At 44.3% G+C, this 51401-nt stretch carries 53 protein-coding genes; 20 read left to right on the top strand and 33 right to left on the bottom strand.

Annotation, left to right across the window (positions count from 1 at the left end; genetic code table 11):
• Nucleotides 1–66: 66 nt before the first annotated feature.
• The gene (locus DSM107010_RS22535; protein ID WP_241994308.1) at nucleotides 67–1020 is read right to left on the bottom strand and encodes a sulfate ABC transporter substrate-binding protein; all 954 of its coding nucleotides are present in this window, start codon (nucleotides 1018–1020) and stop codon (nucleotides 67–69) included.
• A gap of 303 nt (nucleotides 1021–1323) precedes the next feature.
• On the opposite strand from DSM107010_RS22535, the gene DSM107010_RS22530 reads away from it, so the two are divergent.
• Nucleotides 1324–2130 carry a prohibitin family protein gene (locus tag DSM107010_RS22530; RefSeq protein WP_106169266.1) on the top strand — a complete coding sequence of 269 codons (807 nt, stop codon included), beginning with the start codon at nucleotides 1324–1326 and terminating at the stop codon, nucleotides 2128–2130.
• A gap of 64 nt (nucleotides 2131–2194) precedes the next feature.
• Here the strand turns inward: DSM107010_RS22530 and DSM107010_RS22525 are convergent, their stop codons facing one another.
• The 3 genes from DSM107010_RS22525 to DSM107010_RS22515 form a co-directional block, all read right to left on the bottom strand.
• The gene (locus tag DSM107010_RS22525; protein WP_127024017.1) at nucleotides 2195–2650 is read right to left on the bottom strand and encodes a DUF7980 family protein; all 456 of its coding nucleotides are present in this window, start codon (nucleotides 2648–2650) and stop codon (nucleotides 2195–2197) included.
• Between the two features lie 65 nt (nucleotides 2651–2715).
• Complete coding sequence (locus DSM107010_RS22520) at nucleotides 2716–3219, bottom strand: DUF1634 domain-containing protein (protein ID WP_106170221.1); 504 nt, start codon at nucleotides 3217–3219, stop codon at nucleotides 2716–2718.
• Between the two features lies 1 nt (nucleotide 3220).
• Complete coding sequence (locus tag DSM107010_RS22515; protein ID WP_106170219.1) at nucleotides 3221–4057, bottom strand: sulfite exporter TauE/SafE family protein; 837 nt, start codon at nucleotides 4055–4057, stop codon at nucleotides 3221–3223.
• Between the two features lie 586 nt (nucleotides 4058–4643).
• On the opposite strand from DSM107010_RS22515, the gene DSM107010_RS22510 reads away from it, so the two are divergent.
• Entirely contained in the window at nucleotides 4644–5432 is a 789-nt protein-coding gene (locus tag DSM107010_RS22510) for a hypothetical protein (RefSeq protein WP_199755695.1), read from the top strand.
• 82 nt (nucleotides 5433–5514) lie between these two features.
• Here the strand turns inward: DSM107010_RS22510 and DSM107010_RS22505 are convergent, their stop codons facing one another.
• The 6 genes from DSM107010_RS22505 to DSM107010_RS22480 all read right to left on the bottom strand — a co-directional run bounded on the left by DSM107010_RS22505 (nucleotide 5515) and on the right by DSM107010_RS22480 (nucleotide 9852).
• Nucleotides 5515–6264 carry a phosphatase PAP2 family protein gene (locus DSM107010_RS22505; RefSeq protein WP_106170216.1) on the bottom strand — a complete coding sequence of 250 codons (750 nt, stop codon included), beginning with the start codon at nucleotides 6262–6264 and terminating at the stop codon, nucleotides 5515–5517.
• 38 nt (nucleotides 6265–6302) lie between these two features.
• Complete coding sequence (locus DSM107010_RS22500; RefSeq protein ID WP_106170214.1) at nucleotides 6303–6734, bottom strand: YidH family protein; 432 nt, start codon at nucleotides 6732–6734, stop codon at nucleotides 6303–6305.
• Nucleotides 6735–6828: 94 nt separating this feature from the next.
• Nucleotides 6829–7446, bottom strand: coding sequence for a hypothetical protein (locus DSM107010_RS22495; RefSeq protein WP_127024015.1), 618 nt, complete (start codon nucleotides 7444–7446; stop codon nucleotides 6829–6831).
• A gap of 105 nt (nucleotides 7447–7551) precedes the next feature.
• The gene (locus DSM107010_RS22490; protein WP_106171689.1) at nucleotides 7552–8268 is read right to left on the bottom strand and encodes a cadmium resistance transporter; all 717 of its coding nucleotides are present in this window, start codon (nucleotides 8266–8268) and stop codon (nucleotides 7552–7554) included.
• Between the two features lie 160 nt (nucleotides 8269–8428).
• Nucleotides 8429–9061, bottom strand: a complete 633-nt coding sequence (locus DSM107010_RS22485) for a pentapeptide repeat-containing protein (protein ID WP_127024012.1) — start codon at nucleotides 9059–9061, stop codon at nucleotides 8429–8431.
• 116 nt (nucleotides 9062–9177) lie between these two features.
• Nucleotides 9178–9852: a cadmium resistance transporter gene (locus tag DSM107010_RS22480; RefSeq protein ID WP_106168469.1), complete on the bottom strand. Its 675-nt coding sequence runs from the start codon at nucleotides 9850–9852 to the stop codon at nucleotides 9178–9180.
• A 514-nt stretch (nucleotides 9853–10366) separates the two neighbouring features.
• Here DSM107010_RS22480 and DSM107010_RS22475 point away from each other — a divergent pair.
• The 6 genes from DSM107010_RS22475 (at nucleotide 10367) to DSM107010_RS22450 (ending at nucleotide 16839) form a co-directional block, all read left to right on the top strand.
• Nucleotides 10367–11284: a LysR substrate-binding domain-containing protein gene (locus tag DSM107010_RS22475; RefSeq protein WP_106168468.1), complete on the top strand. Its 918-nt coding sequence runs from the start codon at nucleotides 10367–10369 to the stop codon at nucleotides 11282–11284.
• A gap of 359 nt (nucleotides 11285–11643) precedes the next feature.
• Nucleotides 11644–12630, top strand: coding sequence for a PstS family phosphate ABC transporter substrate-binding protein (locus DSM107010_RS22470; protein ID WP_106168467.1), 987 nt, complete (start codon nucleotides 11644–11646; stop codon nucleotides 12628–12630).
• 26 nt (nucleotides 12631–12656) lie between these two features.
• Nucleotides 12657–13595: a phosphate ABC transporter permease subunit PstC gene (pstC, locus tag DSM107010_RS22465; RefSeq protein WP_106168466.1), complete on the top strand. Its 939-nt coding sequence runs from the start codon at nucleotides 12657–12659 to the stop codon at nucleotides 13593–13595.
• A 117-nt stretch (nucleotides 13596–13712) separates the two neighbouring features.
• Nucleotides 13713–14615, top strand: a complete 903-nt coding sequence (gene pstA, locus DSM107010_RS22460; RefSeq protein WP_106168465.1) for a phosphate ABC transporter permease PstA — start codon at nucleotides 13713–13715, stop codon at nucleotides 14613–14615.
• 83 nt (nucleotides 14616–14698) lie between these two features.
• Nucleotides 14699–15508, top strand: coding sequence for a phosphate ABC transporter ATP-binding protein PstB (gene pstB, locus DSM107010_RS22455; RefSeq protein ID WP_106168464.1), 810 nt, complete (start codon nucleotides 14699–14701; stop codon nucleotides 15506–15508).
• 230 nt (nucleotides 15509–15738) lie between these two features.
• Nucleotides 15739–16839, top strand: a complete 1101-nt coding sequence (locus DSM107010_RS22450; RefSeq protein ID WP_241994307.1) for a sulfate ABC transporter substrate-binding protein — start codon at nucleotides 15739–15741, stop codon at nucleotides 16837–16839.
• Nucleotides 16840–16941: 102 nt separating this feature from the next.
• Here DSM107010_RS22450 and DSM107010_RS22445 read toward each other — a convergent pair whose 3' ends face one another.
• The gene (locus tag DSM107010_RS22445; protein WP_106168462.1) at nucleotides 16942–17187 is read right to left on the bottom strand and encodes a DUF7219 family protein; all 246 of its coding nucleotides are present in this window, start codon (nucleotides 17185–17187) and stop codon (nucleotides 16942–16944) included.
• Nucleotides 17188–17517: 330 nt separating this feature from the next.
• On the opposite strand from DSM107010_RS22445, the gene DSM107010_RS22440 reads away from it, so the two are divergent.
• On the top strand, nucleotides 17518–18315 hold the full coding sequence (locus tag DSM107010_RS22440) for a sulfite exporter TauE/SafE family protein (protein ID WP_106168461.1): 798 nt from the start codon (nucleotides 17518–17520) through the stop codon (nucleotides 18313–18315).
• Here the strand turns inward: DSM107010_RS22440 and DSM107010_RS22435 are convergent.
• The 4 genes from DSM107010_RS22435 to DSM107010_RS22420 all read right to left on the bottom strand — a co-directional run bounded on the left by DSM107010_RS22435 (nucleotide 18306) and on the right by DSM107010_RS22420 (nucleotide 21186).
• Complete coding sequence (locus tag DSM107010_RS22435) at nucleotides 18306–18968, bottom strand: cadmium resistance transporter (RefSeq protein WP_127024009.1); 663 nt, start codon at nucleotides 18966–18968, stop codon at nucleotides 18306–18308. The two genes, DSM107010_RS22440 and DSM107010_RS22435, sit on opposite strands and share 10 nt — an antisense overlap.
• Nucleotides 18969–18979: 11 nt before the next feature.
• Entirely contained in the window at nucleotides 18980–19243 is a 264-nt protein-coding gene (locus tag DSM107010_RS22430) for a hypothetical protein (protein ID WP_106170464.1), read from the bottom strand.
• Nucleotides 19244–19354: 111 nt separating this feature from the next.
• The gene (locus DSM107010_RS22425) at nucleotides 19355–20062 is read right to left on the bottom strand and encodes a cadmium resistance transporter (RefSeq protein WP_106170466.1); all 708 of its coding nucleotides are present in this window, start codon (nucleotides 20060–20062) and stop codon (nucleotides 19355–19357) included.
• Between the two features lie 35 nt (nucleotides 20063–20097).
• The gene (locus DSM107010_RS22420) at nucleotides 20098–21186 is read right to left on the bottom strand and encodes a sulfite exporter TauE/SafE family protein (protein WP_106170468.1); all 1089 of its coding nucleotides are present in this window, start codon (nucleotides 21184–21186) and stop codon (nucleotides 20098–20100) included.
• 611 nt (nucleotides 21187–21797) lie between these two features.
• On the opposite strand from DSM107010_RS22420, the gene DSM107010_RS22415 reads away from it, so the two are divergent.
• Nucleotides 21798–22814 carry a sulfate/molybdate ABC transporter ATP-binding protein gene (locus DSM107010_RS22415; protein ID WP_127024006.1) on the top strand — a complete coding sequence of 339 codons (1017 nt, stop codon included), beginning with the start codon at nucleotides 21798–21800 and terminating at the stop codon, nucleotides 22812–22814.
• Nucleotides 22815–22909: 95 nt separating this feature from the next.
• On the opposite strand, the gene DSM107010_RS22410 is transcribed toward DSM107010_RS22415, so the two are convergent.
• From DSM107010_RS22410 to DSM107010_RS22340, 15 genes are all read right to left on the bottom strand, one after another.
• Nucleotides 22910–23341, bottom strand: coding sequence for an RrF2 family transcriptional regulator (locus DSM107010_RS22410; RefSeq protein ID WP_106169388.1), 432 nt, complete (start codon nucleotides 23339–23341; stop codon nucleotides 22910–22912).
• Between the two features lie 135 nt (nucleotides 23342–23476).
• Nucleotides 23477–24250 carry a class II glutamine amidotransferase gene (locus DSM107010_RS22405; RefSeq protein ID WP_106169387.1) on the bottom strand — a complete coding sequence of 258 codons (774 nt, stop codon included), beginning with the start codon at nucleotides 24248–24250 and terminating at the stop codon, nucleotides 23477–23479.
• A 70-nt stretch (nucleotides 24251–24320) separates the two neighbouring features.
• The gene (locus tag DSM107010_RS22400; protein WP_106169386.1) at nucleotides 24321–25502 is read right to left on the bottom strand and encodes an acyl-CoA dehydrogenase family protein; all 1182 of its coding nucleotides are present in this window, start codon (nucleotides 25500–25502) and stop codon (nucleotides 24321–24323) included.
• Between the two features lie 52 nt (nucleotides 25503–25554).
• Nucleotides 25555–25872, bottom strand: a complete 318-nt coding sequence (gene cutA / locus DSM107010_RS22395) for a divalent-cation tolerance protein CutA (protein WP_106169385.1) — start codon at nucleotides 25870–25872, stop codon at nucleotides 25555–25557.
• Nucleotides 25873–25882: 10 nt separating this feature from the next.
• A complete protein-coding gene (locus tag DSM107010_RS22390; RefSeq protein ID WP_127024003.1) occupies nucleotides 25883–26623 on the bottom strand; it encodes a peroxidase-related enzyme in 741 nt (246 codons plus the stop codon).
• Nucleotides 26624–26765: 142 nt separating this feature from the next.
• Nucleotides 26766–27980, bottom strand: a complete 1215-nt coding sequence (locus DSM107010_RS22385) for an SfnB family sulfur acquisition oxidoreductase (protein ID WP_106169383.1) — start codon at nucleotides 27978–27980, stop codon at nucleotides 26766–26768.
• 20 nt (nucleotides 27981–28000) lie between these two features.
• Nucleotides 28001–29095, bottom strand: a complete 1095-nt coding sequence (gene sfnG / locus DSM107010_RS22380) for a dimethylsulfone monooxygenase SfnG (protein WP_127023999.1) — start codon at nucleotides 29093–29095, stop codon at nucleotides 28001–28003.
• A gap of 261 nt (nucleotides 29096–29356) precedes the next feature.
• Nucleotides 29357–29923, bottom strand: coding sequence for an NADPH-dependent FMN reductase (gene ssuE, locus DSM107010_RS22375; RefSeq protein ID WP_127023996.1), 567 nt, complete (start codon nucleotides 29921–29923; stop codon nucleotides 29357–29359).
• 46 nt (nucleotides 29924–29969) lie between these two features.
• Complete coding sequence (ssuD, locus tag DSM107010_RS22370) at nucleotides 29970–31130, bottom strand: FMNH2-dependent alkanesulfonate monooxygenase (RefSeq protein ID WP_127023993.1); 1161 nt, start codon at nucleotides 31128–31130, stop codon at nucleotides 29970–29972.
• 101 nt (nucleotides 31131–31231) lie between these two features.
• On the bottom strand, nucleotides 31232–32041 hold the full coding sequence (ssuC, locus tag DSM107010_RS22365; RefSeq protein WP_127023990.1) for an aliphatic sulfonate ABC transporter permease SsuC: 810 nt from the start codon (nucleotides 32039–32041) through the stop codon (nucleotides 31232–31234).
• Between the two features lie 65 nt (nucleotides 32042–32106).
• Entirely contained in the window at nucleotides 32107–33213 is a 1107-nt protein-coding gene (locus DSM107010_RS22360) for an aliphatic sulfonate ABC transporter substrate-binding protein (protein ID WP_127023987.1), read from the bottom strand.
• 219 nt (nucleotides 33214–33432) lie between these two features.
• Nucleotides 33433–34620 carry an acyl-CoA dehydrogenase family protein gene (locus DSM107010_RS22355; protein ID WP_127023984.1) on the bottom strand — a complete coding sequence of 396 codons (1188 nt, stop codon included), beginning with the start codon at nucleotides 34618–34620 and terminating at the stop codon, nucleotides 33433–33435.
• Between the two features lie 137 nt (nucleotides 34621–34757).
• Nucleotides 34758–35528 (bottom strand): ATP-binding cassette domain-containing protein, encoded by a 771-nt coding sequence (locus DSM107010_RS22350; RefSeq protein ID WP_127023981.1) that lies wholly within the window; start codon nucleotides 35526–35528, stop codon nucleotides 34758–34760.
• A 409-nt stretch (nucleotides 35529–35937) separates the two neighbouring features.
• Nucleotides 35938–37017 carry a sulfonate ABC transporter substrate-binding protein gene (locus tag DSM107010_RS22345; protein WP_106171484.1) on the bottom strand — a complete coding sequence of 360 codons (1080 nt, stop codon included), beginning with the start codon at nucleotides 37015–37017 and terminating at the stop codon, nucleotides 35938–35940.
• A 94-nt stretch (nucleotides 37018–37111) separates the two neighbouring features.
• Nucleotides 37112–38740 carry an iron uptake porin gene (locus DSM107010_RS22340; RefSeq protein ID WP_127023978.1) on the bottom strand — a complete coding sequence of 543 codons (1629 nt, stop codon included), beginning with the start codon at nucleotides 38738–38740 and terminating at the stop codon, nucleotides 37112–37114.
• A 674-nt stretch (nucleotides 38741–39414) separates the two neighbouring features.
• Here DSM107010_RS22340 and DSM107010_RS22335 point away from each other — a divergent pair.
• The 9 genes from DSM107010_RS22335 (at nucleotide 39415) to DSM107010_RS22295 (ending at nucleotide 47238) form a co-directional block, all read left to right on the top strand.
• A complete protein-coding gene (locus DSM107010_RS22335; protein WP_127023975.1) occupies nucleotides 39415–41091 on the top strand; it encodes an FAD-dependent oxidoreductase in 1677 nt (558 codons plus the stop codon).
• Nucleotides 41088–41417 (top strand): 4Fe-4S binding protein, encoded by a 330-nt coding sequence (locus DSM107010_RS22330; RefSeq protein ID WP_106169499.1) that lies wholly within the window; start codon nucleotides 41088–41090, stop codon nucleotides 41415–41417. The genes DSM107010_RS22335 and DSM107010_RS22330 overlap by 4 nt, the downstream gene beginning before the upstream one ends.
• A 23-nt stretch (nucleotides 41418–41440) precedes the next feature.
• The gene (locus tag DSM107010_RS22325; protein WP_106169494.1) at nucleotides 41441–42388 is read left to right on the top strand and encodes a D-2-hydroxyacid dehydrogenase; all 948 of its coding nucleotides are present in this window, start codon (nucleotides 41441–41443) and stop codon (nucleotides 42386–42388) included.
• Nucleotides 42389–42629: 241 nt separating this feature from the next.
• Nucleotides 42630–43688: an LLM class flavin-dependent oxidoreductase gene (locus DSM107010_RS22320; RefSeq protein ID WP_106169495.1), complete on the top strand. Its 1059-nt coding sequence runs from the start codon at nucleotides 42630–42632 to the stop codon at nucleotides 43686–43688.
• A gap of 35 nt (nucleotides 43689–43723) precedes the next feature.
• A complete protein-coding gene (locus tag DSM107010_RS22315; protein ID WP_106169496.1) occupies nucleotides 43724–44539 on the top strand; it encodes a hypothetical protein in 816 nt (271 codons plus the stop codon).
• Between the two features lie 16 nt (nucleotides 44540–44555).
• Nucleotides 44556–45371 (top strand): hypothetical protein, encoded by an 816-nt coding sequence (locus DSM107010_RS22310; protein ID WP_106169497.1) that lies wholly within the window; start codon nucleotides 44556–44558, stop codon nucleotides 45369–45371.
• Nucleotides 45372–45963: 592 nt separating this feature from the next.
• Entirely contained in the window at nucleotides 45964–46242 is a 279-nt protein-coding gene (locus tag DSM107010_RS22305; protein WP_106169498.1) for a hypothetical protein, read from the top strand.
• Nucleotides 46235–47002 carry a class II aldolase/adducin family protein gene (locus DSM107010_RS22300; protein ID WP_127023972.1) on the top strand — a complete coding sequence of 256 codons (768 nt, stop codon included), beginning with the start codon at nucleotides 46235–46237 and terminating at the stop codon, nucleotides 47000–47002. Before DSM107010_RS22305 ends, DSM107010_RS22300 begins: the two co-directional genes overlap by 8 nt.
• Before the next feature lie 14 nt (nucleotides 47003–47016).
• Nucleotides 47017–47238, top strand: a complete 222-nt coding sequence (locus tag DSM107010_RS22295; protein WP_127023969.1) for a hypothetical protein — start codon at nucleotides 47017–47019, stop codon at nucleotides 47236–47238.
• A gap of 242 nt (nucleotides 47239–47480) precedes the next feature.
• On the opposite strand, the gene DSM107010_RS22290 is transcribed toward DSM107010_RS22295, so the two are convergent.
• Both DSM107010_RS22290 and DSM107010_RS22285 read right to left on the bottom strand, forming a co-directional pair.
• A complete protein-coding gene (locus DSM107010_RS22290; RefSeq protein ID WP_106168118.1) occupies nucleotides 47481–48596 on the bottom strand; it encodes a transposase in 1116 nt (371 codons plus the stop codon).
• Between the two features lie 67 nt (nucleotides 48597–48663).
• Entirely contained in the window at nucleotides 48664–49803 is a 1140-nt protein-coding gene (locus tag DSM107010_RS22285; protein ID WP_106168117.1) for an FAD-dependent monooxygenase, read from the bottom strand.
• A 326-nt stretch (nucleotides 49804–50129) separates the two neighbouring features.
• Between DSM107010_RS22285 and DSM107010_RS22280 the strand changes: the two genes are divergently transcribed.
• The gene (locus DSM107010_RS22280) at nucleotides 50130–50777 is read left to right on the top strand and encodes a TetR/AcrR family transcriptional regulator (RefSeq protein ID WP_106168116.1); all 648 of its coding nucleotides are present in this window, start codon (nucleotides 50130–50132) and stop codon (nucleotides 50775–50777) included.
• Between the two features lie 256 nt (nucleotides 50778–51033).
• Here the strand turns inward: DSM107010_RS22280 and DSM107010_RS22275 are convergent, their stop codons facing one another.
• On the bottom strand, nucleotides 51034–51255 hold the full coding sequence (locus tag DSM107010_RS22275; RefSeq protein ID WP_106168115.1) for a type II toxin-antitoxin system VapC family toxin: 222 nt from the start codon (nucleotides 51253–51255) through the stop codon (nucleotides 51034–51036).
• Nucleotides 51256–51401: the final 146 nt, after the last annotated feature.

The following is a 51401-nucleotide window of genomic DNA, read 5'->3' as shown; positions in this document are numbered from 1 at the left end:
CGATTTCATGGCGATTGGAACTATCAAATCAATCCAAGAGTAATAACTTAGTTGCTCAAGTTATTTTTACAAGCTGCCTTCGGGGGTAAATAAGTATTTCACAAAAGCTTCGGCAACCTCGCGAGTGCCGTGTTTATCTACGTTGCGATCCACTACAGCGATTGGATTGTCGATGGAGATATTGACATCGGGAATTATGTAAGACACCTTCTCGCCTTTTTGTTGCGCTAGGAGAATTTCGTTTTCGTAGTTAATCAGAGCATCTCCCTGCCCTTGCTTAAAAAATACATCTGTGGCTTCTCGCGCATCCTTGGTGAGAATTGGTACGTTTCCATAAACTCTCGTCACGAAGTCGAGCGCTTGTTCTTCGCTAGCACCAGTTTTGATGGCAGAATTCCACAGTGTGAGGAAATTCCAACGAGCAATGCCGGAAGTCTTCGGATCGGCTGTAATCAGACTGACTCCATCTTTGGCTAAATCTTCCCAAGTTTTAATCCCTTTGGGGTTATCTGGACGAGTCACTAATGCCGCAACAGATTTAGAGACAATGCCATTGTCGGGAACTTCCTTCTCCCATCCTGGTTCAATTAATCCTGCTTTCTCAATTCTGCTGGTGTCTAAGGCAAGAGCTAAATGAACGACATCTGCTTCCAAACCATCAATCACGGCGCGAGTTTGGGAACCAGAACCACCATAGCTTGTCTTGAAGGTGACGTTTTGATTATGCTCTTGCTTCCACTGCTCGACAAATTTAGGAACGATCGCATCGTGAGCGGCTTTGGTGACAGCAAAAGAAACGAGAGTCAGTTCCACATCCTGCTTATTTGCCGCTACAGGACTAGCAGCAGGATTTTGAGTCGCAGAATTACTACCGTTACCACCGGAGCAAGCTGAGATCGCCACGCTTAAGCTCACCCCAACTAAAAACAACGCTCCAAAACCCTTCAATGAACTCACCCTTGCTCTAGCGAGCTGTTGAATCGCTTGTCCCCATTGCCTCAAGTGCTGCCACCACCTCATGTCATTGTCTCCTAATAATCTACGAATCTTTGGTAGAACTACCGTATTTAATGTGTCTGGTCATAGATATTACAGAGTCAAGGCGAAAAAGGCAAGAAAAAAATTCCTATTTTCCGAGCGAGAATGTGTAGTTTATGGAAAATCGATGGATAATAGTCATGCTGTCTTGATGTTGCACCTAAGCGAACATAGCTGCTGCGGCAAGTGCAACTCCTCCAGCCACATCTAACAAACAGTATGAAGATGAGCGAACAACTTTTGCCACAAGATGCGATCGCGAAGTCAGAAGCCAGAAGTTACCCTATGACAAAAAACAAGACTCTTAATAAATTTACTAAGTTTATAGTTTTTTTATTACTAATAGTTATCATCTTCACGCCGTTTACAGTTGTAAATGCTGGCGAACGGGGCGTATTAATGAAGTTTGGTCAAGTGCAAGAGCGGATCTTAGGAGAGGGGATTCACCCGATTATTCCTGTAGTTCACCGAGTTAAAAAGTTGAGCGTTCGGGTGCAAAAACAGGAAATTGCTGCTGAAGCATCCTCAAAAGACCTTCAAGACGTTTTTACCGATGTGGCGCTTAATTGGCATATTATTCCATCAGAAGCAAATATCATTTTTCAACAGATTGGTAACGAACAACAGGTAGTAGAGCGAATAATTGACCCAGCTATTGAAGAAGTATTAAAAGCAGTTATGGCAAAATACACGGCTGAAGAACTGATTACTAAGCGAGGAGAAGTCAAAGCTGGAGTAGACGATTTACTCACTACTAGATTGATTAATTATCATGTTGCCGTTGACGATATTTCTCTGGTTCACGTCCATTTTTCCGAGGATTTTGACGAGGCAGTAGAAGCAAAACAAATTGCCGAGCAGGAAGCAAAACAGGCAGAATTTATCTCTTTAAAAGCGATTCGAGAGGCTGAAACGAAAGTAAATTTAGCGAAAGGAGAAGCTGAGGCACATCGGTTACTGAAAGAAACATTGACCCCAGAAATTCTGCAAAAACACGCTATAGATAAGTGGAACGGCAAGCTACCATTGTTTGTTGGTAAAGGCGAACCAAAATTATTGGATTTGAGTCAGTTTATTTCTAATGATGAATAGCCACGCAAAGACGCATACGCGCAGCGTTCTCGTAGAGTAGACGCAAAAGATATGCAGAGTTTAGTTATTGCCTACTGGAAAAGAGGACGGAAAAGACAGGTGCATCGAGAATTTTTAATTGAATTAGAGCAAGAATCACAAGAGTGTAAGCGGTTGAGGAAGCAATACCCATCGATAGTTCTTTTTTCAGATTGCGTTCTTTGGGTTGTCCTTGCAGAACATCCATAGCACCTGCTTGCATCATTAAAATACCAATAATGTTGGACAGCCAGTATCCGACAATCGAGCTAGGTAGGAGTAAATCGCGGTTAAATAAACTACAGATATACCCAAAGAAGTAGGCAATTGGTAAGTTGAATACTATGTCGTTCCACCAACATAATGGTGAGAGCAAATATCCGATCGCAAAAAACACCGCACCTCTGAGTTTTTTCCAAATATTTCCCTCTTGGGTGAACTGCTGTAGCCGCGCTTGGATCTTTTGACTCAACTTTTGGCTAGCTTGTTTGACTGATTGCATACAAAGATAATATTTCCGATTGACTTACCGTATTTTACCTTGTTCTGGGATATGATCGCCGTCTTCTAGAAATACGCTCCGAGTAAGCTGTATAGTAGTCCTAGCAAGACAAAAGTGGCGATCGCCACATAAGTAAAATCTCGTCGCCATAGGAAAGCCAATAGGGAAATCGCGACGCGGACGATGGGAGTCGCAATTAGAAACAGCAATCCTAACTGGATAATTCCTCGACTGCTTCCCGCACTCACAGCTTCGATTACACCTATAGGAGAGCGGAATCGATCTGGTTCTCCAAGAAAATACTTATAATCAACAGGCTCAGTGCCGTGGCGGATTAGATATAAACTTCCACCAACTAAAACTACACCACTAGCCAGAAACACGCCATATCTTAACAAGTTGCTCAACAACAACTCGATTTGCAACTGATGCGTCGCGACTTCTTTACCGCCATAAGTAGCTTGTGTTAATTCTTCATCGCACTCTGGGATTTGATGCTGCATCGGGATGACAGATACCTGAGCATTGGGTGATTCTGTCGATTCCCAATGGCGATCGGATTGGTTCATCTTAACTCCCTCCAAGCAGACTGTTGTAGACCATTTTAAAAGCCATTGCCACCAGCACGAGACTGAAGATAATTCTCAAACTCTGGGTTTTGGTTCCAACTAGAACTCTCGCGCCCAACAAAGCGCCAGGGAATACACCTAACATCACGGGCATCGACAACCCAGGATCGATATAACCCTGCACCAGATAAACCCCTGCCGATGCTGCTGCTGTTACGCCAATCATAAAATTGCTGGTAGTGGTGGAAACCTTGAAGGGAATTCGCATGACTCGATCCATCGCTACTACCTTCAGCGAACCGCAACCGATCCCCAGCATTCCAGAAAACAATCCGGCGATCGCCATCATGCCAAATCCAGCAGGGACAGAATGAACTTGGTAAGACATCGTACCTGTGGCAGTTGGGCAAGTGCTGTTAAGTCGCAGTTGGGTGGCTATAGCATCGGCTGATTCGTTGTCGTTATATTCCGATTGCGGTTGTTGTGACAGATAAGCAGAATAGAGAAGGACAATCGCAAGTACGATTGTTAGCACTTTCACTGAAACTTGAGTTGCTAGCATTGCCCCCACCATTGCACCGACAATTGTGGCAACTTCTAAAAACATTCCCAGGCGCAGATTTGTAAATCCTTCTTTAATATATGCGGATGCCGCACCAGAGGAAGTGGCAATTACAGATACTAGTGAAGCACCAGCAGCATAACGAATGTCAACTTCAAATACGGAAGTTAATAGGGGAACAATTACCACTCCACCACCCAAACCCGTTAACGCCCCCAGTAAGCCTGCGGTAAATGAGCCAATCCAAACGAGTAAGGAAAATTCTAGGATGTTCATAACCTGGCGATTGGTAATTGGTGAGAGAGTGGTGCGTGGTTTAACTTTTAACTTTTGACTTTTGACTTCCCATTACCCATTACCAAAATTTAGTCGCAATATCGCTTTCTACTAAGGTAAAGGTAAAAGTACCATTACCAACTAGGGCAGAAGGCACGAGCTAATTACCGTAGCGAGTTAGGGATGTGGCGATCGCTTGTTAATGAGTTAATTAATGTGTCTTTGTCACTGAAATATATACAAATATAGTAAGTAAATGCAAGTGTAATTTGTTACTGTTCTCTGGCTAAGAAATCTACAGTAAATTCATCGGAATACTTACATAAACTGAATCTATCAAAATAAAAATATATTTTTATCAGAGAATACACTATTGTCATCGGAAAACTTTAATTAGAAAAATTAATTTTTTCACAGCACTAGATTTGCTAAAGTACAAATCTAAGTTGTCGAGTCGAAATCAAATAGAAATATAGCAATTCTGTTTGAGTCATAAAATATTCGTGCGTTCTATCAAATTACAAATGACAGCCACAATGCCAGAATCTTATAAATAGCTTAGAGCTGTCCAAACAGGAGAAAAAACATGAAACTTTTCAAATCTTTGTTGATCGTTTTACTCATTCTGGTCAATTTCATCTTGGCTCCACCTGCATTAGCAGATAAACCTAAATACCTCAAAAATCCTGACTACATCGAGGTAAGCAAAGCTCTTGACGAACTGGTGGCTGCAAAAGATGCACGAGTCAAAACAGGAGGTTCTGTACCAGCAGAAATTCAAAGGAAAATTGATGAATTAGAATTTCAAAAATATGCTTTGGAGACGGGAGTGAACTGGGGGCAGTGCCGCAATCAGACAGGAAAAACATTAGCAGTTTACGGTCCTATTCCAAATTTTGACGATGACGAAGAAGATTATGCCTACGATACTGGGCTTTACTTTTTAGCACCTGGTCAGGCTACGAAAAACAAATGGGATTGTGAGGGAGTTTATTTATCAAGTGATGCCACCACAGCCGTTACTAGCCCTGATGGCAAAACTCAAGACTTAACCGGACCTGCGGTAATTAAGATTGCTGATGGCACGCAACTCACAATTTCTACCAATCCCAATACTGGTGCTGTAGAATTTAATCTGCCACCAACTAAAGTTTTCCAAGCTGATGAAATTAACTGGTTTATTCCTAATGTGGCACAGGCATTCATAGATGCAAGAGTACCTAATGCACCTGCTTATCAAATTGCTGATTCTCCGAATTTAATTGCGAAAAAGACTGCCGCACCTGCTGCTCAAGCAAAAGCTAAACCGGAATCAGAGCCAGAACCCGAAATTAAGTTGCAGACATTACCGAGAAAAGGTTACTACAGTAAGTGACCTAATTGCCTGCGATCGCAATCAAATCTAAGCTCCTAGATTGAGTCTGGGAGCAAGCAGAACTTCAGGGCGATCGCATATTTTAATTGCTTGTACTTTCTTCAGGTAGTAACGAAGTCTCTTCTACTGATGGCTCCTCCACTCCGATCGCGCTGGTTATGTAAGGTTTAATAAATACACTAACTCCAATTACCCAACCTAGCGAAACCATCCAACCTGCGAGAATATCGCTGGGGAAGTGAACCCCTAAATACAATCGCGTCCAAGCGATCGCCACTACGAAGACAATACCAAAAATTAACGACAACCAGCACCAAATACTGCCCCAAGTCAAAATGACCAACGTTGCAATCAGAGTCATACTCGTCATCGCATGACCGCTAGGAAAGGCATAATCAAATTCTGGCGTAAGTGATGTCCACAAATCGGGACGCACCCGATGCATAAATTCTTTGGCGGTGCGGTTGATAACGGCACTTCCTAATGTAGCAGTTAGTAGAAAAGCAAGCGAGCGCCACCTTTTACGAAAAAACAGCAGCAGCGCGATCGCGGCAATAATAAAAGATACGATTCTAAACGAGCCGAACTTAGTGAGAGTTACTGCAAAAATATCTAGTTGCGTCCGTGAATAAGCGTGAATTGCGACTAAAATCGGTGCATCCCATCCAAACCCGCCTTCTTCCCATACCTCCACAGCCAGTATTCCAAACACCTGCAAAGGTAAGTAAACTCCAATTAGTAATAGTAGTAGCGATCGCCAACGGGCAATCAGTAGCTGTTTGAGAAAGTTGAGGAAGGACAAAGGTAACTTCCACACTTGGGATTTCGACATTTTAGAAACTTTGCTCTAAAAATTTTACTCTAAAAACTTTACTCGACAATGACGCTATTCAAAGATTCTAGAGGAATGGTGAAGACGTAGTAGAGAACTCCTAGACCCAGTAATAACACAGCAAGACTAGAGAGGATAACCCAACGGTCTGCTGGTTCGTAGGTATCCTCGTCAATATCGCGCTTGACGGCAAAATAATGCTGTGTTGAAAGCAACACCGTTAACAAACCGACAACTCCGAAACCTAACCCCAACTTCCAACCATTACCAGGCGGTTGAGGTGCTAAAGGAGGACGAAGAATTCGCAGACGTACAATTAGAACGCCAAACCCCATCAAGGCGATCGCACTCCGCATCCATGCGAGATAGGTGCGCTCGTTTGCCAAATGATCCCTCACCCGACTCGGGTTTTTTAGCTTCGCCTTTTCTGCTGTCTCTGCATTTGGTTTTACAGTCTTAAACAACTCCATTAATCTTTAAATTGGTAATTGGTAATTGGTAGTTGGTAGTTGCTTCCCCTTGTCTTCCTTCCCTGCTCCCTGCTCCCTGCTCCCTGCTCCCTATTCAGTCAATCGGAGCATTAGGAGTTTTCGCGTCAATATCTGCTTGAGTCAACGTGGGAATTGACCAGTCAGTTTCACCTACTTTAAAAACCTTGGCAGGTCTGACGTTAAATTCAATTGCGCCTGTTTGGGGATTCGTTTTAGCAACTAACCGAGTCCCATCCACGATTTTAAAGGCGATTCCTTCTGTTAATTCTTGGACTGGAGCAAGAGGAGTGACGGCGACTTTAGTACCGCTAGGCAAGTAAACGCCTTTGCAGCTCCAATCGTCATCCGTCACCTTACCATCTCCCAAGAAGTATAAGCTAGCAGCACCAGATTTTTTATTAGCGTAAATAGCTAGAGTTTTTCCTGTTTCGTTACGGCATTGTGCCGGATCTTCAGCAGTTTCTAAAACATACTTTTGAAACAGCAAGTCATCCAGTCTTTGCTGATATTGTTCTGATGTGTAGCCGCCGCGATCGGGTGTATCCTTTGCCTTAATAAGTTCATCCAAGGCTTGAGTTACTTCGGTGTAGTCAGACCCCTTGGTAAGATCGCTTTCAGCCCACGAAGGCGGGGCGATCGCTAAGTTAACTAGAAGCACCAAAGCGACTAAAGCGAATTTGAGAAATTTCATTGTTTTCTCCATATCGTAAAAACTACAGAGTTTCGTTGTGCAAAACCTCTGACTTAAGTTGGAAAATTTAAACTGAGAATAGATCGAACAGCTATTAAGCCTTTTCTATTTCTCGACTTCGGGTATTGCAGATGCGCGACTGATGTTTCTCACCAAAATCAGCAGCCATAAGCCACTAATTATCAGCGTGAGTACAGCTAAACCGCGATTTTCTAGCGTATGACTATCAATTAAAATTAGCACTCCTAGCCCAATCAACACAAAGGGAACGAGGTATTTGCCGTAGCGTTCGAGAGTGTCAGCGATCGCGCTTAGATGAGTTAACTGGTAAGCAGCATAGCACCAAGCACCCACCAGCGAGAAGAATATTCCCAAGACAACGAGAAGACTCTCCCAGGTGCAACTAGCAAACAGAGGTACGTAGATCCCGATATTGTCCCCACCATTGGCAAATGTCACCGCGGCAACGCTATAAGTTTGAGGAGACAACAGGCTAGCAAGGGTTGAGTTCCCAGGTTTTTCTGGCGCTGTATCATCTGCTGACGCATCATCCCGATTTAGCAAGCGACTAATTCCAATTGCGATCGGTAATATTCCCAGCATTCCCACCCAATCTTGCGGCATAACTAGGCTACCAAAAAAACCAGGAAGACTAATCAGTACCAGCGAACCAAACCCAAGATATTGACCTAGTACAACATGGCGACGGCGAAAGATGGCATTTACTTGGGAGAAGAACAGCATCAAGATAAAAATATCATCCAGATTGGTAGCTATGAAAGCTGTAAAGCCTGTAGGAATTGCAGTGAGTAATTCGTTCATTTTTGTCTAGAAACAAGGCAGAAGGCAGAAGGTAAAAGATCGGCAAAGTAAACAAAAGGACTTGATTCCCCCCTTTTTAAGGGGGGTTAGGGGGGATCGAGATCTCAGACTTTAGAAGTGCAAAAAAACTGCGTTGTTCACTCCCTACCCACCTGAAAATCTAGCTAGCGATTCCTTTAAATCCGATCGCGTCCTCTAAATCAGCTCCTCGTAGGTTTGCACCTTCTATCTTTGCATTTGTGAGATTTGTCTTTTCTAAGTCGGCTCCCTGTAGATTTGCTCCTAACAGATTTGTTCCTTGTAAGTTAGCTTTTTCTAAGTCCACACCAACTAGGTTTGCTCTTTCTAAGTTTGCTCCGGCGATATTTGTTTTACCCAAATCTGCTCCTTGCAAGTTTGCTCCAATTAAATTGGTTTGCTGTAAATTTGCTCTCTCTAAATCTGCTCCTTGCAAGTTAGCGTTTTCTAAGTTTGCTGCTTGTAGGTTTGTGTCCTTTAAAACAGCGCCAGACAGGTCACACCCAACGCATTCTTTAGTGTCTAATAAATGTCTAACATTTGCTGTTACAGACTGTACGGACACTGCTGGAGCTATTGCTGGAGCAGGTGCAGATGGAGTATCTACGGTAGGTGTTTGCGATCGCATGGTAGCAGATGTAGATGGGGTATCTACAGTTGGTTTTTGTGTTAGAGCTGTCGCGCTAGGTTGATTAAGCAAAGAAAATCCCAAAACGAGTACTAAAAATACCGCCGCTACGAACCAGTTGGTTAACTTTTTGTAAATGAGTTGCATCAGTTTCTCCTTAAATGTTTGCATTCTGTTGAAAACTTAATTTAAACTTACGTTCTCTTCCCGATAAGAGCAAATATTATTGGTTGTTGAATCGATAAATAGAAACTATTTAAAGATTAAAGATTTTGCATTCCTAGACCTGCTAGCAGTTGATACGATTCACTTTTCATCAGGATCGAAAATCCCAGCCAGATCAACACAAATGGGAAGATCTTTCGACCATAGCGAGCTAGAACGGGAGCCATTAGAGGATTACTAGTCATGTGGTAAGAAAGGAAGCACCACACTCCAAGAGTCACATAGCAGATTGAGACGATCGCGGCTAAGCTTGGAAGATTGCTACTGGCAAATAATGGTACGTAGATCGCGATGTTGTTGCCTCCATTGGCAATGGTGACAGCGGAAACGCGGTAGGTTTGAGGATCTCGTACAGTTGCCCATAGCGATTTACGATGCCGCTTAGCTTTAACAGAATTAGGTAATTTAAGTGATACATCTTGCACGGCTTCTTCATCATCTTCCCGACTCAGAAGATGTCTTGTACCAATAGCAATAGGAAGGAAACCTAACAATCCAATCCAAGGAGCAGGAATAATTAGACCACCAAAGAAACCAGGAAGACTAGCCAATACTAATACAGTAAATCCCAGAAACTCACCTAGAATCACATTCTGGGGACGAAAGTGACGATCGACTTTTCCAAAGAAAGCTGTCAAGTATAAATTGTCGTCAACTGTAGTTGCAAAAGCAACAGAAAATCCTAAAATTACTGTACCAATTAACCAACTCACCTCGTTACTCCTTAACGATCCAATAATGAAATCACCCTATTTGCACGATGGGAAATGACTGAATGGCGCTTTTTCAGGCTTTGAGAGCTGCGATCGCGCTTGCTTTTTGCATAGACGCTGCTGGTTCTGTATCAAATTTACTTGACAATTTGGTTTGATTCATGAGACATCGTTGGGTATAGAGCTAAAGATTGGCGCTGGCGATTCGGCACAAATTTAAATTAAATTTCAGAAAACTTTTGGTCAAAATTACTCTTTGTAGAGAAAAGATTAAATTTTTTTTTGATTGAGTTGTAGCTGTATCCTCCTAATCCCTCATAGAAAATGGGAGATTGCAACCCCCTGATAAAACGCCTTTATAACAGTTAGCTTGTAGGATAAATTGCTGTGGTAGCCTACGATTCAACTTTACGAAGTTCTTTGAATAAGATCAAACATTCTTATTTCTCAAAATCATAAAAAAAAGTGATTAACAATTTTTTAACCACAGAGCGATCGCTTTAAAATAGCCAGAATGACGTTTGAGCAGTTACGAATTTTTCTCGCCGTTGTCGAACACCTGCACTTTACCCGTGCAGCGGAAGCCCTCTATATTACTCAGCCTGCCGTTAGTGCGGCAATTCAAGAGCTAGAAGCAAAATACGGTGTCAAGCTATTTCACCGGATTGGTCGTCGGATTGAAATTACCGATGCTGGGAAGTTACTCCATCTAGAAGCTCAAGCAATTCTGACTCAAGTTGCCTTAGCCGAGCGGGGGTTACGGGAACTAAACGATCTGCAACGAGGCGAACTGAAACTAGGTGCGAGTTTGACTATCGGCAACTACTGGCTACCAAATAGGATCGCTCAGTTTAAGCGTCAGTATCCTGGCATATCAATAAACTGCACTTTGAGCAATGCTGAGGAGATTTGTGAAGGCACGGCAACCGGACAATTTGATTTTGGGCTAGTGACGGGAGGAATTAAACCCTCGCTGGGGGCGACACTAGAGCAAGAAGTCGTAGGCAAAGAGCGGCTGCAAATTGTGGTTGGCAAGTCTCATCCCTGGTTTGAGCAAAAACAGATTTCCCTGGAAGATTTATCTACAACTCCTTGGGTGATGCGCGAAACTGGTTCGGGAGCGCAGCAGATGTTCGAGCAGGCTTTACAAGCTTGGGGGATCGATCCCGTACAGTTAAATGTCGTTTTAGTTTTGAGTAGCAGCGAAATGGTGAAGGCAGTTGTTGAAAGCGACGTTGGGGCAGCGGCAATCCCTGAGTTGATGGTAACTAAAGAACTCCAACTTTCAACCCTACGTGCCGTTCAAGTCATCGATTCGAGAGACAGCATATCTCTGCCGCTAGAAATCGTTCAACCCGTGTGGAAACTGAAGCATCGGCAACGGTTTCAAACTCGTCTTTCTAAAGCTTTCGAGCAGATTTTAATTCAGTGAACAGTTATCAGTTATCAGTTATCGTAGGAGCGGGTTTAGCAAATGTATTGACAACAAAACAGTATATCTTTGGTCAAAACCCGACCGTACAGAAATCAGTTATCAATCTCAACGCTCTATCTAAAGATAGATTTCCCTAAAATACGACCGATAAACCGTGCTTCAGTGTTAACGAGCGATCGCAATAGCTTGATTTGAGTAACAGCTCGTGATAAATTCTTATTCTGCACATAAAGTACGGTAATCCAAGCAAAATTTCGTATTTTACGCAAATGAGTTTGTCACTTTAATCGAACTAGCTAGTACTGCTGGCTAGACAGTTTGGCTGTACTTCTCAGTCACCATTCCCTACGGTAGCTATGTTTAACGGTCGGATTTTACTGACAGCTTTAATGTTTTCTCTTGGTTTAACTGCTTGTAGCGCGACAGCACAGGAGAAACAAAGTGAGGTGAGCGTTGATGGTGGGGCTGTAGGTTATCCCATCCATCAAGCAGTTGCCGAGGAATTTCAGAAAGAAAACCCTGATGCTCAGGTTAGCGTTGCTTCCAGTGGTACTGGAGGCGGATTTAGTAAGTTTTGCAACGGCGATATTAATGTTGTTGGGGCATCGCGTGCCATTAGAGACGAAGAAATTGAAACTTGTAAAAAGAAAGGAATTGAGGTTGTAGAGCTGCCTATTGCTCTAGATGGAATGGCTGTGATTGTGAATCGTCAAAACAACTTCGCAAAATGCCTGTCGATCGAGGAGTTGAACAAAATGTGGAACTCCAAATCAACTGGTAAAGTTACAAATTGGAATCAAGTGAATTCTAAATTTCCCGATCACCCGTTAAGGCTTTATGCCCCCGGTTCTGACACTGGGACATTCGATTATTTCACCCAAGCGGTTAGTGGCAAAGCCAGAAATAGCCGCACAGACTATACTCCTAGCAACAACCAAAACGTTCTCGTTCAAGGAGTTTTGGGTGACGAGAATGGTCTAGCTTATCTTGGGATATCTTACTACATTGCCAACCAAGATAGGTTAAACTTGGTTGCCGTGAAAGATCCTCAAGGGCAGTGCCAAAAACCTGTTCCAATAGACAATGTTGTGAAGAATATTTATACACCTTTGTCTCGTCCTCTCTTCATCTACGTCAGTAAGAATTCACTGGAAAACGAACCAGCGATCGCGAAGTTTGTTAATTTCTATGTAGATAATTCTTGGAAATGGGTCGAGCAATCTGGCTATGTATCGCTACCCGATGAAGCTTACCCCAAAATCAAGCAGAAACTTGCTTCCAAAGAAACTGGCTCTAAATTCAAAGATGCAAAACCTGGTGAGCCGATCGCCGAACTTCTCTAGGGAATTGAGATATTCGAGATATAACAATGCAAAACACAAATTTTCAGAACCAGCGGGGTAGGGAAGACGGGAGATCGCTCGATCGGCACGCATCTGACGATCTTCAAGAGAAGTTGATCCAAGCGATTTTATTTTCTTGCGCGTTGATCTCCGTCTTCACGACTTTTGGCATCGTCTTTATTATCTTTAGCGTGACGTTGGAGTTTTTCCAAGAGGTTACACTCCCTCAATTCTTGTTCGATACTCAGTGGACACCTTTATTTGCTCAGAAGCGTTTTGGGATTTGGCCCCTGATCAACGGTACTCTACTGACGACAGCGATCGCCATGTTTGTTGCTATTCCTCTGGGTTTGTCTGCTGCGATTTACTTAAGCGAATATGCCTCGCCCAAGGTAGCGGGGATTTTGCGACCAGCGGTAGAACTGCTAGCAGGAGTGCCTACGGTTGTCTTTGGATACTTTGCTCTGTTGTTTATCACTCCTGTTCTGCGTAACTTTTTTCCCCTTGAAGTTTTTAACGCCCTCAGTGCTGGGTTAATGACTGGGATCATGGTGATGCCGACAATTGGCTCCATTAGCTTAGACGCTCTGCAATCTGTTCCTCGCTCTTTACGGGAAGGCGCTTACGCTATGGGAATCACAAAACTGGAAGTCATTACTAAGATTATCTTCCCCGCAGCTCTTTCTGGAATCGCCGCCTCGATTATTTTAGGCATTTCTAGAGCTGTTGGTGAAACGATGATTGTGGTAATTGCTGCCGGACAACAGCCCCGACTTAGCCTGAATCCCTTTCAAACAGTAGGAACAATGACGGCTTATATGGCTCAAATTTCAGGAGGAGATAGCGCCCGTGGTAGTCTTAATTACAAAACCTTATACGTCGTCGGAGCTGTGCTGTTTTTGATTACTCTAGCTTTAAATATTGTCAGTCATTGGATTGCTAATCGTTACAAAGAAAAATATTGAGTAAGTCACAAATCGTAAGGGTGGGTTCACAAAAAAAATCTGAATCCGAAAAAGATCTCAGGTGAACCCGCCCGTACACAAATCAAAAAGAAAAATTACTATCAAGACTTCATAAATATGGCTACTTCTTTTTACTCAGATAGCGATCGAGAGCAAGCTGAGGAGTTTAATCCACAATTAGAAAAAAGAGAAATAATTGGGAAGATTTTTGAAATTCTCTGTTTAATCGGCTTAAGTATCAGTTTAATAGTACTTATGTTACTATTTTTTGATATATTAAGAGATGGGATAGGCACACTTTTAAGACCTGGTTTTTTAACTGAAACTCCTTCTCGATTCGCTAATAGAGGTGGCATACGTCCAGCTATTATTGGTAGCATTTTTCTAGGAATACTAGTTATATTAATTGCTGTACCTATCGGTGTAGGAACGGCTTTGTATCTGGAAGAATACGCACCGAAAGCTTGGTGGACAGATATTGTCGAGATTAATATTGCTAACTTGGCTGGAGTTCCTTCAATTGTCTACGGATTACTTGGGTTAGGCGTTTTTTATTATATGTTAGGCTTTGGTCCATCTTTGATTACTGGCGCACTAACTTTGTCTTTGGAGACTTTACCCATAATAATTGTCACTTCCAGAGAGGCAATTCGAGCTGTGCCTAACGCTTTGAGAGAAGCTTCCTATGGACTGGGAACAACCAAGTGGCAGACTATTTGGAATCACGTCTTACCTTATGCCGTTCCAGGAATTTTAACAGGTGTGATTCTTGCAGTATCGCGGGCAATTGGTGATGCGGCTGCTCTACTTGTTATTGGAGCTGTAAGTTTTCTCACATTCAATCCTGGTTTGTTTCAGCGCTTTATGGCTTTGCCCATTCAAATATTCAGCTATATTACTCGCCCTGAGCCAGGTTTTGCCGATGCAGCAGCGGCAACAATTATTGTCATATTGTTTGTAGTTTTGGTTTTGAATGGTGTAGCAATTTACCTCCGAAATCGCTTCTCATTACTTAAATAGATTTCTTGTCATGCGATCGCCATCCGCGTTCATCCGCATTTAATCTCAAAACATAATACCCGCAACAAAACAAAATCACACGTATGCGCTCCAACAATTTAGCTCCTAACAAACTGGATACAGCAACTTTTGAAGTTAGAGGTGTTAAAGTCTACTACGGCGATTTCATGGCACTTCAAGAAGTGAATATAGAAATTCCCCAAAGGCAAATAATTGCCTTTATCGGACCTTCTGGATGTGGCAAAAGCACTCTACTACGCTGCTTCAACCGGATGAATGATTTAATTCCTGGAGCTAAAGTTGAGGGCGAGATTAATTATAAGGGAAGAAACATTTACGATTCTAAAATTAATCCGGTAAAAGTCCGGCGACAGGTGGGAATGGTGTTTCAGCGACCAAACCCATTTCCCAAAACAATCTACGAAAACATTGCTTTTGGTCCGCGTACCAACGGTTACAAAGGGAATATAGACGAGCTTGTAGAAGAATCGCTGCGACGTGCGGCGCTTTGGGATGAAGTGAAAAATAAGCTCAAAGCGAAGGGTACGGATTTATCAGGAGGACAGCAGCAGCGGCTTTGCATTGCCCGTGCGATCGCCATGAAGCCAGATGTAATTTTAATGGACGAACCGTGTTCGGCTCTCGATCCAATTTCTACTAAACAAGTTGAAGAACTCTGCCTCGAACTGAAGGAGCAGTACACGATTGTCATGGTGACTCATAATATGCAGCAAGCATCGCGAGTATCGGATTTGACTGCATTTTTTAACACGGAAACAGACTCTAGTGGTAAGCGTAGAGGCAAGTTAGTTGAGTTCAGCCCTACCGAACAAATATTTGATTCTCCTAGTACTCGCGAAGCTCAAGAGTATATCAGCGGTCGATTTGGCTAAACCAGTTATCTCAGATCTTCCACCTTGCCTCATCCGCCTTGAAATTAATTTCAAGGCTCATAGCAGAAGTCCGTTAAAACGGACTAAACTAGAGTCCTTCTCAAGTCAGTCGGATAAATCCGACTTAAGGCTATTAGCCAAGGAATTGATTCCTTGGCGAGATGGTGCAAGAGGTGAGTTATCAGTTATCAGCCACTAGCACTACATCTTTAATACGGAGGTTGGAGATCGTGTACTCGATCGCGCAGGTTCAGACTTATATTGTTAAGGCTTGGCAGACAATTAAACAGCTCAATCGTCGTTCTTTGTTGAGTTTTACGGGGCTATTTTTGGTAGGAGTTAGCTTGAGCGTAGCGATCGCAGCTTGCGATAGTACTTCGGCTGCCAAGCCCGATCTGAAGCTAAAACTCGTTTCCTACTCGGTGACGAAAGCAGCCCACGATCGCATTATTCCTAAATTTGTCGAACAGTGGCAGAAAGAACACAACCAAAACGTAACTTTTGAGACGAGCTATGGTGGTTCTGGTTCTCAAGCGGCTGCGGTGATTTCTGGTTCCCAAGAAGCAGATATAGTAAACCTTGCCCTTGCCCTCGATATCAATAAAATTGCCCAAGCAGGTTTAATTGAACCAGGCTGGGAAAGAGAAGCTCCTAAAAGTGGGGTTGTGACTCGCTCTGTAGCTGCGATCGTCACTCGTCCTGGTAATCCTAAAGGGATTAAGACTTGGGCAGACTTAGCAAAAGATGGAGTGAAGTTAATTGCGGCTAACCCTGAAACTTCGGGAATTGGAATGTGGGAATTTTTAGGAATGTGGGGTTCTGTGACTCAAACCGGAGGTGAAGAGAGTCAAGCCCTAGAATTTACCACTAAAGTCTATAAAAATGCTTCCGTGCTAACTAAAGATGCGCGTGAAGCTACAGAACGATTTTTCAAGCAAGCTCAGGGAGATGTCTTAGTCAACTATGAAAACGAAGTCATTCTAGCTGAACGTGACGGTCAAAAACTTCCCTACACCATCCCAGAAGTCAACATTTCCATTGATAACCCGATTACCGTTGTAGATAAAAACGTTGACAAACACGGTACGCGAGAAGTTGCCGAAGCATTTGTTGATTTTCTTTATTCAGCAGAAGCTCAACGAGAATTTGCTTTCTTAGGCTACCGTCCTGTTAATCCCAGCGTAGTCGCAGAAGTAACGAAGAATTATCCTCAAGTTAAAACCCTGTTCACCGTTCAAGATTTTGGCGGTTGGGATGCTATACAGAAGCGGTTTTTTAATAAAGGAGCAACTTTTGACAAAATTCAAACTCAAGTTGCTAATAAGGTTTAATCTTTTGGGCGACTGGAACGCAGGTTCAAAACTCCCAAATCTCCATTAGTTCGCGCAGCGATTATGTTGTTTGTGTAGTCGCAAATTTGATTCGCCCGATACTCATTTCTCGCCAATTCCGAGCTGGTTTTTACTTTGTTCGAGCTGTTTCCAAAGAATCTCTATGCGCTTGAAAGCCTCTTGGGGGCTAATCTTACCAGTATTTTGTAAGTTGTAGATGTAGCTGGCTCGTTGTGTAAACTCTTGTAGATTGGCATTGAACAACAAATATTCTGGCTGGAATTGACCGTGGTAGCGATCGCGAGGGTAGAGAAATTGATTTTTGTCTACTGCATCTATTCGTGTCATATTTTCCTCCTGACTGTGCTTAACTCCAATCTAGACAACCGCAGCGATAAAAGCAAATATTCTTTTTGTTCAAAATAATAAATAAAGGTTATGAATTGCCGTAACTGAAAACAGTAGTGAGACTCGCAACTAAAGCCATATCAGTCTTAAGATCGATCTTTTGAATTAAACTACACTAATTAGATCGGAATATGTATTATTACCCTGGACATGGCGCTATCCTAGGATTAAAATACAGTAATCCGAGCGGGATTATGCATTTCATATGAAAATAACTATCAAAGCCAACGACAGGCTATCCAAAAGTAGTTCAAGCGATCGCACAACTATATGAACTACTTCTTGCTATCATTCTTAAGCTTCTTCGTTGGCATCATTGTGGGTTTGACAGGAGTGGGTGGTGCATCTCTAATTACTCCGATGTTGATTTTCTGTTTCCAAGTACCCGTAGCAAATGCCGTCAGCTCCGATGTGGTTGCTGCCACACTGATGAAAGCAATTGGTGGCTACAAGCATTGGCAGCAGCAAACGCTCGATCCGCAAGTCGTGAAATGGCTAGCTTTTGGTAGCGTTCCTGGTTCGTTGCTAGGGGTAGGAATCTTACACTTAATCAAGCAGACAGGGGATTCTAACTTAGATTACATTTTGCTGCGCTTGTTGGGGGTGACGATTTTAGTTGTAACGTTGCTAGCACTGACACAGTTTTTGGTGCTGACTTTTGTACCGCAACTAGAGTTACCAACACTGCCCAAATTCGATCTAGAGACAAACTTAGGTCGAGTCATGACGCTAGGCGTAGGAGCAATTTTAGGTTGCGTGGTGGGTTTAACAAGCGTCTCTTCTGGTTCGATGTTCGCATTAGTACTGATTGCCTTTTTTCAACTTGACACTCGCAAGCTAGTGGGGACAGATATTTCACAAGCAGCAATCTTGTTAGGTTTTACTTCCCTCGGACACCTAAGCCTGGGAACCGTCGATTGGAGCTTAGTACTACCAATTTGGCTGGGAACTGTGCCAGGAGTGCTAATTGGTGCTAAACTCTGCCAGAAAATCTCTCAAGGCGCACTCCGTTTGGTTGTGTATGCTCTTTTAATGATGGTGAGCTGGAAGTTGGTATATCAAGTTTGAGCTGGAAACAAGAGATTGAATGTACCTCTTTCGTACATGATGAATAGACCTAAGCCAATTAATACAAAAGGAACTAGCGGTTGACCGTAGCGAGTTAGCATATAAGCAATTGTGGGTTGGCGAGTTAATAAATATGCGATCGCGCACCACACTCCCAACATCAAGAAAAATACAGCGATAATTATGCCCAAACTCGCAAGTTGACTACCAGCAAACAATGGAATATAAATACTAATATTATCGCCTCCATTCGCAACTGCTACTGCTGCAACTTTATAAGTTTGAGGACTCAAAATACTAGTAAGAAAAGAGAGGATGGGATTACCAGATTTGTCATACTCAAGCTCGCTAGTAACCGCCTGCACTTGTGGAGTTTCTTTTTCTCGGCTTAAGAGTTGCTTAATGCCAATTGCTATTGGTAATAATCCCAGCAATCCAATCCATTCTCGCGGCACGATTAAACCACCAAAGTAGCCTGGTAAACTAGCTAGGATAATAACTGTCAATCCCAGATAATATCCAAAAACAATATGCCGTCGCCGAAAATAGACGTTTATTTGTGAGAAAAATAGTAGCAAAATGATTATGTCATCAATGTTGGTTGCAGTAAAAGCTATTATTCCTTCAGTAAAAGCCGCACCAATTCTACTCATTACAGTCTTCTCTATGAGCCACTATAGTTTTGTACGGCTTGAATTCCATCTGTTAAAATATTTCTGACGAACTGAATCAAAGTGTCAGTTGGAAAAGCAGCTAAGAGCGAAGTTCCGCTCAACAAACTCAAGCCGATAATTAAAGCGAGAATTCTTCCGAAACAGCCTGGATTAATTTCAGCAAAACCTAATTTTGATCGCCCAATCACGGCAATCAGAAGAAAAGTCATTCCCGCGATCGCAATGAAGGTATTTAAAGGCAGCGACTCATTCATGGCAGAAATAGCAAATAATTGATAACTAAGAGCAGTTTTCTTAGCATAGCTATTTTTGAGAGCCTATGTCCTCAGACTTAAGCTTGACATGACTCAACCAATGGCTACACGTTATTCGTCGAGTATCTTTGATTCGGTTGAGCGATCGTCATTTTTGACTAAGATCGTTAAACATAAGCAACTAGCAACTAGCTTGAGTAGACTTAAAGAGCTGCTTTCTAACACGATAAAAGCACCTAGTCCGATTAAGATAAAAGGTACAAAGCGATCGCTATAGCGAGTTAAGATCCGAGCGATCGCCTGTTGTTGAGTTAACTTATATGCTGCGTAGCACCAAACTCCAACCAACAGCAAGAATAGACACACAATTATGAGTAGACTTCTGAAGTTAATGCTAGCAAACAACGGTACGTAGACACCAATATTATCACCGCCATTAGCAACCGTAATTGCTGCCACACTGTAAGTTTGGGGAGCAAGAAAGCCGATCTCTGTGGAGTCTTCAAGCTGTTCTGTTTCCGGCTCAAATTCCTCTACCGCATCTTCTGCTCGATTCAGTAAGCTACTCAAACCAAGCGTGATTGGAATTAACCCTAGTAATCCAATCCAGTTGCGCGGTACGACTAAACCACCAAAAAAACCAGGCAGGCTGGTGAGAATCAGTGAGATAAAGCCTAGATATTGACCGATAATAATATGTCTGGGACGGAACTTTGCATCTAACTGCGTAAAGAAAAATATCAAGATGGCAATGTCATCAATGTTGGTTGCAACAAAAGATGTAATTCCAGCGATCGCTGTTTTAGCCAGCCAACTCATGATGTTACTCTTATTATTTCCTTCCGATTATTTTATTATTGATTGTGAATTGTTGACAGACGCATACTATAAACTAAAAATGCCATATAGATAGATAAGAATATTAACATTGAGCGAAAAGCTAAACTTACCACTTTCTCTGGAATTGTTGGCAAATACCGAGTACCAACTTGCGCTCCTATCAAACCGCCAACTCCGAGAATTGTACCATCTACAAATAAAACATTGCCATTTAAAGTATGTCCGATACAAGCGGCGATCGCCGTGATAATAATCACACCTAAACTCGTCCGAATTGCCATTTTCAGCGATTCGTCCAGGAGCAAAATTTGCAGCGGTACTAGAATTGCACCACCACCAATGCCAAATAAACCTGTGAGAATGCCAGCAACTCCTCCAGTAATAATTCTGGCAATAATAGGATTAAATGTTAAAGATTGCTGTTTTTCTTGCTTCTTAACATTTGTTGCAGAATTCAATTTTCTAGCTAAATATAATAACTCTAGTGATTCAAAAACATAAACGATTACTAAAAGTAAAGTTCCTAATGCAATTAGCATGATAGGATTGACAATAATACCTAAGCTTGTTTGAAATACTGCTTCAATTGGTCTACCAAAAATTACGAGTTGCGCTAGTATAATTCCACCATTAGCAATAGTTAACGAACCTGCAAGTATAATATGTTCTCTGGATTCTGTAATAGTAGAAATAATTGTTTTCAATTTTTGCGATTGCTTTTGCTCGCGCTGCATCCCCAGTGTTAACCGCTTGCGAAACTCAACTAAATAAATATTCACTAGAAGTAAAAAACCAAAAGCAGTTAGTAGAGTGCGAGCATCCATTCGACTTGCTAAATATACACCCAATTGAGCTGTAACTAACGCAGGTAATGCTAGAGACAGCACTCGCTTCACGTTAAAGTAACCCATGCGCCAATTTTGCACGCTACCAGAAAGTGCTGTAATTGCCACGACAAGGCTACTAGTTGCTGTGGCATGAACTGGTGTATACCCTAGCGTAACTAGCAGGGGAACTAAAACTGTACCGCCGCCAATGCCTAAAAATCCAGCTAAAACTCCACAAATTTGTCCAAGAGTAGCTAATAGAAGTAACCAGTACATTAAAACACCCGCTTTAGCTGAATCGGGTCGGGTAGAGTAATTTGCTGAGGGTTATTATTGTAGTAAAAAAACATTAGCTGCATTTATATAGTACGAAACACTCCGCATTTTTTATCTAAACAGTTGTTAATTACTGCAAGATTAAGTCAATTAAATAATGTTAGGATTACATGCATTTAAGCAATAAAAAGTTAATTCAACTCAATTGATATACAATAATCTATCATAAATTGTATTATCCGTCTATGGAGGAATTGACAGCAATGAAGTAACAAAAAATACTTTAGTTATTTACTGCAAATTAATTTGAAAATACTGAGCGATCGCTCGTTAAGGTTCTGCTGCTAAATTGAGCCGAAATTCTCCGCAAAATCTCTATTGAATCTCCCATAACGACATCGGGTTTCTACACAAAATTCAGTAGATCTTTTGATGGTGAGATCGTGACAAAATGTTTTTGTATTCTCAAATACTATATTTTGGGTGGTAAACAGTAGTATACTACTTATCTGGTCATGAGCATTGAGGAATCTGTAGTTTCACCACTTCAAGCATTTGGGCTGGGTTCTGACGTATCTTAAGTTTTTTCTTACAGAGAGATTTAGTCACACATGGAAATTCTGGTTGAGAACGTATCTAAGCAGTTTGGTAACTTTATCGCACTAGACAATATCAACTTAGAGATCGCTAAAGGTTCTCTAGTCACCTTATTGGGACCATCGGGTTCTGGTAAATCAACACTGCTACGGGCGATCGCCGGACTAGAACCACCAGATACGGGCAAAATTTGGATCTCAGGTAAAGATGCTACCTACCAGAGCGTTCAAGACCGCAAGATTGGATTTGTGTTTCAGCATTATGCCTTATTCAAGCATCTCACCATCCGAGAGAACATTGCTTTCGGTCTGAATATCCGCAAAGCATCCAAAAATAGAATTAAAGCAAGGGTAGAAGAGTTATTAGAACTGATTCAAATGGCTGGATTTGGCGATCGCTACCCTTCGCAACTCTCAGGCGGTCAGCGTCAACGAGTCGCACTAGCAAGGGCGCTGGCTGTAGAACCCGAAGTCTTACTATTAGATGAACCGTTTGGGGCATTGGATGCCAAAGTACGCAAAGAACTCAGAACTTGGTTGCGCCGCCTGCATGACGAAGTAGGCGTAACGGCAATTTTAGTCACCCACGACCAGGAAGAAGCGATGGAAGTTTCTGATGAAATCGTCGTGATGAACAAAGGTCAGATCGAACAAGTCGGTACGGCTGCTGAAATCTACGATCGCCCTGCAACACCTTTCGTGATGAGCTTCATCGGACCAGTCAACGTCTTGCCCAGTAATGCCAGATTGTTTCAGAACAACCAATTTGATACGACCTCACCTGAAGTTTTTCTCCGCCCCCACGATGTTGCCGTCGATCTTTCCCCTACAGCAAGTGGAGTTGTTGCCACAGTCAGCCGAATCGTCCATCTAGGTTGGGAAATTGAGGCAGAATTAACCTTAGAAGACGGTCAGCAAGTCAGAGCAGTTTTGTCTAGAGAAAAATTCGACCAGCTCAAACTCGAACCACAACAAAAAGTATACGTCAAACCCAAAAAAGCAAGAGCATTTCCGCAATATGCCACAGTTTAGCCAAATGGTAATGGGTAATGGGTAATTGGTGGTTGGTAATGATTTTGAGTATTGAGTTAGTTTTGACTTTTGACTTTTAACTTTTGACTTTTCTCTCAGATGTAATACATGTTACCTGCCTGACCTTCATCTCTTTTTTCGCTCAGGTCTTGTAGAGTATAACCTTGCAAGATGGCGATCGCTGCTTGCTGGGTTTCTTGCCATACTTGTCCGATAGCGTAATTTTCTGGTGTTGCTGAAGTTACTTCCTCTTCTGCTGCTTTTTGTTTCCCTTCCAAGCAAATCAGAATTTCCCATAGAACAATTTGTCGAGGATCGCGAGCCAACGCATAACCACCTTTTGCGCCTCGCTGAGAGCGAACAATGCCACACCGTCTCAACGTCATCAACAGTTGAGCTAGATAGCGTTCGGGTATTTGATGTGTCGCAGCAATTTGCTCAATTTGCAGGAATCCACGCTGATAAATTCTGACTAACTCCAACAATGCCAACAAACCATACCTCACCTTACTAGAGAGTTCCACCATGCTGATGCGGTCTTCCAGCGATTTACTTAGACTTTAGTATACTACTGTTATTCGATAAACTTTTAGTATTTTAAATGCAAATACGATTCTCCAACAGCTTGCTTCAATTGCTAAGTGCTAATTGCTAATCGCTTTCTAGTCAAATTTAAGTGGTAAACCGTCCTGAAAAACTAATAGTTCGCTTGGCTGAATTGGTGTCCAAACTTCGTTGTCTGTTAAGGGAGTCGTGGCAATTACAGCAACGCGATCGCTTGGCGTAGTCAACTCGCGAAAATCCACAGTCAGATCTTGGTCAATTAAATGAGCTGCTGCAAAAGGCGCTTGCCGCACGATATAACAAAGCTTGGTTGAACAGTGGGCAAAAAAGTTTTCTCCATCCGAAAGCAAGAAGTTAAAAATTCCTTTGCTTGAGAGAGTATCAGCAATCTCCTTCAGTACGGGGTAGATTTGGTCTAATGGTGGCTTCCCGTCAGGAAACTTTTGTTGCAACGTTTCCAGGATCAGGCAAAATGCTCTTTCGCTATCTGTCTTGCCTACAGGTCGATAGACTCCCGTACTTTGATAATCAAAATCTTGCAAGTCGCCGTTGTGAGCAAATACCCAATATCTCCCCCACAATTCTCGGCGAAAGGGATGGCAGTTTTCTAAAGCAATTTTACCTTGAGTTGCTTTGCGGATGTGAGCGATGACATGGGTGGAGTGGATGGGATAGCGGCGGACTAACTCGGCAATGGGAGAAGTCACAGAAGGCTTTTCATCGATAAAAATCCGACACCCCCTACCTTCAAAGAAAGCAATGCCCCAACCATCGCGATGGTCGTCGGTTTTTCCTCCCCGTACTGAAAAACCTTCAAATGAAAAGCAAATATCCGTCGGTACGTTGCAATTCATTCCCAGTAGTTGACACATGGATTTTCAATTGCTAGCAACAGCTGACCCCTGCCAACAAATTGTAGCGGTTCTAGTTGTGTCACTGAAACTAGGAATAAAAAGAAGGTTGTGGTAACTCATCGTTCAGTACCCAGTTGCCGATATCCCGTAACTTGTAATCTACTGGGTCGTGTAAGGTAAAAGTACGAAGGTTGCGCCAGTAACGGTCAAAACTATATTGATTGCTTGTGGCGCGTGCGCCCATGACTTCAAAAATGCGGTTGGCAATCTCTAAGCCGACTTTCGTAGCCGCGACTTTAGCAGTGGCGATCGCCACTGCACATTCTCCCCTTTGTGCTGCTGTCAGCTCCCATTGTCGATCCCAAGCTGCTTGTAGTAGTTCTCCTGCTTTGTCAGTCAGACAAGTAGCCGCTTGGAGGTCAACCCACATACTACCGTAATGTTGCAGAATGTAGGGGTCTTGCGTGGCACTCTCTGCCCCTGATGTCAACCAGGGTTTTGTGGTGGTGCGGGTATATTGTTTAGCAGCCGCTAACGCACCTTGAGCAATTCCTAGATAAATATTAGTGAAATTCAACTGTGTCAAGCAGGCACGGATAGTCACAAAAGGTTGACTGTTAAGCTCTCTACTACCCAAGATCTCATCGGGATGAACTAAAACATGATCAAAAATTATGCTGCCGCTATCAGTTTGACGCTGCCCCATATTATCCCAGTCAGACTGAATATTTACGCCTTCTCGCTGGGTGGGAATAACTAGGATGGTAAATTCATTCGTATCTCGATCGGTTGCCGTAATAGGAATGAAGTCAGAGTCTTTAGAGCCAGAACAAAAGCTTTTGATCCCGTCCAGACGAAAGTAATCTCCTTCTGGTGTCAGCGTAGCGCGTCTATCTAGGGGGTTGAGTGCATTGCACCAAAACCAATTGTTACGAGCTGTTTGGGTGTAATACCGCTGTTTTTGCTCTGGGGAACCAAAGATATGCGGCACTACTGCCCCTAGATGGTGATAAGAGAAGATGTGGGCGATCGAGCTATCGACTTTAGCAAACTCGCGGGTAATTTGGAGGGCAGTAATCCAAGTTTCTCCCAATCCGCCATATTCTTTAGGAATGATGAGTTTAAGCAAGTTGCTTTGGCGCAGGCGATCGCGTTCCTGTTTTGGCGTTCCTGCTTCGGTATCCCTAGCGATCGCGGTTTGAGCAAATTCCTCGGCTAAAGACTGAGCCAGAGCAATATAATCTGACGATTCCTTAACTTGCAATTGCATTCCCAATCTATACTCCCATTGTGAATACGGCAGTCTATGCTTATTTTACGAACTAATTGAGAGATGGAACGGGAACTTCAGCGTTCAACCAGTCCAAAAAGCCCTGATTTACATTTGTGGGAGTCACTTCGGCAATAAAGTTGGTGTAAGTAATATGCTCGCGAATCAGCTGCTCGATTTCCGTTCGATAACCTGACTGGGTTTTTATCAGCAGCACGACTTCCGGTTCCTGAGTAATTTGTCCCTCCCAACGGTACATGCAGGTAATTGGAAACCAATTAACGCAAACTGCCAGCCTTTTCTCCAGCAGCGATCGACCGATTCGATCGGCTTCTTCTGAGGAATTAAGGGTCACGTAGTAGATTTTCATGGTTTTTCAGTTAGCGATACAATCGATCGTACTCCGAACCAACCTTCCAGCCAAACGCCTTGGTCAATTTATTGGAAAGGCTAAACTGAGCCGCGATCTCGCCTGCTAATAAAATTGCCTCATCAGAAAGTCCTACCTGACGCAGTGGCTCTAAGTCTTGAGCAGAAAGATCGCTAGTATTCTGGTTAATTTTGATGGCAAAGTCTACGAGAGAGCGTTCCCGTTGTGTCAACTCTACATGGTCGGGGTTGAGTGCCAAGCGATCGGGAAAAATCGGGTCTTTAATTGCTTCACGCAGATGAGCTTTGTGAGTAGTGACGCAGGACTCGCAGTGATTTGCCGCAGAAGAGACAATGGCAATAATTTCTCGCTCTTTAAGCGAAAGTTCTCCCTCACCGTACATCAGTGTTTGGTAGTAGTTATTCCAGAGCAACAGGTGGTTAGGGTTGAGAGCATAACCTTGGAAAAAGGGATGAACGAAGCCGATGCTATCTTGCTGTTGTTTAAAAATTGCCTGCACTTCTGGCGGTAGAGTCGATTCGTCAGGAACTTTGAGCCAGGAGGCTGTCTTTGCAGTCTCTTTCGTTTTCTCCTGCTCTGTTGTAGCTTGAGTCGGATTATCTACAACTGTTACTTTTTCCTGCTTTGTTGCAGCTTGAGTTGGACTATCTACAACCGCCACTTTCTCTTTTTTTATTGCTGCTTTGGTCGGTTTGTCTAAAATCTTGGAATTTTTATTCTTCTTAGACATATAGCTACCCTAAATGACTCGTAAAGTAGATTGATAAGCCTGCCGTAAAATTGGTAGATTTTTGTTAATTGTTTGTCATTCATGGTTAATTGCAATCAACTATCAATAATTAACCATCAACAATTAACGATTAACAATGTCTTCAAAGCCAAGGATGACGTGGCGGATTGACACCATTGAGGAAGTAGTTGCCCACAGCGAAGTATTTCCAGCGCACGGGATCGTGTAGAGTATGCGCTCTAGCATTGCGCCAGTGGCGATCGTAATTGTATTCTTGCAAAGTGGACTTGGTTCCCGCCAGTTCAAATAGCTTGTTAGTCGCTAGTAACGATGCTTCTGTCGCTAAGGCTTTTGCTTCGGCAACAGCAATAGAAGCTTCTACTACCTTGGCTTCTGCTAAATCTGACTGATTTGCTCGGTCGATAAATTCATCTGCACGTCGCAGCAGTGCTTCGGCAGCATGAACCTGAATTTGCACTTGACCCAAATTATAGATAGAAAGAGGGTCTTCGTATCCGTATTCTAGGTTACTGTCAACCCAAGGACGAGTATGGTTGCGGACAAAATATATTGTGTCGCGCACGGCTGCTTTGGCAATACCAACGTCAACAGCTGCCTGGATAATCTGAGCAACAGCACCCATTGGAGTAGCACGCTCAAAAGCTAAGTAATGGGAAATTACGTGTTCTGGTTTTACCTTCACATTTTCTAGAATTGTCGTACCGCTAGCAGTGGTGCGTTGTCCAAAGCTCGTCCAGTCATCCAGCAAAGTCAGTCCCTCTGCACCCCGTTCTACGAAGGCAATAACTGTTTTCCCATCATCGTTACTAGCAATGACTGGAATCCAATGCGCTAGCAATGCTCCGGCAGAGTAGTATTTACGCCCGTTGAGTACGTATTCATCTCCCGATCGCTCCAAGCGCGTCCGCACGTCAGTAACAGACTTTGTACCGATTTCAGAAAATGCATTGCCAAACCGCTGACCTTGCAGAACTAAGTCAAAGAAAAAGCGTTTTTGTGCTTCAGTGCCATCCAGCCGGATGACTTCTACCATGTACAGGTGATTTTGGGGGATTTGTCCCAGGCTGGGATCTGCCTCCGAAATAATTTTAACCACCTCTGCCAAGGTGACATTCGAGACGAAAGCACCGCCATATTCTCTAGGAACTGTAATTCCCCACAAACCGCTTTGGGAAAACTTTTTCACCTCTTCAACGGGTAAACGCTTTTGCCGATCGCGCTCGGAATCTTCTTTCACAAATTGGGCTGCTAGTTCATGGGCAACTGCGATCGCTTGTTCGTCATTCTCAATTACAGAGGCTCTCGGTTGGGTTTCAACATCCACTAAAGTTGTCATACTTATATCCTCGGTAACAATTAGGCAACTGCCAATTCTTCAACCGAACGGCGACGGGTTTCAATCTGGTGTACCAGAGGAATTACGTCGCGACCAAAAGCTGGGAGATCGTCGGTGTAATGTAGAAAACCGCCGAGAATTAAATCTACTCCCACTTCGTAATATTGCCGAATGCGATCGGCAACCTGTTCTGCTGTACCAATTAACCCCGTCCTGAAGCCATCGTTGTATTGCACCAAGTCTTCAAAATTGGAATTCGCCCACATACCCTGCTTTTCGCGAGTTGAAGAGCCAGCGTGTTTCACTGCTTCGCCAAAACCTTCTACTGCCTCTTTATCCGCCTGAGCGATAATCTCTCGCAACACGTCATGGGCTTCTGCTTCAGTGTCTCGCACCAAAATAAAAGCGTTCAATCCAAACTTAACTTTGCGTCCCTCTTGCCGCGCTAAAGCAGAAACTTCCTCAATCTGCTCTCGCACTCCTTCTATCGTGTTACCGTTCATGAAATACCAGTCAGACACGCGGGATGCCATACGTCGGGCTGCTTTGGAATTACCACCTTGAAAGAGTTCTGGGTGAGGAGAACTAACAGGTCTGGGCTTTACCCAACCGCCATTGATGCGATAGAAATCTCCTTTAAAATGGAACTCATCTTCCGTCCACATCCCTTTAAGCACGCGAATGAACTCTTCAGAACGACGGTAACGTTCATCGTGGTCTAACCAAGGTTCGCCATAGATCGTGAACTCGTTTTTAAACCAACCGCTAACGACATTCAGGCAGAAACGACCTTGAGAAAGAAAGTCGATGGTTGCTCCCATTTTGGCTACTACACCTGGATGCCACAATCCAGGGTGAACCGCCGCAATGAGTTTCAGTTTTTTGGTAACTGGTGCTAGCGCCGCCACTGTAGTGAGTGCTTCGAGTTGATACTCTGCTCCGTAGCTAGCAATAAACCGAGCTTGTGCTAGGGCGTAGTCAAATCCTACCTGCTCAGCAGTTTGAGCTAGTTGAGCGTTGTAATCATAAGTCCAATCGGTTCGCTGAGGAATTTTACTAACTACCAATCCACCACTAACGTTAGGAACCCAATATGCAAATTTAATATCCACCATGACTGACTCCTTGATTCGTGTAAGTCTGTTGGAAAACTAATGACCAATGACAAATGACCAATGACAAATTTGAAAAAAAATGGCAGAAGAGGAAAGAATTAACCCATCTGCCACTGGCAAGTGGTAGGAGACAACTGCATAACAGTGACCAGTTTTACAGTGACCAGTGACCAGTGAGTTGATTTATCAGAGCTATAGTCTTTGCTACTCACTAATAATTTCTGTGCAATCGGTAACTGGTAACTGGTCACTGGTCACTGATTAATTAACCTGAGCCAATTCTTTCGATGCGAGTTGATTGCTTTTCACAGCTGTGACAAAATCGTTTAGAGAATGCCTCAGCCGTTGGTCAATTTCCTCATCCGGTTGAACGCTACCATCTTCCAGCCGTTGAAGTTGCTTATCTACGGCGTAGACACCACCTAGCAATTGCCTGCCACCCAATTCTGATAGAACGGGTTTTAAGGCATAGTCGATCGCTAACAAATGGGCGATCGTGCCACCAGTGGCGATCGGCAAAATCACTTTACCCAACAACGCTCTTTGAGGTAATAAATCCAAAAACGCTTTGAGTACGCCTGTATAAGCAGCTTTGTAAATAGGGGTAGCAATAATTAGACCATCAGCTTTTTCGATCAGGGCTTTGACTGGTTCTAGCGCCGGACTATCGTAGCGTCCAAACACCAAATCTTCAGCAGGAAAATCGCGGACGGAAATGATATCGGTTTGGAATCCTTCTTGTTGTAAAATTTGCAGAGCGTACTGCACAATTCCATAAGTTCTAGAAGGATGCGTTGGACTACCAGCGATCGCCACAATACGAGACATACAATTAACCTCCGATTCTATACAAGGGACTCAATTTGTTCTTTTGTTAATCCACGGTGGTTGTTGCTTTATGCTGGGGCTGTTTGGGGAAATTTTCATTAGCAACTATCTCGCCAAACGGACTCAAGACGTGCTGCTGCTCCACCTGTGGCAGATTCTCTAAGGGCAATCGAGGAAATAGCAGTTCCGCAACTCGATAAGCTTCTTCCAGGTGGGGATAACCAGAGAAAATGAAAGTATCGATGCCCAAATCTGCATACTCCAACATCCGCGCTGCCACCGTATCTGGATCGCCCACTAAAGCCGTTCCCGCACCACCGCGCACTAACCCTACTCCCGCCCAAAGATTCGGACTAATTTCCAGTGCTTCTCGACTGCCACCATGTAATTGAGACATCCGGCGCTGTCCTTCTGAATCCATGCGAGCATAAGCTTTTTGTGCCGTGGCGATCGCCTCTTCATCTACATAACGAATTAACTGATTTGCCGCATCCCATGCTTCGCTCTGAGTTTCGCGGACGATGACGTGCAGGCGAATGCCAAACCGTAACGTTCTGCCTTCCGCTTCTGCCAGCTGGCGAACTGAGGCAATCTTTTCGGCTACTTGAGCTGGAGGTTCGCCCCATGTGAGGTAAACATCGATATGCTTAGCGGCAATCTGTTGGGCAACGGGAGAAGATCCACCGAACCACAAGGGAGGATAGGGCTTTTGAACGGGGGGAAACAGTATCTTACTGCCCCGCACGTCGATATGGTCGCCCTTGAAGTCAGCGACTTCACCTGTAGCAATCTGTCGCCATACCGACAAAAACTCATCCGTTAATTTGTAGCGATCGCCATGACTCAAGTGCAAGCCATCTCCTGCTAATTCAACCGGATCGCCGCCCGTCACCACGTTAATCAGCAAGCGACCTCCACTCAAGCGATCGAACGTTGCTGCCATTCTTGCGGCAACTCCAGGTGAGACTAAACCAGGGCGAATTGCCACTAGAAAGCGCATCTGACGAGTGTGAGTGACCAGAGTTGAGGCAACAATCCAAGCATCTTCACAAGATCGACCTGTAGGCAGTAGTGCGCCCGTGTAACCCAGGCTGTCCACTGCTTGAGCAATTTGGCGCAAGTAAGCAAAGCTAACGGCACGACCCCCTGTAGCAGTGCCGAGATAGCGTCCATCTCCGTGAGTTGGGATAAACCAAAGTAGCTGCATGATTCCAGTTTTGTTAAAATACGGTTAGCTGCTCGAAATGCCGTATTTATATTAAGTTAACATCGTTGCACAGCCAATTGAATAAAGCAAGGCTTTTTATGTCAAGCTCTCGCTGCTTTCACTTTCTGATAGCTGGGATGCCACTGCAACCAGTAATCTTCCAATCCTCTAGCGATCGCATCTGCTAATTTGCCAAATAAGGCGTAGAGTAAGATACTTAACACGACCACATCTGTTTGCATGAATTCTCTGGCATTCATCGCCATGTAACCGATTCCAGAATCAGCCGCGATCGTCTCGGCGACGATTAGCGTCAGCCACATAATTCCCAAGGAAAAGCGCACGCCAACCAGAATTGAAGACATTGCCCCAGGTAGAATAATTCGCCAGAACAAACCCCAGGCATTTAAACCATAAACTTTTCCCATTTCAATTAGCCCAGGATCGACGCTGCGGATACCGTGAAAGGTATTCAAATAAATCGGAAACATCACCCCCAAAGACACCAGAAATAATCTGGCTTCGTCCCCAATGCCAAACCACAAAATGACTAGGGGGATCAAAGCTAAATTTGGAATGTTGCGTAGCATCTGGATCGAAGTATCCAATAACTGCTCGGCAAGGCGAGAGATACCATTGAGCAATCCCAAACTAAACCCAATACTGCCTCCGAGTAAAAAACCTGTTATTGCCCGCATTGCACTAATGCCAATATTATGGAAAAGTTCCCCAGTCGAAGCTAGACGGAAGGCTGCATTCACAACATCTAAAGGGGCGGGTAAAATTCTCGTCGGAATCACGCCAATTGCGGAGAGAAGCTGCCACAGGACAATTATTAGCAAGGGTACACCCCAAGGAATTAAAGATTCGATTTGGCGACTTTTTAAAAAATTGAATTTGTATTTTCTCATTGAAACCTCGTATTTTTTTCTATTACTTCATTCATTAAATTCCCTTCCGCCTCCTGCTTTCTTCATCACAGTTTGGCTAACACTTTCCTGGGAGTAATTTCAGCATACTGTTGCAGTGTCAAAAACCCATCTCTCACATTCACATGTTTAGGTATGAGTCCGAGGTTATACCATTGGTCTGCCACCTCTTGCTGCTTGTTGATAATTTCTTCAGTAATTGGTTCTAGGGCGAAATCATACTTATCGTGCATAATCTCTAATGTCGGCGGATCGAGCTGAGTTGTTGAGGCAAGTAATCGGGCAACTTCTTTGGGGTTATTTCTAGCCCAGACTTGTGCTTTTTGCAATTCTTCTAGGAAGACTTTAATCGCATCAGAATGTTCTTGATAAAATTTGCGCGTTGTAGAGTAAAAGTTATTAGTATCCCGTAAACCACCACCGCCATCAAGCAGCACTCGACCAGTTTTCTTTTGTACATTTCTAGTCACAAATGGCTCCCAGATAAACCAACCATCTACTCTGCCTTGATTAAATGCCACATTCGCGTCTGGAGGAGGTAGATAGACTGACTGTACGTCACTCAATTTTAATCCTACTTTTTCTAAAGCTCTAAGTGTAAGATAGTGACCGATAGAGGCTTTTTGAAAAGCAATTTTTTTCCCTTTCAGATCGCCGATACTTTTAGCTGGAGAGTTATTAGGAACTAAAAGAGAAACTGCTCTACCATCAGTAGTATTAGCCGCTAGGTACACGAGAGGAGTACCTGCTGCTTGAGCAAAAACGGGAGGTGATTCAGCCGTAGAAGCAATGTCGAGACTACCCGTATTCAGGGCTTCTAGCTGTTGCGGACCAGCAGCAAATTCAGACCACTGTACCTTAAGACCCAAGGGTTCTAAAGCCTTTGCTAAAGTACCTTGTTGTTCTAAAACTGCTAGTGCAGTGAGTTGTTTTGAACGCACGATACGTATTACTTGCTGCCCACTATTAGCGCCCGTGCTAACAGGTGAAGCTACCTGCTGTTGAGCAGTATTCCTCGGCGTGCTACAACTTAATAGGGTAGTAGATAGTACCAGCCAGTAACCAATGGCAAATAACAGGATACGACGAGTTTTTCTTAAGTCCTGCCACGATTTTAATTTAATTTTTGTAAATTTGACTTTTAAACCTTGCATAGTTGATGAATTAAAAAGATATTTCAGTCATGCAGAAAGCTTCAGGAAGAGAATTCGCGACGACAGCAAATCGCTACTAACCAGCTACTTCTGTTTAGCTGCAATTTTTAATCGCAGAAGTGCAAGATATGATACTGCGTGATGAGAATTAAGAAAGGTGGGAATTGCCCACCTTGAGTAAGCGCAAGTAAGAGGACAACTTGAGCTAAAACTGAAAACTTAGGAATATTGGGTAACAACTGGTAGTTCTTGGTTTAATATCCAGTTGCCGATATCTCGTAATTTGTAATTTACAGGGTCGTGCAGTGTGAAGGTACGCAGATCCCGCCAGTAACGATCGAACCCGTATTTAGAAGCAGTAGAACGAGTTCCCATGACTTCAAAGATCCGAGTGGTAATATCCAATCCTACTTTGGTCGCAAATGCCTTAGCAGCAAAGACGGCGATCGCAACTTCTCCCCGTTCTGCAAAAGTTAGATCGACATCCTTCTCCCAAGCCTGTTGCACTTGCAAAGCGGCGCGATCTGCTAGAGCGATCGCAGCTTCTAATTCAACCCTAAATTCGCCGTAGTGATACAAAATGTAAGGGTCTTTAGCTGCACTATCTACTCCAGAAGTTATCCAAGGCTTAGTCGTTGTTTTCGTATACTCCTGTGCGGCAGCAAAAGCACCTTCAGCAATGCCTAAGTAAACATAAGTTTTTGTCAATTGGGCAATAATACCGAGAAAGGTAGCAAAAGCATATTCGGGAGGATTTGGAAACCCTAAAATCTCGTCTTTCTCAACTAAAACTTGATGAAAAGAGAAGGTATCGCTATCGGTTCGACGCTGCCCAATGTTATGCCAATCTTGGTTGGAAATTACACCCAGTCGATCTTTGGGAATTACAAAGATAAATGGTACTTCTGCACCATCTGGCAAAGCTGAGAAGACCCGCAGATCTGCCACAGCAACACCAGTACCAAAACTCTTAATTCCATCAACGCGGAATTTCTCACCTTCTGAGGTAATCTTCAGTCTTGTATCTCGTGTATTGATGGCATTCGCCCAAAACAAATTGTGCTGTACCGTTTCCCGATAATATCTCTCTTTTTGCTCTGGTGTTCCCGAAACGTGAGCTAATGCGGTTAAATTTAAGTGGTTGCCAAACAACTGACCGATCGAGCCATCTGCTTTAGACAGTTCTTGGACAATTTTTAAGGCTTCTGCCCAAGTTGCACCAATTCCCCCATATTCTTTTGGTACGACTAGGGGTAATAATCCGCTCTCGCGTAGTCGCTTCACCTCATAATCGGGAAGTCCAGCTTCAGCATCTCGCGCCACTGCATTTTCGCTCAATTCTTTGGATAAGGAAGAGGCGATCGCTTTCCAGTTTTGAGACTGTTTTGTTTCTAAAATTTGTACCATTGCTCAATTTTCTCCTGAATTGTGAATGGTAATGGGTAATGGGTAAATCTTCAGAAAAGGGAACAGGGAATGGGGAACAAAAACTGACAACCTTTAACTTCTGACTTTTGACTTTTGACTTTTGACTTTTGACTTTTTTAATGGGCGATCGCCTTTAAGTTCTCGCGTTCCTGCTTACCCATCACCCGATGTAAAATCTTTTCTACCATTTGAGCCAACGCCATATCTCCCCTGACTCTCGGACGCGGGAGGGAAATTCTTAGATTTAACGTTACCTCACCGTTTTCAATCAATACCACGCGATCGGCAAGCACTACAGCTTCTTCTACATCGTGGGTAATTAACAATGTGGTAAATTGCTTTTCCTGCCATAAACGCTCTAGCAACTGCTGCATTTCGATCCGAGTTAGTGCGTCCAAAGCTCCAAGCGGTTCATCTAACAGCAGCAAGCGCGGTTGACCAACTAATGCTCTCGCCAAAGCTACACGCTGCCGTTGTCCGCCAGAGAGTACAGCGGGCCATTCACGAGCGCGATTTTCTAGTCCTACCGAACAGAGTGCTTGCGAAGCAGTTTGGCGCACGTCTGCTTGAGAGCCAACCAAACCCAACTCTACATTTGCTTGCACCCGTTGCCAGGGTAAAAGCCGTGCGTCCTGAAACATCATCCGCACCTTCGGCTCGATCCGATGCGATCGCTTGCCATCTAAAAGTACATTGCCTGTAGTTGGTGCTTCTAAACCAGCAATTAGGCGCAGCATTGTACTCTTGCCACAACCACTACGACCGACAATCGCTACGAATTCTCCTGGTAGCACTTCTAAGTCTATACCTCGCAAGACTGCTTGCGTTCCAAAGGATTTTCTCAAGCCTTCCAGTTTTAGATGTATTCCACCTAGTTCGGATTCCATATCAAACCGCTTGTAGGACGTTTACTATTAAACTACGTTAAATTGGTGAGCTTACCGTATTTGTTAAGTAGTTTGTCACAGCCTTACTTTAAATGCAAGTATGTTTGGTCACAATTTCACCACTTAGCACGGAAAAAAAAGGTGATTTACTACTTATTTAATTCAGCACAATTTTAGTGCTATTTATATTCAGTTATCAGTTATCAAGATTTCAATTGGCGATTGCTATTTTCTGTTAACGGGTAGCGATCGCCAATACATTAGACCTCCTGCATGAATCAAAAAATCATGGATGTCATTCTGTTGGCGAAGCCTTCCCGAAGGGTACGTAACGCAGTGTAGTGAAGAATCTCCCAGATGTTTCGCTTCGCGTGTGGATGACAATTCAAGTATTCGCGCAGGAGGTCTATTACTGTACTTGTGGTGAAAAAGCAGTGTATTGTTCTGGTTTCAGAAAAGCTTCTTTGACATCAAGTGGCTTGGGAATTAATTTCAACTCGTAGAATGTATCAGCTACTTTCTGTTGTTCGGCAATTAGGCGATCGTCAATTGGTACAACACCAAAGTTTTTCCTATTAGTTGCTCTTCTCATTGATTCTAAGTCAATTCCCAAGACAGGAGAAAGAGTTTTCGCTACCTCCTCTCGATGCTGGTTAGACCAATCATCTAAGTTTTTAATTTCCTCTAGTATTGCCTTAATTGTCTCTTGATTCCCCTCAGTGAACTGGCGGCTAGCCAGATAGTATCCTCCTTGTGTATTAATTCCCTTACCATCGATCAATGCACGGGCATTGGCGGCTTTTTCGGCAGCAGCATAAAAGGGGTCCCAAATCGACCAAGCATCTATACTACCCTTGACGAAGGCAGCACGAGCATCCGCTGGTGGTAAAGTTACAGGTTGAATATCGCTGTATTGCAGCCCTGCTTTTTTTAACACTTGTACCAGCATATAATGGGCGCTAGAACCTTTTTGAAAAGCGATTTTTTTGCCTTTGAGATCGGCTATGGTTTTAATTGGAGAATTTTGCGGCACGAGAATAGCTGAACCAGCAGGGTTAGCAGCAATTCCGGCAATGTAGACGAGCGAAGCCCCCGCAGCTTGGGCAAAAATCGGCGGTGATTCTCCCGCGTGTCCGAAATCAATACTACCCACATTCATCGCTTCTAAAAGTTGTGGTCCGGCGGGAAATTCAATCCACTCTACAGATATTCCTTGGGGATTGAGGCGTTTTTCTAAGACACCTTTAGCTTTAATCAGAATTGCTGATTTTTGATAGCCAAATCTGACGACTGAGGCTTTGCCTGGAGTGGAATTATTACCAGATGTGGCATTCGGATTAGCTGCATTATTCGCCGTGCAAGCAGCAAACAAAAAGCTGAGGCATAAGCCAGCAATAAAAGCTCCCAGAATTGGTACTGGAAAGATAGATAGCCGTTTACCTCGACCGATCGACTTCTCAACTAGGCGGCGAAAAACTTGGTTCACGATCGCGCTCCACTCTTTTTATCCTATTCATACGGTAACTTGGTGATATTACCGTAATATGCAAAGCAAAAAAACTTAATCTTGCAAGCTTTACTGGCTAGAAAGCGAACGTAGTGCGGACAGCTCCGACCCAGATTGCCTCATTGCGGGCATTATGCTCTGGATTGGTAATTACATAGAGATTTGGGGTAAAGCTGACATTATCATTCAGTTTGAAGGTATAGAAAGCCTCTAGATGCACAGAGGTGTCTCGATCTTCTCGTTGCGTTCCTGCCGCTTGGAAGTCATTGCTCGTCACTTTCGGCGGTACGCCGAGGATCAGTCCGCCGACGTTGCCTTGTTTAAATAAGTCGGGAAAAGCAACGGCGATCGCACCATTAATAATCGTTGCATCTTCATCACCACCGCGCAACTGATGAGCGCGTGTATAACCGAACCAACCGCTCAAATTCAACTTCTGGCTGAGTTTCCAATTAAATTGAACTCCGAAATTATCGGATGTAGTGGAATTCTGCCCGAAAGGATTTCTGGCAAAAGCACTGCCCGTACCGCCCGTGAGGTTAAATCCCGTGTCAGAACCAAAGTACTTACGACCGTAGGTAAAACCGAGATCGAGATTGGGAATAGGTGTAACGATTATCTGGGCGAGTGCTAGATTGTTGCCATTAAAAAGCCCTCTACCACTATCAGGAAGGTTCGCTTGCTCGTCACTGGCAATGTAACCCAAGCTGAGACTGAATTGCTTGCTAAACTTATATGCCAAAGCAGCACCAGCACCATCAAAGCCAGGACGGAAAATCGTTGGGTTATGGGTGGAAAACCGCGAGGTTGCACCGTTAGCACCACCAATCAATGTACTCAGGTTTGGCGCAAAAGCAACTGGTTGTAGTTGTCTCAGACCAACCCATGCAGTTAGTTTTTCACTGACTGGGAAACGATAAATCAGTTGGTCGAGGAATAGATCGCCTCCGGCAAATCTATTGAGATCGGCATCGAACGTATTACGGGTCATAGCTGTTCCCGTAGAGGCGGTTAAGTTAGGAAGATTATTTGCTGCTAGACGAGTTGTGAGTTGGTCTTTACCAGTAAAGCTGGTTTGCAGGGAAAGTCTGGCACGGTAGCCGAAAAAGGTTTGGGTATCATCGTTCGTATCATCGGCGCGAGTGTTGTTGGCGCGATCGCCAAACGTATCGGCAGCTAAAAAGATCGCCTCGCCTTGCAGTCTGGTAGTTGTAGAGAACTGATTTGCTTCGAGTTGGGCAGTAGTCGCTTCTAAATTGTCAATTCGTCCGCGTAAAGTAGTCAGTTCGGTGGCAAATTCTGATTGTAGGCGTTGTAGGGTGGCTAAGTCTTCTTTGTTGACTAAGTCAGCCGATCCCGATGAAATCAGTTCGTTTACCCGATCTAAGGCTGCATTCAAGCCAGCAGCGAACTCGTACCGAGTCAGCGCCCGATTACCTCGGAACGTACTATCTGGATATCCAGCAATAGCACCGTAGCGTTCTACCAGCGATTGCAGTGCTTGAAATACCCAGTCTGTGGGCTGTACGTCGGAAAGTTGAGAAACCGATGTGACCTGAGATATACTGTCCGGTGGTAAAGACTCCTCACGAGTAACTAAGGGATCTGAAACTACTTGCGCCGCAACTTTTGGACAAAATCCTGACAATACTATCCCCATAACAATTGGCGAGGTTAGCACCAAGTTGCTAAAAATACTATCCATTATTTCTCCTCATTTCTCCTCATGCAAAAACTCAAGTTGGCAAGAACTTTCACTTACCACTTGAAGAAAATAGAATCCAACTGCAAGACTTGTGGGCTTTAAATAATGACTTGCTTCCCCAATCTCACTCAGCTCTTTATCTGCCGAGCGCTAATTTAGAGTTAACTACGGTAATTTGCCCAAGCTACTGTAGTTTACTTTAATATGATAGGAGCATTGCACGAACGTACTAAAAAAGCAAGTATTTTTTATACCTTCTTCAATTTTTAGCTTCTACTAAAAACGTTAAATATACTTAGTAAATTAGGGGTGTTTATTTATTAAGTATTGTAAATCTACCAAATTACAGTATTTTTATTTTTTATCAGTAGGAGCGCATAGCTGTACGCCCCGACAAATTTTGTGCGCCCCTACGAATTTACTGCACACTGTCTTAACACTATGGCATGAGAGCAGCTTGCTTTTCCCAGGCATCTATGCAAATCTTCCTCTATAACTTTAAAATACTATAAGTCGATTAATAAACCGTATATTATGATTGAAGTAAGCAATAACCAGTACGAGCTGCTATCAAAATCCTTCATCACAATTGTCACAGCCAGTCGCAAGTGAAAAGACTGAGTACCATAGTGGTGCATTGCAGGTAAACTTTGAGACTGAAGCGAGGAAAACTAATGAATGCAACCCAATCTTGCTCTTTTGAGCCATCTACAACCGATTTTTATCCCAACTTGCAGGTGGATGTACTTGTCATTGGGGGTGGTCCTGCGGGTACTTGGGCAGCTTGGAGTGCGACATCATCTGGTGCTAGCGTTGCCCTTGTCGATAAAGGATTTTGCGGTACGAGTGGATGTGCGGCTGCATCCGGCAACGGTGTTTGGTACGTACCGCCCGATCGCGAAGCGCGAGAAGCAGCGATGGCGAGTCGCGAGAGTTTGGGTGGATTCTTATCCAGTCGCGATTGGATGACACGGGTACTGGATCGCACTTATGAGAATGTCAACCTACTAGCAGAATGGGGTTATCCCTTCCCTACCGATGATGAGGGCAAACCCTATCGGCGATCGCTCCAGGGACCGGAGTATATGCGCCTAATGCGAAAGCAAATCAAACGAGCGGGAGTGACAGTTTTAGACCATAGCCCAGCATTACAACTATTAGTAGATTCTGAGGGTGCAGTTGGCGGAGCAACAGGGATTAATCGTCAGACAGGTAAGAAATGGAGCGTGCGATCGCGGGCTGTTGTTATTGCCACTGGTGGCTGTGCCTTTTTAAGTAAAGCGTTAGGGTGCAACGTCCTGACAGGAGATGGATACCTGATGGCTGCTGAAGCAGGCGCTGAGATGTCGGGTATGGAGTTTTCCAATGCTTATGGCATCTCTCCTGCCTTTTCTTCCGTAACCAAGACTCTGTTTTACAATTGGGCAACGTTTACCTACGAAGACGGCACGCCAATTCCAGGTGCGGGTTCCCAAAGAGGGCGATCGGTCATTGCTAAAACCTTGTTAACTCAACCAGTCTACGCGATTTTAGATAAAGCTGACGCACAAATGCGGGTATATATGCGATCGGCACAGCCCAACTTCTTTTTACCCTTCGATCGCGCTCTTATCGATCCGTTTACCCAACACTTCCCCGTCACTCTCCGCTTAGAAGGAACTGTGCGCGGTACGGGTGGAATTAGGATTGTGGATGAAACCTGTGCTACGTCCGTGAAAGGACTTTATGCGGCGGGAGACGCTGCCACGCGAGAATTAATTTGTGGCGGTTTCACGGGTGGAGGGAGCCACAATGCTGCTTGGGCAATATCTTCAGGTTTTTGGTCGGGACAGTCTGCCGCAGAATATGCAGTTGAGTTGAGAGATAAAGCAACACAACGCCGCTTAGTCGGAATAGGTGAGGCAGGATTCAAACCACAAAGCGATCGCCCCCAACATCTAGCGGTTTCCGAAGTTATCCGCGCCGTGCAAGCCGAAGTTTTTCCCTACGAACGCAACTATTTTCGCACGGAGCAAGGCTTATCCGAGTCTTTGGGGATGTTGCATAGTCTTTGGGAAGAAATTCGCCACAGCCAAGCAGAAGACAAGCAAATCGTACAGGCACGAGAAGCAGCAGCAATGGTAGCCACAGCCAGATGGATGTATAGCAGCGCGATCGAACGTAAAGAGACTCGTGGGATGCACAAACACCTCGACTATCCAGAACAAGATCCTCAGCAGCAAGATTATCTGGTTAGTGGAGGCTTGGATAAGGTTTGGGTGAAGCCTTTAGGTAAGGGAGCAGGCGAGCAGAGGGGCAACTACCAATTACCAATTACGGTCAACCATTACCATCAACTATTAACAAAGTGATTGAATTAGTCAGCGAGTCACGGTGCATTCAGTGCAATCTCTGCGTCAGCGTTTGTCCCACGAACGTATTTGACAGCGTGCCAGATGCGCCGCCCACTATTGCCAGACAAAGTGACTGCCAAACCTGTTTCATGTGCGAATTGTACTGTCCGGTGGATGCTCTTTATGTAGCGCCAGAAGTGGAGCCGCTGGAATCAGTAGACGAACAAGCTCTTGCTGAAGCTGGACTACTGGGCAGTTATCGTAAAAACATTGGCTGGGGTCGCGATCGCACAACCGAAGCTAAGCAAGATGCGACATTCCAGTTGTTGAAGCAGATAAAGTAGAAATGTGTAGGGAGTAGTTAATTTTGAAACTCATTCTACCAGTAGAGGTTGCTAGCGAGATTTCGCCGCATTTACCCCCTAGTGTGGCAGTTGTGCGCGTAGATAGCGAAGGCAATCTCGACGGCGATGCCACGGATGCAGAAGTTTATTTGAGCTGGTTTAATCTGAAAGTTACGACTTTGCACAAAGTCTTGGCTGTTTCCCCTGCACTGCGTTGGCATCACGCACCGAATGCTGGAGTAGATCGCTTCTTGACACCAACATATTTAGAACGCGATCTGATCCTGACTAATGGGGCAGGAGTTCATGCAATCCCGATCGCTGAGTCGGTCATTGGTTATATGCTGGCTCATACCAAGCGTCTCTCCGAATTGTACGCTCTGCAAGCCGAACATCATTGGAAGAGCCACTTTGCTATCCAAGAATTAAAGGGTGCTACCTTGCTAATCATTGGTGCTGGGGGTATTGGACAAGAAATTGCTCTGCGCGCTCGTGCTTTCGGAATGCGAATTCTTGGTAGTCGCCGCCGCCCCGAACCGCTACCCCATTTCGATAAGGTTGTAGGTGCTGATGAATGGCGATCGCTCCTCCCCGAAGCAGATTATGTAGTTATTGCGACTCCCCTCACTCCCGAAACTAAAGGCTCGCTCGATGAAGCTGCGCTGCGCTTGATGCGTCCTCATGCCTACCTAATTAATATCGCTCGTGGTGCAATTGTAGAGGAACCTGCATTACTTAAAGCTCTAAGTGAAAATTGGATTGCAGGCGCAGCATTAGATACATTAATTACAGAGCCGCTACCACCAGACAGTCCTTTTTGGTCGTTGCCCAATGTTTTGATTACGCCTCACTGTTCGGCTCATTCACCCAAAGTAGCAGAGCGATCGCTAGCCCTATTTCTCGACAATTTGCAACGCTATCGCAGCGGTATCGCCTTACGCAACGTGGTGGATAAGAGAGTAGGTTACTAAGAGAAGTATTTTGTATCGGGCGATATTGCTTTTGTCAAGCAACTTATGAGAATATCGCTCTAGTTGTGAAATGCGGTATTTTACTCGATAAACCGTATATTAATTGATCGATTGAGTAGATGAATTATCTAGCTCAGTTTTAAATAAAGCTTCAAGCGTTTGGTGTCAGAACATTGCGAAACTGTTTTGCTGCAACATCGATCGAGCCAAAATCCAAAATCTAAAATCCAAAATTGGTATCATGTCCCAACCACGCTACGGCATCTGGATTCCGGTATACGGTAACTGCGGGGCGATGAATCACCCGATTGAACCCCGCGATGCCAGCTATTCACGCGCTAAGGCACTGATCCAGTTAGCCGAAGAATGCGGGTTTACGACGACTCTGATCGCCGAACACATCATCAATCCCAGGAATCAAGAACTCGACCAGCTAGAAACTTGGACGACAGCGGCGGCGCTTGCAGAGGCGACTGATTCAATCGAAATTATTGCAGCGGTGAAGCCTTTGCTATTCCATCCAGCGGTTTTAGCGAAGATGGCGTTAGGTATCGATGCAATTAGCCACGGACGTTTTGCAATTAACTTGGTGAGTGCTTGGTTTAAACCAGAAATGGCAAAATCTGGAATTTCCATGCTCTCCCACGACGATCGCTACCGTTATTCCCAGGAGTGGATTCAAGTGGTGAAAGCCCTCTGGAGTGGCGAACGAGTCAACTTCTCTGGAAATTACTTTCAGATTCACGATCTGGGCTTGCTCCCGCGTCCGGTGGCGAAACCTCATCCCCGCGTGTATCTGGGAGGCGAGTCAGATCCTGCCAAAGATTTAGCGATGCAAGAAGCAGACGTGTTTTTTCTCAATGGTCGTCCGCTAGAGGTGGTGCGAGAAACCATTGCCGATGTTAAAAGGCGATCGCGTGGTGGTTTAAAACCGCTACGCTTTGCCATGTCAGCTTTTGTCATTGCTCGACCTAGCGATGCCGAAGCACGGGAAGAATACGAATACCTGCTCGAATTGACAAAACAAGACGATCGCTCCGAGCTAATTAAAGGGATCGAAGCTGAAGTTGTCATGTTTCAGAATATGGCGAAATATCCAGGAATCGGGAGTAACGGCGGTACGGCAGCCGGTTTAGTTGGCAGCTATGACACCGTAGCCGCGCGAATTGCTGAGTTTGTTGAAATTGGAATCGACACCTTTATGCTGCAATTCCAGCCCTTTACTACGGAAATGAGACGTTTTGCCGCAGAAGTGATGCCGCGAGTGCCTAGACGCGAATTTTTGCCGCTAACCCGATAACAATTAAATCCTCAAGCCTGACAAGGAAAATTTGCATGAAAGCAACCCTAGATCGTCTAGCTTGGACGACTGAATTAGAAACTGAAATTTTTAACAAACTGACTGTGCAGCACGCTCCAGACTTTCCCAGCACTTGCTTTTGTCAGTTGCGATCGCCTGCTACGAGAGAGGAATGGAAGCATTTGTGCCGCTTTCGCATTGCACAAGCAGCTCGTAATTTGTTTATTGTTCAGGTTTGCGGTCAAGCGATCGATCGCCTTCCCGACCCAGAAGTGCAACTATTTTTAAGTCGTCAAATTGGTGACGACGGAGCGCACGCCCAACATACTCGTCATCGCGTCTGGGAATTATCGGGACGAGATCCGCTACCAACAATACAGCAGGAAGTGCAACAGCACTGGGATTTTATGGGAGACTTACCTAACTGCAACTGGCTGGGTTTTGTCGCGTTCCAGCTGCACTACAAGCTTCACATTGTTGCCATGTCAATCGTCAACAGCCGCACGGCAAAGATCGGCGATCTAGAAACATCAAAGTTTGCCGATCGGAGAATTCTGCCCGATGAGGTGTTTCACCGTTTGGGGATCGTGGCTTGGTGGCATTGCAAATACGAGCAAGCCTCACCACAGGAGAAAGCCAACCTTGCAGCAGAGTTGATTCAACTTGATGATGATAGCCAGCGACGACGGAATGCTTATCTCAAGGAATATTGGCAGATGGCTCACCGCGCTACAGGTATTGAAACTGAGGCTTTGCCAGCGATGTATGACGCTTGGCGGCGAGAAGTCCTTTCATACTTATTAGATATACCGATTTCCCAACTTCCCAAGCTAGTAAGCATTAACGACTAAGTAGAAGGAGATTTTCATGACTGCAACCCTGACTCGTCGGGCTTGGACAACCGATCTAGAAATTGAAATCCTGAACAAACTGGTTGACAAGTACGCTCCTCACCTACCTAAAACACGCTTGCACGACCCGCGACCGATCCAAACACAAGCGGAATTAGACAATTTTATCCGCTTCCGCATTGGTGGCGCAGCCCACGACCTTTATATTGTCCAAGTTTGTGCCAAGGCGATCGACCAAATTGCCGATCCCGATCTTCAGCTCTTTTTAAGCCGACAAATCGGCGACGATGGAGCGCACGCTCAACATACCCGTCAGCGAGTGCTTGCTTTAACGGGACATGACCCGATTGATCGGATTGGGCAGCAAGTGCAGAAACATTGGGATTATATGGGTAGTCTACCCTTTCGCAACTGGCAGGGGTTCTTGGCATTCGAGCTGCATTACGAACTCTATATTGTTGCTCAACTACTTTTAAACAGCCGTACCACAAGAATCAACGATCTAGAAAGTGCCAAATTTGGGGTAGAGACAATTATACCCGATGAAGCAGCGCATCGCTTAGGAGTCGTAGCTTGGTGGCAGCGCAAATACGATCGCGCCTCACCAGCAGAAAAAGCCGATTTAGTGGCACAGGTATTAGCAGCAGATGAAGAAGGTCAGCGGCGGCGGAATCCTTATCTCAAAGAGCATTGGCAAATCGTTCATCAAGCTTTGGGTTGCGAGCTTGAGGCATTACCAGTAGTGTACGACGCTTGGCGGCGAGAAGTCCTTTCATACTTATTAGATATTCCTGTCTCCCAATTACCTCAACTTGTGAGTGTTAACGATTAAATTCGCGATCGCGTTTCAAAATATGAAAAGAGCTTGTAACTATCCTTCCTCCCATCCCCTTCTTTGGGGAACAGGGGGGATTTTTCTTGAGTTAGCTATTAGCTTTAACTATTTTTACTAATTTTCTACAACAAACTTATCGATCGTTTTAATAATGCTTATAGGGTTAAAAAATTTATTGAAGAAAAATATCAGAATGTGGTGATTTCTATTTTCTAGATTGATTTTGGTCACGCAAAGACGCAAAGACGCAAAGAGGCAAATGATTGAATTTATTGATGTACGCAAAGTTTACAACCAAGATGATCGCAAAGTAGTAGCGTTGCATAGGGTTAGTCATTATGTTAAATACTGACTTGATTTTTGTAGTTGTCTATGACATTATGCTGCATATAACTGCATAATACTGTTAATCGACAAAATAACCGTATTTTAGATTACCAAAAAACACACTCGTAGAGTTGTGAAAAAATTCTGCCATTCGCTCGAAACCGCGATCGCCTACGGTCGAGATCTGATTCTGCTGGTGCGTGCAACCATGCAAAGGCAGGAACAATTGGTAGCTACAGGGAATTAATTTTTATTACAACTTATGGCTTATTTAGAACCACTCGTAGAAGACCAATGGTTTATCGCCAGCCCTAAACTGAAGCAATTTGTTGCCACAGTTCGAGAGATTAGCGATCGCACCACTCACAACCGCGCCCAAACTCTTAGCGCCCTCGAACCTTATTTCACCCAACTTCTAGCAAAAAAGGGTTGGCTACCGGATCGCTTTACCAAACCCAACCCTGAACAAGAAAGCGTGCGATCGTTTCGCTCTGGATATTCCAACGCTCCTTGCAAGAATGAGGTAAAAAGTCATGCCTAAATTCGATCGCCCCCAACCTCCCGTATTTCAACGAGTGGAGTCAGAACGCCTGCACCGCAAACAACGCCTTGCTGCTGCCTTCCGCCTGTTTGCCCGTTTTGGCTTCAGCGAGGGAGTAGCTGGTCATATTACCGCCCGCGATCCTGAGTTTACAGATCACTTTTGGGTAAATCCATTTGGATTGTATTTCGGTCATATTCGAGTCGCTGACTTGATTTTAGTCGATCGCTTTGGGGAAGTCGTCAAGGGCGATCGCCCCGTGAATCGCGCCGCCTTCGCCATCCATTCTCAAATTCACGAAGCACGACCCGATGTTATCGCCGCCGCCCACGCCCATTCACTCTATGGCAAAACCTGGTCTAGCTTCGGTCGCCTGCTCGATCCTCTAACTCAGGATGCCTGTGCTTTTTACGCAGACCATGCTCTATTTAACGACTACAGAGGTGTGGTGTTAGACACATCTGAAGGCAAGCGGATTGCTGAAGCTTTAGGCAATAAAAAAGCAATTATCCTTCGCAACCACGGCTTGCTAAGTGTAGGACATTCTGTAGATGAAGCCGCTTGGTGGTTTATTTCTTTAGAGCGATCGTGTCAAGCGCAACTGTTAGCCGAAGCAGCAGGTCAACCGACTCCTATCGATCCCACTAACGCCCTTTTAGCCCATAGCCAAGTGGGAACGCACTCAAATGGGTGGTTCAGCTTTCAGCCGCTTTACGACCGAATTGTGCGCGAAGAACCCGATTTGCTCGATGGTGAATAGTTAAGGACAAATAAATGCTTCACGGACAGATAGAAAGAGAATTTTCCGATGGAGAGCCTTGGTCTGCCGAGCATCGGTGCAAATTACCTACTCATCTTGAATTATTAGGAGAGCAAGAACAGCAAAGACGAGATATCTGGGAATTACCACAGCAGTCTGACGATCGCGTTACGAATAAAAAGTTACACCGATTTTGGAGTATGAATTTGCGATTTTGGTGGCAGATATTGTTTTGAGCGATCGCAAGTATTGATGCTTGAGATACCGAAATTTTTTCAGTTAAGGAGTAGGCTTCAAGCCTATGGTTGATAATATAGGCAGACAAGAATCTACATATCCTAGCCAAAGTTTCTTCAGCAGGCTGGGTAGGTTTTTCAGCTCGGAGCGTGGCATATCCCTGATATCTGTACTGGTTGTGCTGCTGCTTTGGTTTGTCAGCACTTCTTTAGAGTGGGTCGATCCCTTATTCTTGCCTTACTTATATCTTGCACCTGGAAATTTGAATGTCAATTCCATGACTAAGTGCAAGAGGGCGCATTCGTTCAAGGTCAAGTAAAAAACAACACAGAAGAAATTGGGGAAAGAAGGTTTGAAATGCAAATTGTGCAGCTTCTCCCCAATCAGGTAGATCTGTAGTGGCTTTAGATAAATAAGCCCAGTGTGCCAAGATATAGGCAATCAAAGACAGCACTAACCAACGATACACACCAAGTAGGGTGCCTTGACCAAAGCGATGTAGACCAAAGCGATGTTTTGCAGTCTTAAACCAACCCTCGATTTGCCACCGACGCTTACCCCACCAGTTAATAGTACTTGCCTTGAGAGGTCTAGTAGATAGAACAAACCGTTTTTCCAACTTACCATTATCACGTTTGAGATAGTACCAAGACACCGTGACGGGAAACTTTAAACCCACAAACCATACTTGCTGTCCCCGTTTATGTAAATGTCGTAAGATACGCCCATCAACCAACTTACGGTCAACACGCACTCCAACGATTGCATGATATTTCAGCTTGCGTATCCCATGTAGAAATTCAATACTTCCAAACGCAGTATCTGCTAGAATCATGACCTTGAAGTGTTTGGTTAATACAGACGGTAAAGACTTGACCAGTTTTAATCCCAATTGTGCAGGTGAATCCGTTCCTTTCCCCCTCCATACACGGAAACTCCAAGGTACACGCCAATGACCAACAACCAAGTACACCACGACCAAATGTAGCCCTCGTCTTCCGTTGTAAACAGTGATAAAATCCTTAAAACCCTGAAATTTTCCGAATTTTTCTAAGGTTGTTAGGTCAATGATGACTTGTAAAAACGGTTTGCGTCCCTTTGGACACTCGGACAAAATCTCCCGAATGACACGAACACGGGTTGCACGAATAACACTGCGGGTTGACCAATCGTAAATATTCAAAAACCGACTTAGAGCACTGGCGGACTTGCTTTTACTATATTGTGGTAAAGGACAACCTTGAGCCGACAAGAATAATCCCAACATTGCTTCTAGATTTTCTCGTTGGTAGGTAGAAGGCATCAGCGACAGCACGGAATACACTAATTGTTGAGCGTTAGCAAGAATTGCTTTCATACAAGTAAATAGTTCTGCTGTTTAATGTGGCAGCGAGGAAAGGCACTTGAAGACTATCTGTTTATGGTTAAGCTCTGTAAGCATGAAGCGACTTGAAGCTGTTGCTGATGCTTGACCCCATAAGCTTCATAAATGTATTTCGTAGTGCCACACTAAAAGGATGATTCAACTCACCCATTTTTCCTGACCGCAAGGACTGCTCGACAATCAACTTTATGCGAGGGAAACGTAAGGACTCATACTGTTGGAAAGCGGCTGTTGGGTTTGCTTGCTCTTTGAGACACTGAGCAACAACAAAGGCATCCTCTAATGCTGTACACGCTCCCTGCCCCATAGTTGGCAGCATTGGATGTGCAGCATCGCCAAGCAGTGTAATATTCTGCTTGCTCCAAGGTTGAGTCGGAGTACGATCATATAAATCTGTCGTCAGAATACTAGTTTCATCCGTCGCTGCAATCAATTCCGGAACCGACGCAAACCAATCTTGAAACATGATTTCAAGTTCTTTTTTTCGACCAAATGAGGCATCCGGCTGTGCTAGGGGTGCAGTCGCTGCTGCATACCAATACATCCGTCCCTTGCCCAACATCATGAAGCCGAAACCTTTGCCACGCCCCAAGAATTCCTGAATATAGCCGGGACGGTATCCGCTGGGAACGTAATCTGTTAGACCACGCCAAGTCTTAAAGTTGCGATAGATGGGTAGTTGATCGCCGAGGAGAGCGGCTCGTACCCGCGATCGCAGACCATCAGCCCCGATTAAAGCATCTCCTTTGACAGTTAAGCCGGAAGTGAAGTGAGCGCGAACCTTCTCTCGTTCCTGCTCAAATCCAAGGAAGGTTTGCCCTAAAACAAATTTTTCACTAGGTACATTACGCCACAAGAGCTGATGTAATTCAGCCCTATGGATGCCAACAACGGGCAACTCAAAGCCATCAACGGGTACATTAACCAACTCCTTGCCGCTTTGCGAATTGAATTGGTAGTTGGTTGTTAGGTAACCAACGCGGATCGTGTCCGACAACAAGCCCAAATTTTTCAGGATGTGTGTAGCATTTGCCCAAAGTGCAATACCAGCTCCTACCTCCCGCAACTGTTGAGTTCGCTCATAGACAACTGGTTCAAAACCAGCCGTATGGAGAGCAAGTGCGGTTGCAGCACCGCCAATTCCGCCGCCGACAATGATGATATTCTTAGCTTTAGGCATCTTTCCCTCGTCCCGCCTGCTGTAATCGACAGACTTGTCAGTTGATTAATAGCAAAACAGATTTTCGGCTCTATTGTCAACTGACTTGTTGGTCGATAAGCGGATTGAGAATGCTTATGAACAGGTAGGCGCAATTAAACACAACTTGTTGCTTCGGGGATTGGAGACTGGGCATCAGAGGCTGGGTAAGGATTCCCAGTCCCCAGTCTTTGATCCCCAATCCCAAAAACAGGTTGGGTTTATTTTCACCGACCTGCCTAATTGACTATGACTCATGCTAAACAGGTTATACTGACTGACAAGTCTGTTGATGAACTAAAAATACCGTGGCAAGTAGGGCAAAAGCTGAAAAGCCGTTGAATACCAAACAGGTTCGAGATGCCGAGGCGACTCAAGCTGTGATTTTGGCAGCAGCGGAAGAGGAATTTGCTAAGCATGGTCTAACCGCCGCCAGGACAGAAGCAATTGCCGCTAAAACGGGTGTGGCAAAGTCGATGATTTATTACTACTTCAAGGACAAGGAAGGCTTGTATCAGGCGGTATTAAAGCGATCGCACTCAGACCTTTTGCAAACCAGTCAACAATTAGATTTGGATCATCTTTCTCCAGAATCCGCCTTGGAGAAATTTCTCACAGCATTGCTCGATTGTGTAGCGCGCAATCCCAAGCTACCGATGATTATGTTTCATGAAGCAGTGCAAAACCAAGGGCAATATTACAAACGTAGTAGTTCTCTTAGTATTGATAAGGCATTGGTCGAAATTTTAGAACGAGGGGTCGCCACAGGTGCGTTTCGCCAACTCGATCCCTTCCAATCAGCCATTAATATCATGGGAACTTGCTTGTTCTACTTTATTGGCATTGGAAATATTCAGCATTATCCTCAAGGCAAGCGGCTTCTGAGTAAAGCAATGTTAGAACAACACTCTCAAGAGGCAATCGCGCTTATCTTAGCGGGTGTGCGAAAAGCATGAATTGCAGTAGAACATAGAACAAATCTTTGAAGCGGACGAGCGCCCATACTCTGATGCTGAATTCAAGGAAACTTACGCCGCCGCTCAACTGGGACGTTAGGTTACTGAAGTTATTGGCAGGGACAGCGCTTTTGAGGTTATTTATACAGCAACCTCAAAAGCGCTGCTTGTGTAATATCACGCTTAGATATAGTTTTCTAAATTACTCTCTGTCACGCAAGGGAGTTTCCCTTCTGCTGTCACTTTTTTGCACTATTTATTCGTGTATTAGTGGTTTATCCTGATAGGTGCAAGATATCAGTAGACTCAAACGCTGTTTTTTCCAAGTAATACTACTAACTTCAGTCAAAATCAAATCTGGTGCTACCAAGTCCACTGTGCCCGCCATCCAGTCGGACTGTAAGGCAAGCGCCTGTTGCTGTAACTCTTCGGGAAAGAACCATTTTGCCACGACGTTACTATCGACGACTAGTAGCATTAACGACTCCGATCTTCGGCAATTAGTTCGGCTGAATCGGGCGTGAGTCCGACTCGGGAAGCGATCGCTTCTCGTCGCTGCTCGATCCGTTGCCAAACTTCAGCACTAGGGCGCTGTTGAAGTTTTAAGGAGCGCTCCAACAATAC

Source organism: Chroococcidiopsis cubana SAG 39.79 (assembly GCF_003991895.1).
GTDB classification, from domain to species: Bacteria; Cyanobacteriota; Cyanobacteriia; order Cyanobacteriales; family Chroococcidiopsidaceae; genus Chroococcidiopsis; species Chroococcidiopsis thermalis.
This window is presented reverse-complemented; position numbering and strand designations above follow the sequence as displayed.

Excerpts from the sequence above, each read along its gene's own strand:
- DSM107010_RS22535 (WP_241994308.1), bottom strand. The coding sequence starts at position 1,020 with ATGAGGTGGTGGCAGCACTTGAGGCAATGGGGACAAGCGATTCAACAG.
- DSM107010_RS22530 (WP_106169266.1), top strand. The coding sequence starts at position 1,324 with ATGACAAAAAACAAGACTCTTAATAAATTTACTAAGTTTATAGTTTTT.
- DSM107010_RS22525 (WP_127024017.1), bottom strand. The coding sequence starts at position 2,650 with ATGCAATCAGTCAAACAAGCTAGCCAAAAGTTGAGTCAAAAGATCCAA.
- DSM107010_RS22520 (WP_106170221.1), bottom strand. The coding sequence starts at position 3,219 with ATGAACCAATCCGATCGCCATTGGGAATCGACAGAATCACCCAATGCT.
- DSM107010_RS22515 (WP_106170219.1), bottom strand. The coding sequence starts at position 4,057 with ATGAACATCCTAGAATTTTCCTTACTCGTTTGGATTGGCTCATTTACC.
- DSM107010_RS22510 (WP_199755695.1), top strand. The coding sequence starts at position 4,644 with ATGAAACTTTTCAAATCTTTGTTGATCGTTTTACTCATTCTGGTCAAT.
- DSM107010_RS22505 (WP_106170216.1), bottom strand. The coding sequence starts at position 6,264 with ATGTCGAAATCCCAAGTGTGGAAGTTACCTTTGTCCTTCCTCAACTTT.
- DSM107010_RS22500 (WP_106170214.1), bottom strand. The coding sequence starts at position 6,734 with ATGGAGTTGTTTAAGACTGTAAAACCAAATGCAGAGACAGCAGAAAAG.
- DSM107010_RS22495 (WP_127024015.1), bottom strand. The coding sequence starts at position 7,446 with ATGAAATTTCTCAAATTCGCTTTAGTCGCTTTGGTGCTTCTAGTTAAC.
- DSM107010_RS22490 (WP_106171689.1), bottom strand. The coding sequence starts at position 8,268 with ATGAACGAATTACTCACTGCAATTCCTACAGGCTTTACAGCTTTCATA.
- DSM107010_RS22485 (WP_127024012.1), bottom strand. The coding sequence starts at position 9,061 with ATGCAACTCATTTACAAAAAGTTAACCAACTGGTTCGTAGCGGCGGTA.
- DSM107010_RS22475 (WP_106168468.1), top strand. The coding sequence starts at position 10,367 with ATGACGTTTGAGCAGTTACGAATTTTTCTCGCCGTTGTCGAACACCTG.
- DSM107010_RS22470 (WP_106168467.1), top strand. The coding sequence starts at position 11,644 with ATGTTTAACGGTCGGATTTTACTGACAGCTTTAATGTTTTCTCTTGGT.
- pstC (WP_106168466.1), top strand. The coding sequence starts at position 12,657 with ATGCAAAACACAAATTTTCAGAACCAGCGGGGTAGGGAAGACGGGAGA.
- pstA (WP_106168465.1), top strand. The coding sequence starts at position 13,713 with ATGGCTACTTCTTTTTACTCAGATAGCGATCGAGAGCAAGCTGAGGAG.
- pstB (WP_106168464.1), top strand. The coding sequence starts at position 14,699 with ATGCGCTCCAACAATTTAGCTCCTAACAAACTGGATACAGCAACTTTT.
- DSM107010_RS22445 (WP_106168462.1), bottom strand. The coding sequence starts at position 17,187 with ATGACACGAATAGATGCAGTAGACAAAAATCAATTTCTCTACCCTCGC.
- DSM107010_RS22440 (WP_106168461.1), top strand. The coding sequence starts at position 17,518 with ATGAACTACTTCTTGCTATCATTCTTAAGCTTCTTCGTTGGCATCATT.
- DSM107010_RS22435 (WP_127024009.1), bottom strand. The coding sequence starts at position 18,968 with ATGAGTAGAATTGGTGCGGCTTTTACTGAAGGAATAATAGCTTTTACT.
- DSM107010_RS22430 (WP_106170464.1), bottom strand. The coding sequence starts at position 19,243 with ATGAATGAGTCGCTGCCTTTAAATACCTTCATTGCGATCGCGGGAATG.
- DSM107010_RS22425 (WP_106170466.1), bottom strand. The coding sequence starts at position 20,062 with ATGAGTTGGCTGGCTAAAACAGCGATCGCTGGAATTACATCTTTTGTT.
- DSM107010_RS22420 (WP_106170468.1), bottom strand. The coding sequence starts at position 21,186 with ATGTACTGGTTACTTCTATTAGCTACTCTTGGACAAATTTGTGGAGTT.
- DSM107010_RS22415 (WP_127024006.1), top strand. The coding sequence starts at position 21,798 with ATGGAAATTCTGGTTGAGAACGTATCTAAGCAGTTTGGTAACTTTATC.
- DSM107010_RS22410 (WP_106169388.1), bottom strand. The coding sequence starts at position 23,341 with ATGGTGGAACTCTCTAGTAAGGTGAGGTATGGTTTGTTGGCATTGTTG.
- DSM107010_RS22405 (WP_106169387.1), bottom strand. The coding sequence starts at position 24,250 with ATGTGTCAACTACTGGGAATGAATTGCAACGTACCGACGGATATTTGC.
- DSM107010_RS22400 (WP_106169386.1), bottom strand. The coding sequence starts at position 25,502 with ATGCAATTGCAAGTTAAGGAATCGTCAGATTATATTGCTCTGGCTCAG.
- cutA (WP_106169385.1), bottom strand. The coding sequence starts at position 25,872 with ATGAAAATCTACTACGTGACCCTTAATTCCTCAGAAGAAGCCGATCGA.
- DSM107010_RS22390 (WP_127024003.1), bottom strand. The coding sequence starts at position 26,623 with ATGTCTAAGAAGAATAAAAATTCCAAGATTTTAGACAAACCGACCAAA.
- DSM107010_RS22385 (WP_106169383.1), bottom strand. The coding sequence starts at position 27,980 with ATGACAACTTTAGTGGATGTTGAAACCCAACCGAGAGCCTCTGTAATT.
- sfnG (WP_127023999.1), bottom strand. The coding sequence starts at position 29,095 with ATGGTGGATATTAAATTTGCATATTGGGTTCCTAACGTTAGTGGTGGA.
- ssuE (WP_127023996.1), bottom strand. The coding sequence starts at position 29,923 with ATGTCTCGTATTGTGGCGATCGCTGGTAGTCCAACGCATCCTTCTAGA.
- ssuD (WP_127023993.1), bottom strand. The coding sequence starts at position 31,130 with ATGCAGCTACTTTGGTTTATCCCAACTCACGGAGATGGACGCTATCTC.
- ssuC (WP_127023990.1), bottom strand. The coding sequence starts at position 32,041 with ATGAGAAAATACAAATTCAATTTTTTAAAAAGTCGCCAAATCGAATCT.
- DSM107010_RS22360 (WP_127023987.1), bottom strand. The coding sequence starts at position 33,213 with ATGCAAGGTTTAAAAGTCAAATTTACAAAAATTAAATTAAAATCGTGG.
- DSM107010_RS22355 (WP_127023984.1), bottom strand. The coding sequence starts at position 34,620 with ATGGTACAAATTTTAGAAACAAAACAGTCTCAAAACTGGAAAGCGATC.
- DSM107010_RS22350 (WP_127023981.1), bottom strand. The coding sequence starts at position 35,528 with ATGGAATCCGAACTAGGTGGAATACATCTAAAACTGGAAGGCTTGAGA.
- DSM107010_RS22340 (WP_127023978.1), bottom strand. The coding sequence starts at position 38,740 with ATGGATAGTATTTTTAGCAACTTGGTGCTAACCTCGCCAATTGTTATG.
- DSM107010_RS22335 (WP_127023975.1), top strand. The coding sequence starts at position 39,415 with ATGAATGCAACCCAATCTTGCTCTTTTGAGCCATCTACAACCGATTTT.
- DSM107010_RS22320 (WP_106169495.1), top strand. The coding sequence starts at position 42,630 with ATGTCCCAACCACGCTACGGCATCTGGATTCCGGTATACGGTAACTGC.
- DSM107010_RS22315 (WP_106169496.1), top strand. The coding sequence starts at position 43,724 with ATGAAAGCAACCCTAGATCGTCTAGCTTGGACGACTGAATTAGAAACT.
- DSM107010_RS22310 (WP_106169497.1), top strand. The coding sequence starts at position 44,556 with ATGACTGCAACCCTGACTCGTCGGGCTTGGACAACCGATCTAGAAATT.
- DSM107010_RS22305 (WP_106169498.1), top strand. The coding sequence starts at position 45,964 with ATGGCTTATTTAGAACCACTCGTAGAAGACCAATGGTTTATCGCCAGC.
- DSM107010_RS22300 (WP_127023972.1), top strand. The coding sequence starts at position 46,235 with ATGCCTAAATTCGATCGCCCCCAACCTCCCGTATTTCAACGAGTGGAG.
- DSM107010_RS22295 (WP_127023969.1), top strand. The coding sequence starts at position 47,017 with ATGCTTCACGGACAGATAGAAAGAGAATTTTCCGATGGAGAGCCTTGG.
- DSM107010_RS22290 (WP_106168118.1), bottom strand. The coding sequence starts at position 48,596 with ATGAAAGCAATTCTTGCTAACGCTCAACAATTAGTGTATTCCGTGCTG.
- DSM107010_RS22285 (WP_106168117.1), bottom strand. The coding sequence starts at position 49,803 with ATGCCTAAAGCTAAGAATATCATCATTGTCGGCGGCGGAATTGGCGGT.
- DSM107010_RS22275 (WP_106168115.1), bottom strand. The coding sequence starts at position 51,255 with ATGCTACTAGTCGTCGATAGTAACGTCGTGGCAAAATGGTTCTTTCCC.